At 69.4% G+C, this 57,671-nt stretch carries 47 protein-coding genes (1 of these 47 running past the window's edge); 13 read left to right on the forward strand and 34 right to left on the reverse strand.

Annotated elements, in window-relative coordinates; all coding sequences use genetic code 11:
* The first annotated feature begins 720 nt into the window (after positions 1 to 720).
* Positions 721 to 969, forward strand: a complete 249-nt coding sequence (locus K8556_RS19285; protein ID WP_223741538.1) for a hypothetical protein — start codon at positions 721 to 723, stop codon at positions 967 to 969.
* 79 nt (positions 970 to 1,048) lie between these two features.
* Here the strand turns inward: K8556_RS19285 and K8556_RS19290 are convergent, their stop codons facing one another.
* The gene (locus K8556_RS19290) at positions 1,049 to 2,560 is read right to left on the reverse strand and encodes a helicase (protein ID WP_223741539.1); all 1,512 of its coding nucleotides are present in this window, start codon (positions 2,558 to 2,560) and stop codon (positions 1,049 to 1,051) included.
* 501 nt (positions 2,561 to 3,061) lie between these two features.
* Here K8556_RS19290 and K8556_RS19295 point away from each other — a divergent pair.
* From K8556_RS19295 to K8556_RS19310, 4 genes are all read left to right on the forward strand, one after another.
* Positions 3,062 to 4,402: a hypothetical protein gene (locus tag K8556_RS19295; protein ID WP_223741540.1), complete on the forward strand. Its 1,341-nt coding sequence runs from the start codon at positions 3,062 to 3,064 to the stop codon at positions 4,400 to 4,402.
* Between the two features lie 229 nt (positions 4,403 to 4,631).
* Positions 4,632 to 5,999, forward strand: a complete 1,368-nt coding sequence (locus K8556_RS19300; RefSeq protein WP_223741541.1) for a Tox-REase-5 domain-containing protein — start codon at positions 4,632 to 4,634, stop codon at positions 5,997 to 5,999.
* 11 nt (positions 6,000 to 6,010) lie between these two features.
* On the forward strand, positions 6,011 to 6,769 hold the full coding sequence (locus K8556_RS39800; RefSeq protein ID WP_223741542.1) for an immunity 52 family protein: 759 nt from the start codon (positions 6,011 to 6,013) through the stop codon (positions 6,767 to 6,769).
* Positions 6,770 to 6,930: 161 nt separating this feature from the next.
* Positions 6,931 to 7,302 (forward strand): hypothetical protein, encoded by a 372-nt coding sequence (locus K8556_RS19310; RefSeq protein WP_223741543.1) that lies wholly within the window; start codon positions 6,931 to 6,933, stop codon positions 7,300 to 7,302.
* 140 nt (positions 7,303 to 7,442) lie between these two features.
* Here K8556_RS19310 and K8556_RS19315 read toward each other — a convergent pair whose 3' ends face one another.
* The 22 genes from K8556_RS19315 to K8556_RS39810 form a co-directional block, all read right to left on the reverse strand.
* Positions 7,443 to 10,094: a choice-of-anchor X domain-containing protein gene (locus K8556_RS19315; RefSeq protein WP_223741544.1), complete on the reverse strand. Its 2,652-nt coding sequence runs from the start codon at positions 10,092 to 10,094 to the stop codon at positions 7,443 to 7,445.
* 23 nt (positions 10,095 to 10,117) lie between these two features.
* Complete coding sequence (locus K8556_RS19320; protein WP_223741545.1) at positions 10,118 to 12,034, reverse strand: hypothetical protein; 1,917 nt, start codon at positions 12,032 to 12,034, stop codon at positions 10,118 to 10,120.
* Positions 12,035 to 12,050: 16 nt separating this feature from the next.
* On the reverse strand, positions 12,051 to 12,599 hold the full coding sequence (locus K8556_RS19325) for a hypothetical protein (RefSeq protein WP_223741546.1): 549 nt from the start codon (positions 12,597 to 12,599) through the stop codon (positions 12,051 to 12,053).
* Positions 12,600 to 12,621: 22 nt separating this feature from the next.
* Entirely contained in the window at positions 12,622 to 16,722 is a 4,101-nt protein-coding gene (locus K8556_RS19330; RefSeq protein WP_223741547.1) for a two-component regulator propeller domain-containing protein, read from the reverse strand.
* Positions 16,719 to 18,326 carry a putative baseplate assembly protein gene (locus tag K8556_RS19335; RefSeq protein ID WP_223741548.1) on the reverse strand — a complete coding sequence of 536 codons (1,608 nt, stop codon included), beginning with the start codon at positions 18,324 to 18,326 and terminating at the stop codon, positions 16,719 to 16,721. Before K8556_RS19335 ends, K8556_RS19330 begins: the two co-directional genes overlap by 4 nt.
* Positions 18,327 to 18,329: 3 nt before the next feature.
* A complete protein-coding gene (locus tag K8556_RS19340; RefSeq protein ID WP_223741549.1) occupies positions 18,330 to 18,701 on the reverse strand; it encodes a GPW/gp25 family protein in 372 nt (123 codons plus the stop codon).
* Between the two features lie 9 nt (positions 18,702 to 18,710).
* A complete protein-coding gene (locus K8556_RS19345) occupies positions 18,711 to 18,932 on the reverse strand; it encodes a hypothetical protein (RefSeq protein ID WP_223741550.1) in 222 nt (73 codons plus the stop codon).
* Between the two features lie 16 nt (positions 18,933 to 18,948).
* Positions 18,949 to 19,302 carry a hypothetical protein gene (locus K8556_RS19350; protein ID WP_223741551.1) on the reverse strand — a complete coding sequence of 118 codons (354 nt, stop codon included), beginning with the start codon at positions 19,300 to 19,302 and terminating at the stop codon, positions 18,949 to 18,951.
* On the reverse strand, positions 19,303 to 20,109 hold the full coding sequence (locus K8556_RS19355) for a phage baseplate assembly protein V (protein ID WP_223741552.1): 807 nt from the start codon (positions 20,107 to 20,109) through the stop codon (positions 19,303 to 19,305).
* A 3-nt stretch (positions 20,110 to 20,112) separates the two neighbouring features.
* A complete protein-coding gene (locus K8556_RS19360) occupies positions 20,113 to 21,267 on the reverse strand; it encodes a phage late control D family protein (protein WP_223741553.1) in 1,155 nt (384 codons plus the stop codon).
* A 1-nt stretch (position 21,268) separates the two neighbouring features.
* The gene (locus K8556_RS19365; RefSeq protein ID WP_223741554.1) at positions 21,269 to 21,583 is read right to left on the reverse strand and encodes a hypothetical protein; all 315 of its coding nucleotides are present in this window, start codon (positions 21,581 to 21,583) and stop codon (positions 21,269 to 21,271) included.
* A 16-nt stretch (positions 21,584 to 21,599) separates the two neighbouring features.
* Positions 21,600 to 22,325 (reverse strand): hypothetical protein, encoded by a 726-nt coding sequence (locus tag K8556_RS19370; RefSeq protein WP_223741555.1) that lies wholly within the window; start codon positions 22,323 to 22,325, stop codon positions 21,600 to 21,602.
* Between the two features lie 9 nt (positions 22,326 to 22,334).
* A complete protein-coding gene (locus K8556_RS19375; RefSeq protein WP_223741556.1) occupies positions 22,335 to 24,179 on the reverse strand; it encodes a hypothetical protein in 1,845 nt (614 codons plus the stop codon).
* A gap of 22 nt (positions 24,180 to 24,201) precedes the next feature.
* Positions 24,202 to 26,214: a hypothetical protein gene (locus tag K8556_RS19380; protein ID WP_223741557.1), complete on the reverse strand. Its 2,013-nt coding sequence runs from the start codon at positions 26,212 to 26,214 to the stop codon at positions 24,202 to 24,204.
* 12 nt (positions 26,215 to 26,226) lie between these two features.
* Positions 26,227 to 28,032, reverse strand: a complete 1,806-nt coding sequence (locus K8556_RS19385; protein WP_223741558.1) for a hypothetical protein — start codon at positions 28,030 to 28,032, stop codon at positions 26,227 to 26,229.
* Positions 28,033 to 28,269, reverse strand: a complete 237-nt coding sequence (locus K8556_RS39805) for a DUF6760 family protein (RefSeq protein ID WP_370639948.1) — start codon at positions 28,267 to 28,269, stop codon at positions 28,033 to 28,035.
* The gene (locus tag K8556_RS19390; protein WP_223741559.1) at positions 28,203 to 28,985 is read right to left on the reverse strand and encodes a hypothetical protein; all 783 of its coding nucleotides are present in this window, start codon (positions 28,983 to 28,985) and stop codon (positions 28,203 to 28,205) included. Before K8556_RS19390 ends, K8556_RS39805 begins: the two co-directional genes overlap by 67 nt.
* Before the next feature lie 14 nt (positions 28,986 to 28,999).
* Entirely contained in the window at positions 29,000 to 29,470 is a 471-nt protein-coding gene (locus K8556_RS19395; RefSeq protein ID WP_223741560.1) for a phage tail protein, read from the reverse strand.
* Between the two features lie 34 nt (positions 29,471 to 29,504).
* Complete coding sequence (locus K8556_RS19400; protein WP_223741561.1) at positions 29,505 to 31,607, reverse strand: phage tail sheath C-terminal domain-containing protein; 2,103 nt, start codon at positions 31,605 to 31,607, stop codon at positions 29,505 to 29,507.
* 12 nt (positions 31,608 to 31,619) lie between these two features.
* Positions 31,620 to 31,895, reverse strand: a complete 276-nt coding sequence (locus K8556_RS19405) for a hypothetical protein (RefSeq protein WP_223741562.1) — start codon at positions 31,893 to 31,895, stop codon at positions 31,620 to 31,622.
* A gap of 3 nt (positions 31,896 to 31,898) precedes the next feature.
* On the reverse strand, positions 31,899 to 32,927 hold the full coding sequence (locus tag K8556_RS19410) for a hypothetical protein (RefSeq protein ID WP_223741563.1): 1,029 nt from the start codon (positions 32,925 to 32,927) through the stop codon (positions 31,899 to 31,901).
* A gap of 156 nt (positions 32,928 to 33,083) precedes the next feature.
* A complete protein-coding gene (locus K8556_RS39810; protein ID WP_370639943.1) occupies positions 33,084 to 33,686 on the reverse strand; it encodes a LuxR C-terminal-related transcriptional regulator in 603 nt (200 codons plus the stop codon).
* A gap of 461 nt (positions 33,687 to 34,147) precedes the next feature.
* Here K8556_RS39810 and K8556_RS19420 point away from each other — a divergent pair, with 461 nt between their 5' ends.
* From K8556_RS19420 to K8556_RS19430, 3 genes are all read left to right on the forward strand, one after another.
* Positions 34,148 to 35,677: a hypothetical protein gene (locus K8556_RS19420; protein WP_223741565.1), complete on the forward strand. Its 1,530-nt coding sequence runs from the start codon at positions 34,148 to 34,150 to the stop codon at positions 35,675 to 35,677.
* Between the two features lie 159 nt (positions 35,678 to 35,836).
* A complete protein-coding gene (locus K8556_RS19425; protein WP_223741566.1) occupies positions 35,837 to 36,082 on the forward strand; it encodes a hypothetical protein in 246 nt (81 codons plus the stop codon).
* A gap of 30 nt (positions 36,083 to 36,112) precedes the next feature.
* Positions 36,113 to 36,382 carry a hypothetical protein gene (locus K8556_RS19430; protein WP_223741567.1) on the forward strand — a complete coding sequence of 90 codons (270 nt, stop codon included), beginning with the start codon at positions 36,113 to 36,115 and terminating at the stop codon, positions 36,380 to 36,382.
* A gap of 25 nt (positions 36,383 to 36,407) precedes the next feature.
* Here K8556_RS19430 and K8556_RS19435 read toward each other — a convergent pair whose 3' ends face one another.
* From K8556_RS19435 to K8556_RS19455, 5 genes are all read right to left on the reverse strand, one after another.
* On the reverse strand, positions 36,408 to 39,305 hold the full coding sequence (locus K8556_RS19435) for a hypothetical protein (RefSeq protein WP_223741568.1): 2,898 nt from the start codon (positions 39,303 to 39,305) through the stop codon (positions 36,408 to 36,410).
* 198 nt (positions 39,306 to 39,503) lie between these two features.
* The gene (locus K8556_RS19440; protein ID WP_223741711.1) at positions 39,504 to 40,619 is read right to left on the reverse strand and encodes a sterol desaturase family protein; all 1,116 of its coding nucleotides are present in this window, start codon (positions 40,617 to 40,619) and stop codon (positions 39,504 to 39,506) included.
* A 94-nt stretch (positions 40,620 to 40,713) separates the two neighbouring features.
* Positions 40,714 to 42,111: a chloride channel protein gene (locus tag K8556_RS19445; protein WP_223741569.1), complete on the reverse strand. Its 1,398-nt coding sequence runs from the start codon at positions 42,109 to 42,111 to the stop codon at positions 40,714 to 40,716.
* Between the two features lie 144 nt (positions 42,112 to 42,255).
* A complete protein-coding gene (locus tag K8556_RS19450; protein WP_223741570.1) occupies positions 42,256 to 42,765 on the reverse strand; it encodes a hypothetical protein in 510 nt (169 codons plus the stop codon).
* Between the two features lie 106 nt (positions 42,766 to 42,871).
* On the reverse strand, positions 42,872 to 43,999 hold the full coding sequence (locus K8556_RS19455; RefSeq protein WP_223741571.1) for a CotH kinase family protein: 1,128 nt from the start codon (positions 43,997 to 43,999) through the stop codon (positions 42,872 to 42,874).
* Between the two features lie 339 nt (positions 44,000 to 44,338).
* Here K8556_RS19455 and K8556_RS19460 point away from each other — a divergent pair, with 339 nt between their 5' ends.
* Both K8556_RS19460 and K8556_RS19465 read left to right on the forward strand, forming a co-directional pair.
* On the forward strand, positions 44,339 to 44,695 hold the full coding sequence (locus K8556_RS19460) for a GatB/YqeY domain-containing protein (protein ID WP_223741572.1): 357 nt from the start codon (positions 44,339 to 44,341) through the stop codon (positions 44,693 to 44,695).
* Positions 44,696 to 44,875: 180 nt separating this feature from the next.
* The gene (locus K8556_RS19465; protein ID WP_223741573.1) at positions 44,876 to 45,853 is read left to right on the forward strand and encodes a hypothetical protein; all 978 of its coding nucleotides are present in this window, start codon (positions 44,876 to 44,878) and stop codon (positions 45,851 to 45,853) included.
* Positions 45,854 to 46,076: 223 nt separating this feature from the next.
* On the opposite strand, the gene K8556_RS19470 is transcribed toward K8556_RS19465, so the two are convergent.
* The 5 genes from K8556_RS19470 to K8556_RS19490 all read right to left on the reverse strand — a co-directional run bounded on the left by K8556_RS19470 (position 46,077) and on the right by K8556_RS19490 (position 53,938).
* Positions 46,077 to 46,442, reverse strand: coding sequence for an HNH endonuclease (locus K8556_RS19470; RefSeq protein ID WP_223741574.1), 366 nt, complete (start codon positions 46,440 to 46,442; stop codon positions 46,077 to 46,079).
* Positions 46,443 to 46,646: 204 nt separating this feature from the next.
* Positions 46,647 to 49,424, reverse strand: coding sequence for a C48 family peptidase (locus K8556_RS19475; RefSeq protein ID WP_223741575.1), 2,778 nt, complete (start codon positions 49,422 to 49,424; stop codon positions 46,647 to 46,649).
* 204 nt (positions 49,425 to 49,628) lie between these two features.
* The gene (locus K8556_RS19480; RefSeq protein WP_223741576.1) at positions 49,629 to 52,847 is read right to left on the reverse strand and encodes a type 2 lanthipeptide synthetase LanM family protein; all 3,219 of its coding nucleotides are present in this window, start codon (positions 52,845 to 52,847) and stop codon (positions 49,629 to 49,631) included.
* Between the two features lie 117 nt (positions 52,848 to 52,964).
* Positions 52,965 to 53,192 carry a mersacidin/lichenicidin family type 2 lantibiotic gene (locus K8556_RS19485; RefSeq protein WP_206790744.1) on the reverse strand — a complete coding sequence of 76 codons (228 nt, stop codon included), beginning with the start codon at positions 53,190 to 53,192 and terminating at the stop codon, positions 52,965 to 52,967.
* Positions 53,193 to 53,377: 185 nt separating this feature from the next.
* Positions 53,378 to 53,938: a hypothetical protein gene (locus K8556_RS19490; RefSeq protein WP_223741577.1), complete on the reverse strand. Its 561-nt coding sequence runs from the start codon at positions 53,936 to 53,938 to the stop codon at positions 53,378 to 53,380.
* A 101-nt stretch (positions 53,939 to 54,039) separates the two neighbouring features.
* Here K8556_RS19490 and K8556_RS19495 point away from each other — a divergent pair, with 101 nt between their 5' ends.
* The 3 genes from K8556_RS19495 (at position 54,040) to K8556_RS19505 (ending at position 57,354) form a co-directional block, all read left to right on the forward strand.
* The gene (locus tag K8556_RS19495) at positions 54,040 to 54,969 is read left to right on the forward strand and encodes an RluA family pseudouridine synthase (RefSeq protein WP_223741578.1); all 930 of its coding nucleotides are present in this window, start codon (positions 54,040 to 54,042) and stop codon (positions 54,967 to 54,969) included.
* A 515-nt stretch (positions 54,970 to 55,484) separates the two neighbouring features.
* The gene (locus K8556_RS19500) at positions 55,485 to 56,765 is read left to right on the forward strand and encodes an AHH domain-containing protein (protein WP_370639944.1); all 1,281 of its coding nucleotides are present in this window, start codon (positions 55,485 to 55,487) and stop codon (positions 56,763 to 56,765) included.
* A gap of 10 nt (positions 56,766 to 56,775) precedes the next feature.
* Entirely contained in the window at positions 56,776 to 57,354 is a 579-nt protein-coding gene (locus tag K8556_RS19505; protein WP_370639945.1) for an imm11 family protein, read from the forward strand.
* 217 nt (positions 57,355 to 57,571) lie between these two features.
* Here the strand turns inward: K8556_RS19505 and K8556_RS19510 are convergent, their stop codons facing one another.
* Positions 57,572 to 57,671, reverse strand: the 3' end of a protein-coding gene (locus K8556_RS19510; RefSeq protein WP_223741580.1) for a hypothetical protein. It continues 179 nt past the right edge of the window; only the last 100 of its 279 coding nucleotides appear in the window; its start codon lies off the right edge, out of view — the gene reads right to left on this strand; its stop codon occupies positions 57,572 to 57,574.

A 57,671-nucleotide genomic window follows, 5' to 3' on the forward strand; every position in this document is an offset into this window, starting at 1 on the left:
GTGATTGCTGGTGTGCGTTTGAGTGCAGGAGCTTTTGCGGTTGTCCATCTGTTTGCTGGATGAACTGGGCGCGCCCCAGCGCGGTCGCGAATGCTCCCGCGTAATCCTGCGTGGGTAGGCACGCATCCACCTCGACGCGCGCCGCCTGCTGCCCAGGGCGGTGCGTGCGCGCGAGGAGCTGCGCCCAGAGGGCGCCATCCGAGGGCGGCGTCACCACAAGGTTGCGGCAGAACTGCTGGAGATTCTTCCCCGTCGCATGGGCTTTGATGCGCGCGACAGCGGACTGTCGGGTCGCTATTCTTGGAGGATGGCGTCGTGCATGCCCATTCTTCCGCGAATATCAAGAGAATCGTGATTTCAGCCCAGGCGATTCAACCGAGTGACAGCACTCCTGCGGTGGCGGTGGTTGCAATGTAGCGGTTGGACGCGACTCGTTCTTCCAGGCACTTAGGAGAGCGAATCAGAGCAGCCTTCATGGCCCCAGTAGTTGGGTTGCGCCGCTGGCGTGAGCTTTTTATAGGTTGAGAGCGGAGGAATCATGGTCACCATGAACATGGCGTCCCAGTTCTTCGCTGTGCTCGCGAAGGAGGTTTCGTCGCTGCAATTCAAGGGGTATTGGCTGATTCGGGTTGCTCAGGTCTCGGGAGGGCACGTGAGTCCCGGCGATCAGCCTGCGACAACGGGGTCGCAGCCGACTCACCGCGGTGAAAGGGCACATACATGGCCCCGCCCGGCCCCCAGCACCCGCCCCACAACGACGACAACAACGACAACAACAACAACAACAACCTGAGCGCTCGGATCTTCGCCGCGCTCCTGTACACGGATATCGCGCTCCAGAGCGTCACGAAGCTGTGGGCGTTGACCCACGTCCAGCGGTCCGACGCACCGGAGTCGTCGCTGTACGTGGTCGTGGTTCTCGTCAGCATCGTCGTCTACATCGTCGTCAAGGTGTGGCCGACGAAGTAGCTTGTTGCCCAAAATCGCGCAGGCTGCTCCGTTACCCACATGAGTGCGGTAACGGAGCTTGTTGCGTCAGGCGTCCGCCTCATGACCACAGGAGCTTCTGTGGCTGACCATCCGTTTGCTGGATGAAATGCGCGCGCTCCCGAGCAGTGGCGAAAGCCGTCGCGTAGTCCTCCGTATGGAGACACACCTCCATCTCGACGCACGCCGCCTCCTGGCCGGGGCGGTGTGTCCTCGCGAGGAGCTGCTCCCAAAGGGCACCGTCCGAGGGGGGCGTTACCACGAGGTTGCGGCGGAACTGCTGAAGGTTCTTCCCCGTCGCGTGCGCCTTGATACTCGCGACGATGGAGCGCCTCCCGCTCTCTTGGAGGATGGCCTCGGATGCCACACGCCCTCCGCCGTAGAAGGGCACGCCAGCGGCACGGGCAATGCGCTCACCCAACTCCGGAAACTCCACCCAGACGATTCCTACCTGGGTCCGCGCCCACTCCGCCGCGTCCTGAACCAGGAAGTCCGACACCCACACGGCCTGGGGCTCTGGCTGCACCGCGTCGTGAATCTCCGCCCATTCTGTCCACGTCGCGGCCTCCCACACCGGCTTGTCGCCCTCATAGGGCGGTACCATGTTCGCGCGGATGGCAGCCTTGGTGAGCAGCCCAGGCGAGTCTAGGTGCTCACGCCGCTCGCCCTTCAGCTCCTCCCACACCTCCTTGTTCCAGGCCTTCCGCTTAGCGAACCACTCCTCGATCAGCTCGGGTGATTCGCCCCGGGGATAGCGCCAGCGGTGGAAGAATCCGGCCGACAACTGTCGCGCGCAAGCCATGGCCTGGAGCTGCTCCTGGAACTGCTCGCCGTCCGGTCGCTCGCCACCATGCGCCAACTCGATGAGCGCCAGTAACTCGGCGGGCACCGGCCCCGGGTAGCGCGGGCGGATGATGAGCGGCTTGTCCAGGGCGCTCTCGTCCGTGGCGACGACGCCGCGCGTGTCGTTGCGGCGGCGTCGGAAGCCCTCGCGGACGTGCTCCTCGGGCTCGCACAGCCGCTCCAGCGCGCCAGGTGGGGCAATCACCTTGCCCGGGTCCAGGGCCGTGCCCCATTCCTCCACGACGTGGTGGGCCAGGGGTAGGGGCGAGCCGTCGCGCAGCGCCAGCCGCGACAGGTGCGCGTAGTCCTTGATGCTCTTGGATGCGAACGTGCCGGACAGGGCCACGAGGCGCGTCTCTGGACGCTTCTCGAAGTAGCGGAGGAAGCGGCCGGTGCGCGAGTCCTTCGGGTCCTTGAGGTTGTGCGCCTCGTTGAGGATGACGAGGTCCGGGCGGATGCGCTCCAGCAGGTCCGTGGCTTCCTGGCTGGACAGCTTGTTGTAGGTAATGACGTGCAACACCGGCAGGCCGGGCCGGAACCAGCGCCCGCCCGCGAGGTTCGGCAGGCGCCAGTGAGCGCCGTAGTAGTCCCACTCCGCCGTGAATTGGGGCAGCAGGTTGGCCGGGATGAAGAGGCAGGCCACGCGGCATGCCGGCATCACCATGGGCATGAGGAAGGTGGTCAGCTCCTTGCCGCGGCCGGTTCCGATGGGGCCCAGCAACCCGCCCACGCGAGACGCTTCAAGCCGCGTCAGGGCCTGGACGCGCCGCAGCCGCGTGGGACATGGACGGGCAGGGGAACTGGCCGCGCATCCACACGGGCCCGCAGGGGCGCGCAGATGGGCCTCCAGCGCCACGACGTCTGCCGCTGGTCACGTCGCCCGGGCAGGGGACGGCGGCGGGGGCACGCGGAGGCGCTTGAGAATCTTCACAGGCGGCCCTCGCTACCAAACGCCCCGGACGAACTGCCCCGTGCCACACAGCGGTTCCAAGGACTCCACTGCAACCCGCAGCAGCTCCCCGCCGGCCATGCCCAGGGAGGCGTAGGTCCCAGGCTCGGGTGGCTCAGCGGGGAGGGTGGCGGCCAGGACGCCCTTTCGCTTCCCGCAAGCCAGGGCGAGTCATTGAGGGCGACGCGGATGTCGTAGCGGCGAGCGGCCGGCAGGGGCCGGGCTGAATGTCAGACGTGTGTCCTTTGCTCTCATCGGAGGTGTCACTCCCAGGGGGCGTGGATGCGCATGATGCGAGGTGGAGCTGTCTGGCTATGGCTGCTCTGGCCGGTGGCCGCATGGGCCGAAGGCGTCCCGGAGGTGTCGCCCGTCAAGGAGGCACGGCGCCCAGTGGACGAAGCCTGGCGAAACCTGCTGCGCGTGGAGGCGACAGCTTTATCCCTCCTGCCGCGCGCGGGCGAAGGCACGGACCAGGGCTTCGTCCAGGTGGAGCCCACCCTTGTCTTCGAGCGAGGTGAGGACTTCGGCCTCAATCTGGGCACTCCCGTGCGGCTGCGCCTCTGGGGAGGTGACGGGACCGCGGGCTTCGTGCGACGCGAGGACTGGGACAGCGTCTCGGACTTCGGGCAGGTGGTGCGCGCCCTCAAGCTGGGCTCGGACAACGCCCCCGTGGGCGTCTGGTTCGGCGCGCTGGAGGGCTACAGCCTGCTGTCCGCGCACCTCGTGCGGCGTTACGGAGGACGTCTCAACCCGGACTACCACCCGGCGGGCGGCTTCCTCACCGGCACCCTGGGGCCCCTCTACACGGAGGCTTTCGTCTCGGACGTGCTGGGCGCGCGCCTCATGGGCGCCGAACTCTCCCTGGACATGGAGCACGTCTTCTTCGGCCCACCTCGCGAGAGGGCGCGTTACACGCTGGCACTGTCGGCGGTACACGACTGGGGCCGCGCCGGAGGCCGGACGCCCTCGGTGACGCTGGCGCACCTGGATGCCATGGCCGTGGTGGTCGTGCGGCCCACGTACGAAGTGCACGTCCAGGCGGGCTGGGGTGGCCAGCCGGGTGAAGGCGGTGCCTGGGGCGCGGTGGTGGGCGCGGGCGTGGACGCGAGGACGCCCACGCTGCGTCTGCTGCTGCGTCTGGAGGGGCGTCGGCAGCACGGCGGCTTCCGTCAGGGCTTCTTCGGCCCGGACTATGAGCTGGCGCGCTTCAAGGCGGCGGGGCCGGAAGGCGTGGCGCTGGCGGAGGCGTCCTTCCCCGACGGGTACTCGGCCTATGGGGAGGCAGAGGTGGGCTGGGACGCGGTCCACTCCTGGGGCGTCCACAAGCATCTGAAGCTGTCGCTGGGAGTGGAGGCCTTCACCTGGGGCCGCTTCGACGTGGACGGGCGCGCGGCGGTGCAGCTCTTTGAGCGCTCCGTGGAAGTCGCCTTGAAGGGGCTCGCGGTGGGGGCGGGACAACCTGGAGCGCGCTACCTGGGCGGGGCGGAGCTTCGCTGGCGTTTGTTGGGCGGGAAGCTCTACGCCATGGGCACGGCGGGCACGCTGCTGTTCCCCGAGGGTGTGGGCACGTTACTGCCGGGTGCATTCGCCTCGCTGGGCCTGGGGGTGGACAATGCGCGCTGACGTCCTGCTGCTGGCCCTCGTTACGTTGTCGACGGGGTGCGTTTCGGTGTCGCCCGCGCCTCGTCGTGGCCCGAGCTTGAGCTACACGCAGCGCGCAGCCCCCACACCCGCGTGGGAGCAGTCGCCGCAGGAGGAGGTGCCCCCCACTCGGGCCTCATCGCGAACCTCCCTTGTGACTTCCGGGGAGCGCATGGCGCGCCACCGGAATCTCCGAGAGGACACGTCGGGAATGGCTGGGGCCGTGGGCGGCGGCCTCGCTCCCCGTGACGCGAGGGATGACGCCTGGGAGAAGCTCCTGACGGACGCGGGGTTGGAGGACCAGGACGCGCGCCCCCTGGTGGGGGGCTCGCTGACTCCCACTCAGGCCGCGCGGCTGCTGGAGCAACTGATTCGGAAACCCGTGACGATGGGCGCCTTCCCGCGTCGCATGACGGCGGGCTTCCTGCTGCGCGAAGTGCTGGAAGGCGGGGAAGTCTCGCGCGAGGAGTTGCTGCATCGGGTGGAGCGCTTCGCCCGGGAGCAGATTGCGGTGCTGCGGCCGGATGGATACCTCGCGTGGGCCCTCGACGGGAACACGCAGCAGAAAGTGGCGTCCGTTGAGTGGAAGGAGGGTGTCTTCCGCGCGGGCAACTTCGAACTGGGCCGCTTCTACAGCGGCAAGGGCGGCGTCTTCCGTGCCGTGGACGAGCAGTTGCAGCCTTCGGATTGGCGGCCCCTGGCCGAGGTGTACAGCGACGCGGACGTCGTCAGCCGCACCTTGGATGGAGCCGAGGATGCGTTCGTGGAGCTGTACCACGCGCTGGGCCAACTGCTGACGCGCCCCGTGGACAGTCTCGCGGGGCTGAGCAATCTGCCAGGAGGCGTGGCGGCGCTCATCACGTCATCGCCCATGTACTGGGAGCGCTTCCAGTCCATGACCCGTGGTGAGCAGATCCGCGAGGTATCGCGGCTGACGACGGGCCTGCTCATCACCGGGGGCGCGGCTTCGGCTACGACGCGGACGCTGAAGGGGATGGCGCTGGGTGCGGAAGTCTCGGTGCCGGTGCTCTCGCTGACGGCGGAGGGGACGCTGGCGTTGGAGCGTGTCGCGGCGCCAGCAGGGCGCGCGGCTGCGGCACTCAGCGGCGGCCCTGGGGCGTCCATCATCCTCCAGCGGGCCAGCACGGCCTCGAAAGGAGGAGCACCTTCCCAGGGGCCGGGGCAGTGGGGGCCCGCGAAGGAGTCGATGTCCACGCGCGCCCGGCGCTACCAGGAGCAGATTTCGGGACACTCGGCGGATGACGCGTATTGGGTCGGGGGCGCGAGCCCGCAGGCCGGCGGCGTGAAGTTCGACGGCTTCAAGGACGGCGTGCTGCTGGAGGCCAAGGGGCCCGGTTACGCGAAGTTCTTCGAGGGGCTGGAGCCCAGGGAGTGGTTCCGGAGCTCCGGAGCACAGGGGCTCATTGACCAGGCCCAGCGACAGAGCGACACGATTCGGGGTATGGGCATTCCCATCGAATGGCACGTCGCGGAGAAGCATGCCGCGGATGCCATCCGGAGGCTTCTTGAGGACGCGGAAGTCAAAGGCATCAAGGTCATCCACACCCCGGCGCTGTAGGAGAGAACAACGTGACCGGTAAGTCCGAACCTGAGACCTACCCTGAAAGCTACACGGCTGGCGCCTACTGGGGCCCGCGTCAGGAGTCACCCGAGGCGTGTGCTCGACGAACAGCAACCTTCCTCAACCTCCTGGCTTCGTGCGACCCCCTTCTGGCCCAATGGTACAAGCCAGCCAGGTCACGCAAGGACGCGCGCAATGTGCCCCTCATGCCGCCTGATGTGCCCACCTTGACTGAGCTGTTCCAGCGAGGCGTCAACCGCGAGAAGGGAGGGCCGGCCATCGAGCGACTGGGTTTTCGCTTCTCCTTCGACAACGGTGGGAGCGGTGATGATTTCGCGAGTCTGCGCATCAATGGCGGGATGTCTTCAGAAGCCGCTTCCAACCACTGCGTGCTTTCCCTGCCATCGAAAGGCGCGAATGCGGGCCGGTTGCTCACGACGCCGGTGCTAACGGACGTGGTGCGCGGCATGGTGTCTTCCTGGGAGCCGGATTGGGCGTTGGCAGGCTCCAGCGCCTACAGAATGCAGTACCGGGAGCCCGACTCGGCCCCCTTTTCCTTGGGCTGGATCACGTACCTCTCACGCCGCTGCGGCACGGTGCCGCCGCTTCCAGCTCCGGTGCGCATTGAGCCGGTGGAGGACAAGGGCACGCTCATCCTCCTGACTCCGGAGCGCTTCACGGTGGCCAATCCAGCGCATGTGGCGCTGGCTCGACGGGTGCGCGAGTTGCTGGTCAGGGCGGGCCTCATGCAGGCCAGTTCGTCCTGACCCTCGGACGCGGAACGAGCACTCGCCTCATGGCGAAAAAGAGGTGAGGGGAAAACACCGTCCCGCACGTTGGTTCGAGCGGAAATGCAGAAACGCTTTCCGGAGCCCCACGCCCATCCCGGGCGCGGAGGCCTCAGCCAACGGCTTGAGGGGACAACACCATGAAGCGAGCGTCCATCGTTGTTTCGGCGGTGATGATGTCGGTCGGATTCGCCAGCACGGCCCTGGCGGCCCCCATCACGGTGAATGGCTACGTCTGCGCGGCGACGTACACCAAGCAACCCAACACCACCTACGGCCAGGGCTACGTGGTCGTGCAGGTGAACACCGCGGCGAACTGCACGGGGAGCTTCGTCGGCAGCTACTACTACCTGGGCTCGGGCGCCTCGGCCGGTGGCTACCAGTACAGCGAGGCCGAGCGCCTGGGCCTGTTCGAGCGCGCCACCCAGGCCGCCACCCAGGGCACGTCCGTCAGTCTGTATGTGGAAGCCGCGGGCATCGGCATCCTCAACACCACCTACCGCGGCAACTGACGGCGGACGGGCCTTCGCGCTCCTCTGCGCGGAGTCCTGCTCCCGCCTTGATGCGGCTTCGATGAGAAGCCTGGCAATCCACCACGGGTTGCCAGGCTTCTTCCCTGGCCTCAACCCCTCTCAGAGGTCGAGGCCGTTGCTCAGCAGTCCTTGCAGAACAGGTGGGCGAGCCATTTGAAGAAGCGGCAGAGGAGGCTCTCCGTCACCGGGAAGATGGGCAGCGGCGCGGAGGCCTTGCCGTGCGCGAAGTGGATCGTCACCTGGGGCTTCTGGCCGAGCGGGTAGTACAGCACCTGGTGGTAGGTGCCATCGAGGTCCTGGGTGATGTCGCCCTCGAAGGTGCCCACGTCGGACTCGAACTTCAATTCGTCCCCGCGGAAGGGCCCGAGGTGCTCCTTGAAACGGTCCCGGGGGGAGATCGACACCCGGACCGCCGCCATCCCCCGGGGCGCCGGGAGGTCGTGCGTATAGGTGATGATGGAGGACGCCGCGTCCGGACGGATGCCGGCCCAGGTGGAGACCGTCATCACCCGCGTGAAGGCGCTTCCATCCTCCAGCCTGCCGACCGCGCTGATGCGCCAGGTGTAGACGCCTTCCTTGTCGACCCGCGTGTAGACGTTGGCGTAGTCACCGTCGTCCGCCGCGCCGTCATGGTGCGCGCCGTCATCCCGCAGGTCCGAGCTGCCGTCGGGGAAGAGCGCGGGCGGGCCGGGGACCAGCAGGCTGTCGAGCTCCTTCGCCTTCATGAGGACCCGCAGCATGTCTTCCTTGGGCGGTGGCACGTCGCCTCCCTTTCCCGGCTCGGACTGGCGAGGCTTGTAGAGGCCCGAGTTGACGGCCAGGAACGTGCCCAGCGACTCGCCAGGGCGCGCCAGCTCCACCTTCACCCTCGCGCCACGGATGGGCTTGTTCCCCTGACGGAGGCTCGCGGTGACCCGCATCGTGTCTCCGGTGCGGTACTCGCGCTTGTCGAAGGTCACGTCCAGCTTCGTGGTCAGGTCCACGTAGGCGAGGAGGTCGTCCGGCGGAATCACGGTGGCCGCTCCGCCGTCCTTGTGGACGATGCGCCAGAAGGTCTGCGGCACCAGGGCCTCGCCACCGTAGAGCGAGGCGAGGTCGACGGTGACGAAGCCGTGGCTCGTGCAGGCCGCCACGGGCACCGAAATGGGGATGAAGGTGCCGCCAGCCTCCGCCCGGGCGAGCTCGAGGGTGTGCGTCCCCGCGCCCCACTGGACCGCGAAGATGAGCCGGTTCGCCTTGGGCTCGACGGCCACGTACCTCGCGGTGGGTGCGCCGGCATCATCCGGGACGTCCACGCCCATCAGCAGCGCCTCGAGGGCGGCCGGGCTCGCGGCCGAGATGAGCTCCTGCGCCTCCTGCGAGTAGCCCACCATCTGCGCGAACGCCTGCTTGAGCTGCGAGACCTGGGTGATGTTGCGGTACGGGGTGGGCGACGTCGTGTTCGCCCAGCCAAGCTGGTTGAGCACCTCGTCGTCGACGGTGGCCCCGAGCCCGATGGGGTAGAGCGCCATGTTCGCGTCCACAGGGCCCAGGACCGAGCCACCCACCGTGGAGGCGCGCCGGCTGGCGAAGGACTGGGCTCCGGCCGCGACCGCCGAGGGCGTGGACTTCAGATACACCGAGCCGCTGTTCTCGTAGCCGTCGGTGAGCAGCACCACGTGGTACTTCGGCGGGCTCGACGCCGAATGCAGGGGAGCCAGCTTCCGCATCGCTTCGATCAACGCGTCGCCAATCGGCGTGCAGTTGCCCGGAGCGCCGAGGTTGAGGGAACACAGCCCCGGGATGCCCGTTCCGCTCCCGGCGGGAGTCAGGGGCAGCTTCAGCTCGATGCCGACGTCCGGCCCGTAGAACGGGCGCCAGGTGGCCGTCCCATCCTCGAAGGTGAGGATGCCGACGCGGTCCTTCTCGGACACGCCGGCGCGAAGCGCCAGATACATCTGCGCCAGGATCCGGGCCGCGACCACCGCGTTGTTCCACCGCTCCCCCGCCATGCTCCCGGAGCGGTCCAGCACCAGCATCAGGTGCTGCGTCCTTGGGGTGAGGGTCATCGGCTGTGTCGCCGAGGCCGTGAGGAACCCCGGCGTCATGCTGTCACCCTCCAGCCAGGTTTCTAGCGAGAGGGTGACGGTCCTCGACCCATACACGCCAGGCGCGTTGAAGGCATGGGTCTGGCTGGCGCTCGCCGCCGAGGAGAACCCGGAGATGACGATGTCCCCGGTGTAGCTCCATCGATAGAAGGCGGACGTCGGGGGCCCGACCACCGTCCCGAGCCCGTTGGCCAACCCGGCGGTCAGCAGCACCGCGTCCTTCTCCTGCGGCGCCGAGGGCACCACCGAGGAGATCTGCGCCACCGGATCACACATCAGCCGGGTGATGGTGGGGTCGGCGGGCGAGTTGGCGTTCTGGCCGAAGGCCCAGTCCACCGCCGCGTCCGCGGTGATGCGCACCCTCCAGGCCTCGTCCAGGACCTCGGTCGAGTTGACGGACAACGTGCAGGTCAGCACGGTGTTGGCGCCCGCGGGCGAGGACGAGGTGATGACGGTCCTGTTCCCGAAGGTGGAGAAGTCGTTGATGGGGCCGGGGAGGAGGTTCAGGGACGTCCCACCCCGGCTCAGGGTGATCTGCACGCCCGTCGCGCCGCTCGGATACGTGACGGTGAACGGGTGCTCGGACCCGAGGAAGAAGTCGAACTTCAGGTCCGCCTGGATGCGGCGTGAGGCCGTGATGGCATAGCTCGTGGCCCCGAGGCCCGTCGGGCTGATGGCTGGCATGTGTATCCCCCCCGATGTTTCAGTCAGATGTTGGTGATGAGCTGCTTGTAGAAGATGTTGAGGTTGCTTCCCCGGTCGCTCTGCCAGAAGAGCCACGTGGAGCGGTCCACCGCCTGGAGCGCGAAGGGGAGACTGTCGGAATAGGTGTCCGTGGGAGGCGTGGTCACCTGCCGCGTGGGGCTCCAGGCGCCGCTGACGGGGTCGCGACGGGTGTGGACCAGGCGGCCGGGGGTTCCCCGCGCGAAGTAGACCCAGACGCCGCCCGAGGCGTCCTCCACCGCCGAGACATTGCGGTCGTTCGCCGCGCCGGAGGGGAGGGGCTGGGTGAACTCCAGGGCACCGCTGGTGAAGCGTGCCGACCACACCCCGGAGCTGCCCTGCCAGAACACCCAGACCTGTCCCGATTTCGTGGGCAGGATGAACGGGTCTGGAGCCGTGCCCGAGTCGATCGAGAGGCTGGCCTGCATGTTGACGACACCGGACGACGGATCCAGGGTGAAGATCAGCAGCGACGCGGACGACCGGAAGGCGCACCAGACGATGCCGTTCTCCGCCACGGCGGCGTGGAGGCCCACCGTGGACGGGGACGGCGAGAGGGTCACCGGGCTGGCATCCAGCCACGTGCTGTCCGTGTGCCGGTAGCGGCGGAAGCAGTACTGGCTGCTCGCCGAGGTGAGGTTCCAGAGGAACACGGCGATGTTGCCGCTGATGACCACGGTGGGAACGGTCTCGCTCGAGGTGGTGGCGGCCACCGGCACTTCGGTCGCTGTGTTCAGCGTGGCGTAGGGGCCGCGCTTGAAGTGCACGTTGTAGTCACCGCCGTTGCTCATCTCCTGGTACGTGATGAGGATGTCGCCGTTGGGGAGCACCGCGAGGTTGGGGAACGAGTGGGTGTTCCCCGAGGTGACCTGCACGGGCACCTGGCTGAAGCCCGCGGGGACGTTGCCGAGCGACATGCGGCTGATGAACACCTGATAGGTGCCGCCCACCCGGGAGGAATGCCACGCGCCCACGATGCCGTTGCCCTTGTCGAAGGCGAAGGCTCGCTTGGAGATGTCCTGGTTGGGGTCCAGGGTCAACGCCTGGTCCGCCGAGCTGGGGATCTCTCCCCGCAGCAGGGCGTTGATGGCATCCCGGAGGCTGATGGGCGGACGGTCGAGGCCGAGCCGGTAGCGGTCCGGGGTGATGCCCAGCGTGTCCTCGATGAGCGTCGCTGGCGGGGTGAGGAGCCGGCGCGCGCGCAGGTCGGTGACGTCGGTGGAGAGCACGCTCGTGTTCGTGGTGCGGCGGGTCACCCGCGCGATGGCGCAGTAGCTGTGTCCGGCCAGATAGTCGGGATCCGCGGGCGAGGTGAGCTGGGGCACCGTGGTGGACGCCCGCGCGCGGATGACCCACTCGCGCTTGAAGCGGGCGCAGCTCTCCGTGCCCAGGCCGGGGAACACCAGCGAAGGGTCCTCGGCGGGCGTGAGCAGCCGGTCCCAGACATCCACGTAGATGAGCAGGTCGCCGTTGATGCTCGCCAGCTCCGGAACGGTGGGCACCCCCAGGGTGGCGGCCAGCGTGGAGGCCCCCGGCTGGCTGACGTGCAGGGCCTGCTGGCGGAAGCGGAGGTCCGCGTCGAGCAGGATGTCGCGGCCGTCGATGAGCAGGCGCCCGATGTCTCGCAGCGCGTGCTCCACCGGGTCCGTGGCCAGCACCGTGGGGGGCGTCCCGGCGCTGATGAGGAAGTCGTTGGCCAGGCCCTGGCCCACCACGCGGAAGGCGTCGGTGCCCTCGGGGATGCCGTCGCCCACGAACCACTTCAGGTACGCCCGGAGCTCGAACCTCCGGATGTCCTCGTGCTCGTTCCAGTCTGCGTCCACGATGGGAACGCCCTGCTGGAGCCGGACGCCGATGTGGCGCTTCAGGGGGCGGAAGGTGTCGGCGGAGATGATTGCCATGTCGGAGTGCCTCGGTTCAGAAGACGAGCCAGATGGTCCGCTCCAGCGTGCTGGCGGGATCCTTGTTGATGACCAGGTGCGTGACGTAGTTGAGCAGCACGTCCACGCCGTTGAGCCGCGCCACCAGACCGAACTCCCGGAGCGCCGACGTGGTGTGGTTCGCGTCCGGCCAGGGCGGGACGTTGGGGCCCAGCGTCACCTTGATCTGCAGCCGGTTGGTGGGGGTCGTGGTGATGGTGCCGCCATCCAGGAAGTTGATCTGGAACGCGCTCCCCGGATTCGGGACCACGTAGGCGTTCGGATCCACCAGCGCCGTCTGCGCGGGAGTGGCTGGCGGAGGCCCCGCGGCGTCCCACGCGGCGAGCCCCGCTCCCACGGCCAGCCCCTTGATGCCGAGCGTGGTGGTGGGAGTGCCCGCGAGGAAGCCCGCCAGCACGCGCCGGCAGTCGCCCACGATGGCGTTGTTCTTCCAGCCGCGATCCCAGAGCACCTCGCCCCGGGCATCGCGCAGTACGTCCCTGAACATCCCCTTCAGCCCCTCGGCGGGGTTCTCCACGAGACTCATTCGGGTGGTCTCCTCGGTGCTGTCATTCCGGCGGCCGGTACCAGGTGCGCCGCCGGAGCGTGGTGGGGTCGGTGGAGTCCACCGACACTTCATCGACATGGTTGGAGTGCAGGACGCCCCAGCCGGGCAGCACGGCGGACGTCGAGTCGGTGATGGGGACCGGATAGGCCTCGACCATCGGGTGGTTGTCCGCGTAGCTCTCCACGATGTCCGCGCCCGCGGGGTAGAGCAGCTCCACGACCGGCTCCGGCCGGACGATGACCACCGCCCGCGCGTTGATGGGCAGGAAGCGCGCCAGCAGCGAGCGCAGCCGCTCCACCTCGTCGCCGGTGATCTCATTGCCGACCCGGCCGCGGCTCAGGAACAGGCCCAGCGTGCCGCGCGTGTAGAGGTCGTCGTCCGTCAGCGGCTCGTCCGGGACGCCGCGGGGCTTCTGGGGGGTGTAGGAGAGCAGGTCTCCGAAGGCGCGGCGCTCGCGGTTGCGAACGACGTCGTCCACCGTCACGGTCGTGGAGGCCGCGTACCTGCGCAGCGAGCCCGGGTCCGGGAGGCGCGCGGAGCGGGCCGGTGAGAAGGCCGGTGGAGGCGCTTCGGCTTGTGCGAGCGCGACGCCGCGGTCGCTCCGGAAGCCGAGCCACGTCGTGCCGTCCGGGAAGAGGAGCGGCATGGGGGCCTGGTCCCTCGCCATGTCCGCGGGCAGCGCGTTGAGCGCGCCCGGCGTGCCGGTCGAGGACACCGTGAGCCAGTGCAGCCCGTCGCCTCCCGAGCGGTCGGAGCGGAAGAACACGCGCAGCGCGCCCGCGGCGCCAGGAAGCGCGCCGGGTTCGCGGTCGGCGGCGCGCCCTCCCACCGGGGTCGTGGTGAGCGCCGCCTCCGCCTCCCAGGCCAGCGTCGAGGCATTGAAGCGCCGCTGCCGCAGGGTCCAGTTGTCGTTCGCGTCCAGGCCCTGCCGCTGGCTCCAGAGCAGCCATGCGCGTGCCTGCGAGTCGACCACCAGCGAGGGCTCGACGTTGGCCGCTCCGCCGGCGGCGGCCACGCGCGGCGTGGACCACACGCCGGAGAAGTGGCGCACGTCCAGGGAGGGGAGGCCCTCGGTGGTGCCGACCCTGCGCCAGCTTCCGGTCGCCCCTCGCACCGCCGCGCCCGCCGCCGTGGCCACCCATGTCTCTCCGGTCGGCGAGCACCAGACGGAGCGGATGTCGTTGGAGGGAAGGCCCTCCGCGGTGCCGGAGACCACCCAGGGCCCGTCGCCGCTCCGGATGGCGAGCCCGGAGGCCGTGGCCAACAGCACCGCGTCCCGGGAGTCGAACGCGATGGCCCGGACCGCCGGTGGCGGAGGTCCGCTGACCGGCTCGACGACGCCGTCGCGGAGGATGCTCAGGCCGGAGACGGTGGCCACCCAGGGGACACCGTTCGCGGCGAGCGCCACCGCCATGATGTTGGAGGACGGCAGGCCGCTGTTGGCCGAGGTCCAGACGGTGAGCGCGCCCTCCGGGTGGCGCCGCACGAGGCCCCCCCAGGTGGCCAACCACACCCCTCCGTCCGGGTCGATGGTCACGCGGCGCACGTCGTTGGAGGGCAGTCCCTGGACCGTGGTGAGGACCAGGAGGCCTCCATCGGCCCGCCGGAGCACGGCGCCCGCCGCGGTGGCCATCCAGAGCCCGCCACCCGGCTCGAAGCCCACGTCGCGGATGTCATTGGAGGGAAGTCCGGCGCCGGTGTTGAGCACCACCGCCGTGAGGTTGACCTTGCGAAGCACGGCGCCGCTCGCCGTGGCGATGGCCCAGGTCCCGTCCGCGTCGAGCGCGGTCGCGCGGATGTCATTGGACGGAAGTCCCTGCGCGGTGGACAGGAGAGTGATTGCCCCCGTCTCGGAGCGCAGGGCGACGCCGCCCGCCGTGGCGATGGCCGAGCGGCCCGTCCAGAGCGCGAGCCACACCTTCCAGGGCAGGCCCCGGTGGCCGGCCCACGCGAGGCGCAACCCGCTCACGGTGTCATCCCAGGCCGCCGTTAGATGCGCGTGGCGTCCCGGGCTGACCGTGGGCAGCCAGCCCTCCGCGCTCCAGTCGAGCTCGTCGTCGAAGTCGCCGCGCGCCGGGCCCGCCGCTCCCGGGCCGAAGCCCAGCGCTCGCGCCGCGGTGGACTGGGCCAGGTCGACCTGGAGCGTCGCCGCGCCGCCCGTCGCGAGCGTCTCCAGGCGGAGCGTGCCATCCGCCTCGACCACCGCCCTGGCGCGGGAGAGTTGCGAGGCCACCGCCGTGGCGACCTCGTTCGCCGTGGCCGCCGCCGGGTTGGCGTAATCCGACGCGACGACGGTGAAGGCCTCGGGCCCGCCCGCGCTGGTGGCCACGTGGACGCGGGTCCCCGGCGTCAGCACGAAGGGGCCTCGGCGCGTGCCATGGAGCCGGGCCGGGCTCGCGGCGCGCGGTCGCCCCAGGGCGAAGCGGTGCCGGGCCTCGTTGGCCTCCGGCGACTCGAGCCAGGAGAGCAGGACGCGGCCGTCCGGCAGCGGCGCCGCGGCGGGGGCTCCCCGGGAGACCGTGCTGGTTCCAGGCGCCACGCGCGCGCTCCGCCACGCGTCGTCCACGCGCGTCTTGTAGAGCAACCTCCCCGGCGTCTCGCGCGCCGTCTCCCGTGGCGTCGTGGACTGGGGGCCCACCGACATCAACTGGGGGCGCTCGGGTGGCGCCGCGGCGTCCCGGGCTTCGAAGAAGAGGTAGCCGCGCCCGGCCTGCTGGAAGGTGCTCAGGCGGCCCGCGGGCGCGCCCTCCAGGGACAGCAGGGAGCGGGTCTCGTGCAGCACCCGCAGCGCGGATGACGGGCCCACGCTCTTGGTCGCCAGCAGCACCCGGCCGCCGGACGCCGTGGCGATGAGCTGATCATGCGTGGCGGTGAGCGCGGCGGCGACCTCGGCGGCCGTGGCCGCCGCGAGATTGGCGAAGTCCCCGGACGCGAAGCGCACCGTGGAGGGCAGTCCGCCATCCACCGCGAGCGTCAGGCAGGCGCCGGGATGGAGCGCGAAGGGCTCGGCGGCCGTGCCAAGGAGCTGGGCGGCGGTGGTGCCCGTCCCCGAGACGTCGTCGTTGCCGGGATTGAAGCCGAGCAGGGGCGAGGCGTCATCCGCTCCGCACCACTGTCCGCCGCGCTCCACCGAGGCGAACAGGTTGTACCGGGGCGCCTGATTGGAGCGGACGACCTGCTGGGCGAACTCCACCACCTGGCTCGACCAGCCGGTGTACTGCGTCACCAGGGCCCGGAGGCCGGGAAGGGTGCCGATGGTGGGGTACAGCTTCGCGGCCGTCTTGATCTCATTGCGGTGCCGCGCGGCGCTCGCCGCCTGGTCCAGCTCCCAGCCCAGCCATTTGGCGAGCAGCGGAAGGAAGCGCGCGTCCACCGCGTCCACGTCGTGCAGTTGCCGCAGGCCCTCCGCGCTGGAGCGCAGGGCGCTGAGCGCCGTGCCGAACAGGTCCACCATGCGGCGGAGCTGACCGGAGCGGCCGGCCATCTCCGGGACGGTGTCGTCGCCGGACGTGCTCGGACGCGTCACCACGTCGTGCCGCCGGTAGATCTGCGGCAGCATCTCGTAGAGCGTGCGGCCCATGCCGTGGTTCTCGGCGGGCGTGGCGGTGGCGCGGTAGGGCTCCGGCGGCGCGTCCGCGGGGAGCGCCGGACTGAAGAGCTGGTAGTAGCAGGGCTCCCCCGGCAGCAGGGCTTCGGGCTGCCCTCCCAGGTCGAGGATCTCCACCTGCTGTCGCAGCGCGCGGCCGTCCTCGGCGAGCACCTGCCGCAGCGTGCGGCGCGTCACCTCCACGTTCCGGCCGCTGATGGAGCGGGCCACGGACAGGGCCGTCACCACCTGGCGCGTGCCGTCGTCCCGCCGCTCCTCCCAGCCTGGCAGCTCCGTGACGAGCGCGAGCGGATCCGCGGGCGGAAAGTCGCCGCTGTCATAGACGAGGTAGGCGGCCGGCGTCGTGAGGACGTACTCGAAGTCGCGGTGCTTCCGCCGGAGGATGACGCGAGGCACGCTGGCCAGCGTCTCGCCCTCCTCGGGCCAGAACTCCCAGGACACGCGGACGCGCCGGCCGACCAGGTCCCCCCGCGCCTGGAATCCGACGATTTTCACCGGACGGCCTCCTGCATGCGGACCTTCAGCTCACCCAGACCGGCGATCTCGAACTCACCGACGTCGATGCGGCCGTCCGGCACCACGTCCACCAGGAGCCCCTTGCGGACGAACTCCGGGAGCTGATCCAGGGGCGGCAACGACGCCTCTCGCAGCTTCACGTCCAGGTCCTCCGTCCGGGCTTCGTGCCGGAGGAAGCGGGTGAGGGTCACCGCCTGGACGCCGGGCACTGCCTCGATGCGCGCGTAGAGGTCGCTCAGGTAGATGGACTGACCGAAGTCCACGTTGTCGAACGCCAGCACGTCCCTCACCGCGGCCTCGACGGCCTGGCGGACGGCGTCTCCATGGAAGTGGCGGTCGAAGACGACGTCCGCGCTCAGGTCGATGGGCACGAAGGTGGCGTCGAGCACGTCCACGAACGTGCCCGCCATCCGCTTGGCCTCGAAGTACGCGATGAGCCGCCGCCGCAGGTCCTCGGGGACCGGGCGCACGGTGGTGCCCTCGGGCGCCACGTACAGCTCCACCACGTTCCAGCCCCGGCTGCGGGCGCGAACCTTGGCCACGCCTCCGGCGCGGTGGGCCTGCACCACGTAGTCGTCCAGGGTGACGGCGCGCTGGCCGGAGCGGAACGCCAGCGGGCCGAAGCGGATCGCGTCCGCGAGCGACTCGTGGTCGGTGCCTCCCGCGGCCGGCAGGAGGTTGGTGACGGAGTCCACCCACTGCGCCAGACCTGAGCTGCGGACCCGGGAGATGGCCCCCGCGGGCACGTTGCCCGCCGCGCCGCCTCCCACGCGGTACGTGGCGCGGAGGTTGTTCACCCCCGCGGGCGGGCGCCGCCCGTAGACGCCGTCGCCGAAGCGCACGCTCGCGCGGTCCTCCTCGTCGAACTGGACGTAGTAGTGGCGCGACTCCGGCGTGGAGAGGCTGGGGCGGCCGTCGCCGGAGTCGTTGTAGAGCAGGCTCTCGCGCCGGTCCCACCGCACCCAGCCGGCGCCGCCCTCGTTCACCTCCACCACCAGCGAGTCGAGGATGAGGGGCGAGCGGGCCAGCGGGAACGACTGGTTCGGCTCGCCCGTGGACGAGCCGAGGATCTCCGACGCGCCGGACGCGCTCTGGGTGACCGGGAGCCCGTCATAGACGCGCTTGCCGCCAGCGATGACCTGCACCTGGTCCGAGTTCAGGTCGATGGTGAACGTCGGCCCCAGGTACTCGAAGAGGAGCTCCCCGGAGGCGCCGCGCGCCGAGAACTGGGTGCCGTTCGCGAGGGTCACCACGGGCGACCCGGTGGGCGGACGGAAGGTGATCCGCAGGTCCGCCGAGGCGGGCGCGGGCGGGGCCAGCTCGTAGGCGAGGAGGCGGAGCAGGTGCATCACGCTCCGGCGCTCCGACGCGGTGTGGAGGAAGCTCTCCGCTGCGATGCGGTCCTGGTAGTACAGGACCACGTCGCCCATGTACGAGAACAGGTCCACCAGCAGGACGCCCAGGTCCGCCGGTGAGCGGTCGGTCCACTCCGGCAGGCGGTAGCGCGCCAGCTCCAGCAGCGCCTGCCGGAGCGAGGCGTAGTCCTTGTTGGTGTAGTCGACGGGAACGGACGCGGCGGCCATGGCTCACCCGATCGGGAAGGTGATCTGCGCGCCGGAGGCCGGCTCGTTGGTGTGGAAGTAGTTCAGGCGCAGGTGGAGCGTGTCCTCCGTCTGCGCGACCGTCGCGTCAGCGATGACGACGCGCGGCTCCCATTGCAGCAGCGCGTGCCGGGCCTGGGTGCGGATGAGCTCCGCCAGCGCCTGGTCGTTCGGGCTCTGCGTCAGCGCGTGGAGCTGGCTGCCGAACTCCCGCAGCATGGGCCGCTCGCCGCGCCGCGTGCCGATGATGAGCATCACGTTCTGGCGGATCTTCTGGTCGCCCTGCGCCCAGGAGACGCCGCCTGTCTGGGAGTCGATGCGGAAGGGAAAGCCGAAACCACGGATGTCATCAAGCATGGTGAGACCTCACTGAAGCTTGCCGGTGTTGCTCTGCGTTCCCGTGCCAATCACGACGTTGGACGTGTTGCGCACCGTGACCTGCACCGAGACGACGTCCGCGGCGCGGACGTACTCGTCGAAGGCGGAGGCCAGTCCGTCCGCGACCTGGTCGCTGGACCAGGACTCATCCCTGGCCCGTTTGAAGGTGTCCTTGAGCTTCGCGGCGAGCGTCGTCTTGTTGAGGGCCATGGTGGAGGGGCACTCCTCAGTCGATGGGACAGGGCGGCAGGTCTGGCAACGAGGGCAGGGCGGGGAGTGCGGGGAGGGAGGGCAGCCCGGGCAGCGCGGGCAGTGGCGCGGAGAGGGTGGGCAGCGGCGGCGGCGCGGGCAGTGGCGGAAGCTGCGGGAGCGAAGGCAGCGACGGGATGGCGGGAATGGCCGGCAGTCCCGGCAGCGCGGGCAGCGGCACGGAGAGGGCGGGCAGCGGCGGCGGCGCGGGCAGTGGCGGGGGCCGCGGGAGCGAAGGCAGCGACGGGATGGCGGGAATGGCCGGCAGTCCCGGCAGCGCGGGCAGCGGAACCGACAGCGGCGGCGGCGCTGGGAAGTCGCAGAGGCTCATTCACTTCACCACCACCGAGCTGGTCAGCCCCATTCCGGGCGCGAGCGGTCCGGGCAGCGGCACGGGAGGGCCGCTGGGGCCCACCGCGGTCGCGTGGGTGTGGGCGATGAAGAGGTTCCACATCTGGGCGAACGTCTGGCCCAGGATGGTGGGCTCCGCGGCGTTGGCGCCCAACGCCACCGTCGTCCCCTGGAGGATGATGTTGGTGGCCATGAGGTGCGCGGTGTCACCCTTCAGCTCCACCATGGCGCCGTCCTTGCCCACCATCACCGCGCCGTCGTTGCTGAAGGTGAGCAGGTTGCCGTGCTCCTCCATGAAGGTGGCCTTGCCCTCCTTGGCGTCCAGGAACAGGTGCGAGCCGTTCTTGTTGGACACGAGCACGCCGCCGTCCTTGTCCAGCGCGACGAAGGACGCGTCCTTGTGCTTGATGACGATCTTCTCCTCCCCGTCCGCGTCCCAGAACTCGACGGTGTGTCCCGAGGGCGTGTGGATGACGCGCGTGTCGGGCGGGGACTGCTGGGCGGGCGCGACCACCGTGTCGGGCGGGTACCAGGTGCCCACCCACAGCGGATAGCGGGTGTCGCCGGCCTCGAACTCCACCCACACCTTCGCGCCCACGGGAGGCACGAAGAAGTGCCCTGACGTGAAGCAGGGCCGCGCCCAGACGGACGCGCTGTCCTGGAAGATGGAGGGCACGCGCACGCGCACACGTCCCTGCTTCAGGGGGTCGTCGTTGTCGGTCACCTCGCCGGCGTACTTGCCGTAGAACTTGCCCGCGTGGCGTCGGAGGTCGTCGTTGAGGATCATGGCTCAGCGGGTGGCGACGAAACGGGTGCGGTAGGTGCCGGAGAACGGCTCTCTGGCGCTCGAGGTGCGGGTGAAGACGTGGTTGACGCGGGCGACGTACCAGTCGCCCTCGGCCCAGGCGGAGATGCCCTCCAGGGTGAGGCGCCCCTTGGCGCGGAAGCGGACGGTGCCGCGCGCGGTGCCCTCGCCCACGAGGCCGAGCACGCGCGTCGGGTCCCTGCGCACCAGCCGCTCGGCCAGCGCCGGGTCCGAGGGGAGCCCGGGGAGGAAGAGCTGGGGCACCTGCTCCGTGGGCGAACGGGTCGCGCGCCCCGCCGCCTCGATGCCGGCGTCGTAGGCCATCGCGTCCGAGTCGCTGACCTCCGACAGGCGGGAGCGCACGTCGGCGCTGGCGGAGGGCGGCGCCACCGGGTCGGGAGGCGTCGCGTGGGTGCTCACCGCCTGGCCGGTGGAGGGGTCCACGGTGCTGGTCGTGTAGGCGGGGGCCGCGCCGGACGCGATGCGCTGGTAGCGGAAGTCCAGCAGCTCGGTGAAGCCGGGGCACTGGTGCAGCTTCCCCATCGGCTCGCCGTTCAGCAGGGTGCGCGTGGGCACGAAGTAGAACTTCGAGGCGCCCTCGTTGTACTCGACGAAGGCGCGGCAGTCGTGCTCCACGGCGAGCTGCTGGAGGAAGTCCCAGTCGTTGATGCCGGAGCGGCGCGGCAGCTCGTTGTCCTCGGTGTATTCGGGGTCGGGGTCGGGCTTGATGTTGTCCGCGCTGACGACGAAGCCGTAGTCCTGGGCGCTGACGATGGTGCGGATGATCTCGCTCAGCTTGCCGCGATACGGAGGATCCTCGCTGGGCCGCTCGTGGCGCCGCAGCCGCACGCTGAAGTCCAGCGCGGTGAGGGTCACCCGGCGGCGGCCACCGGTCACCTCGGGGACGGCGCGGGTGACGACGCCCTCGAAGATGACGGCGTGGTCGTCAGACCACCCGAGGTCCACCTTGAGGGTCTGGCCCACGTCGACGATGTGCCCGGCGATCTCGCGGGGGTCGTCCACGACGATGCGGACGCGGTCGATGAGGCGGTCGTGGTCCTCGACGTTGACGGATTGGACCATTCCGCCAATCTCCCCGCCTTGCCACAGCACGCTGATGAAGGGCGTTGGATCCGCCACGTCACACCTTCCTCGTCCGCTGCATCCGGCCGACGTCGGCCGAGGAGGGGATGGTCACCTTCGAGCCGGGGAAGAGGTCGAGCGGGAACTTGAGCGGGTTGGCGTCCGCGATGCGCCACCAGCTATCGCTGGTGCCGAAGTAGCGCCAGGCCAGGTACTCGATGCTCTCCAGCCCCGACATCAGGTGCTGGGACTCACCCGAAGGCGCGGGAGGAGGTGCCGGGCGGATCGCGATGGCCTCGTGCTCCTCGCCGGAGGAATCGAGCACCCGGTTCACGGGCTGGTTGAAGTAGCGGGAGCGGCTGGTGACGGGCATGGTCGGTGCTCCGCGGTCACACGAAGAGGTTGACGATGGGGGTCACCGCGGCGAAGTCGGTGCCGATGCCCGGCCGCACGTAGCTGCGCCCGACGTCGAAGGCCCGCTTGAAGTAGTCAACGACGGGGCCGGCGGAGAACGTCTGCTCCTTGAGCGAGACGGTGACGTCGGCGCGGCTCGGCTTCCCGTCGTCGAAGAACTCCACCATCTTGATGTTGAGGTCGGTCATCACGCAGGTGACCGACAGCCCCCCGTAGATGAGCGAGCACTCCGGCGGGCGCTTCCAGCACGAGGGACTGCCGGCCAGCGCCTTGCCCACGTCGATGATGTCCCACGAGGGGTTCATGAACGAGCGGAGCAGCGCCAGATCCGGCTCGAGGCTTCCCCGCTCCGGATGGGAGAGGTCGGCGTAGTGCTGGCTCCCATCCAGGGGCCCCGGCATGGTCGCGTTGAGCTTGAAGTCCAGCGCGAACGTCCGTTGCTCTCCCTCCACCGGCTCCAATGGCTTGGTGTTGGCCAGGAGCGCGCCAATCTCCTTCACGTCCTTGTTGAGCCCCCCGAGACTGGAGAAGAACCCGGTCGCGGCGGCGAATTGATCAGCGCCCCACTGCCCGAAGCCGTTGGCCTCCTGGTACTTGTAGGTCTTCTTCTCCTGCAACATCTCCGGGTTGAACTGGAAGCGGAAGATGAGGGGCGGGAAGTTGATCAGGCTGGCGAGGTATCCGGTCGAGCGCTCTGGCATGGAGTCCTCCTAGGTGACCTGGGTGACGAGCGGGCCGAGCGCGGGGTTCCAGCCTCGCTCCTCCAGCTCGTGGAACAGCTCGGTGAGCGAGGCGACGGAGAGCTCCGGCGTCTCGATGGAGACGGAGGAGACGCTGCTGGTCGCGCCCGTCGAGGGGGCGGCGCCCGTGGCGGGCGGGGCGATCTGGATGGTGATGGCGTCGATCTCGATGGTCGCTCGGGGGCGGTCGCCGACGGCGCCTGCGGTCACCGCGCCCGGCAGGGAGCTGGTGGCCGCGGTGCCGGACGTGGGCCCGTGGCGGAAGTGCTCGGTGATGGTGCCCAGCAGCGTGTCGAGGCCGCCGGTGCCCAGCCAGCTCTCATAGGCCCGGGCAATGGCCTCGAAGCCGGTGGCGGGCTCGCGCCGGGAGGCCTCCACCGCGGGCGTCAGCGCGGCGGCGAAGTCCCGGGAGCGGTCGCGGACGGTGCGGTAGTGGTCGCCGAGCCGGTCGGCGGCCCGGGCCTCCCGGGCGGCGGCTGCGTCCAGCGAGCCGCTGAGCCCGGACAGCGCGCCGCTCGCGGAGCCGAGGATGTCAGTCATCTCGGAGGTGATGGTGCCCGCGGCCGTCCTCACGCTGTCGCTGAAGACCGTCGCGGCAGGCGCGATGATGGTCGCGAGGTCGGGGAACGCCGGGAGGGGCGCTCCCGGGCCTCCGGGTAACGAGGGGGGCGCGATGGGAGGCGCGGTGATGGCGGGGCCCGTGAAGGGCTTGCCGAACTTCAGCTCCCACAAAGGAGGGATGATCGAGGGGAGCAGTTGCACCACATGCACGATGAACCGGAACACCAGCGAGTCACCCAGCTTGGTGAGCACCACGAAGGCGCTCTCCACCAGCCAGCGCAGCAGTGCATCGATGGTGCGTTGCAGGCCGTTGGCGATGAAGCGGATGGCCGTCACCGCGACGTCCAGGAGCGCGCCCACCATGGTGAAGATGGAGCCGAGGATGCGCCCCACGGCGGTGGCGAGGATGCCGAGGACGTTGGCCGCCAGTCGGGCCGCCGCGGACACGGTGTCGAAGAGCGTGGTGAGCACCACCCCGCGCAGCAGCAGCACGTTGCGCAGGATGAACTGGAGCATGTCCATGAAGGCCAGCTTCACGTCGTCCAGGCGGGTGATGACGAACGCCAGCGCCCCGATGACGAGCGGCACGAGCAGCACGAGCCCGTCCACCACGTGCGAGATGCCGGTGAGGATGGCGGAGGCGGCGGTGAGCATCGCCAGCCAGCGCTCGCCACCCGGGGTGGAGGGCATGGGCGAGGTGCGCGCCGCCGCGTCGGGGCCGGTGGACGCGGCCTGGAAGAGCGCGGTGAAGGTGGTCACCACCCGCTCGACCTGCGCCAGCGTGGCCAGGAGGTTCATCCCTTCGCCGGGGGTGGGGGTGGGCGTGGCGGGGGACGTGGCCGCCGGGGTCGCCGCGGTACCCGCGCCGATCCCCAGCACCGCGAGGATGTGCTCGATGCGATCCGCGAGCCGGTTGAGCTGGCCGATGATGAAGGGAATCGTGACGCCGCTGATCGTCCCGCCCACGATGCCGCCGAGGAACCCTCCGAAGAAGCGGCCGATGCCTCCCAGCAGCCCTTCGAGGAACCCGCCAATCCCGCTGCCCGGAGCGAGGTCATTGATGTTCACCACGTAGACCTTGAGGGCGCCGGAGACCATGGGCGGCTCGCCGAAGCGAGGCCCGGCGGCGAGCGCGGTGGCGAAGGTGAAGCCGCCATAGCGGGCCGTGCTGCGCTCGATGTCCTCCACCGCGCGCCGGGTGAACCGGAGCTGGGTGAGGAGCAGGCCGAGCTGCGTGACGATCTCTTCTTCCATGCGTCGCTCCCTCCTTCCTCGCTCAGTGCGCGGCCGCCGCCAGTCCGGCGAGCCGCTCCCTTCCCGTGACGTAGGACTGCTCGATGGCTGTCTTCAGTTGGGTGGCCACCTCGTTCGCCAGGTCCGCTCCGGGCGGGCGCGCGGGCGCGGTCACCGTGATGCCCGGCACCCGGACGCGCCCCAGCGCGGCCCGGCGCACCAGCTTGTGGGGGGAGGTCGCGGTGAGGGGCTCCGTCAGCTCGTGGCCCTCGGCGGACTGCTCGCGCCAGAAGCGGTCCATCTCCTCGACGTAGAGAGGAATCGCGGCCCCGACGACATGGAAGCCGCCGCGCGTGAGCCAGCCCTCGAAGGCCGCGGCGACGGGGTCTTCACGGCGCTCGCGGACGCGAGACTCCAGCTCGCCAATCTGGTCGCCGAGCGCGATGTCCGCCAGCGAGGTCGCCCCCGTGGCGATCCGGCGCCAGCGGGCCGGGGACCCCATCGTCGCCGCGCTCGCGGTGGAGCGCTCGAACGTGGTGGAGAGGTCGGTGAGCAGCGCCACGCCGCCTCCGAGGATGCCCCTCACCCCTTCCTCCAGGGAGGTCCTCGCGCCGGTGAGCGCGGCCCGGAGGTCCGGGGCTCCTGGGCCGAAGAACGCGTCGAACACGTTGGGGAAGCTGGCGGGCAGCGTGAAGGGGACAGCGGTCTCCGCGGGCAGGTCCTGGGCCCCGGCGAAGAGCCGCCACACCAGCCGGCGGGCCGCGCCGACCCGGAACCGCGCCGCGTCCACCCCTCGCGTCGCCTTGGGGCCGAGCCACCAGCCCAGGGGGCCGCCGAGATACCGGAAGGCCCGGGTCGCCAATCCCGCGCCGCGCAGCGCCAGCTCCGCCGTGCCGATCTGCAGGGTCAGCCAGAGGCGGAAGGCGTTGCGGGCGGCGCTCGCCCCGAGCCCGATGGCGTCGCGGACCGTGAAGGTCGGAAGCGCCCCCAGTCCCCCGAGCGCCAGGCCGAGCGGGCCCAGCACCACCACGGCGATGTAGGGCGCCAGGTCGGTATCCAGGACGCCTTCGATCGCGGCGGAGATCCCGTTGACGACTCCGATCCAGTAGTTGAGGAAGGCCTGGAGCCCGCTCAGGAACGTGGTGACGTGGGAGATGAGGTCCGCGCCGTAGGCCGCCGCGACCTGGACGTAGAAGCGCCAGTGCAGCTCCACGACCGACCACACCCCGACGACCATGCGCAGGGACGACACGATGAGCTCGGGCAGCTCGCGCGAGAAGACGTCGAAGATCTGCCGGCGGAGCCCGAAGACGCGGGTCTCGACGCCCTGGAACGTCTGGAGGAGCAGGTTCCGGAGGAAGACATTCCCGGCGCGCGCGAGCTGCCCCACCCACGTGGGGAGGATGGGCAGGATGAGGATGCCCCCGAGGATCCACCGGGAGCCCTGGTCCAGCAGCTCCGGCAGGCTGGCGGCGGGACCCTCGGGAGTGGCCGCGGCGGCGCTGGACGCTGGCCCCAGGAGGTTCCTCGCTTCGCCCAGGTCGCCCGCGAGGGCGAGCAGTCCCCCGGTGCTGCGGGTGACGGTGTGGAACAGGAGCCCCACCTGTCCGAACAGGTCGGACCCGGTCCGGGCGCTCACGTCGAACATGCCGGGGCGGGCGGGGATGGACCGGTCCATGGACGTGGCGATGAGGTCCACCACGTTGACGAGGCGCTCGATGAGCCCGGGCAGGAGCCCTTCCTCGGTGACCGCCTGCCCCACACGACCGAGCCCCGACGCGAACGCCTGGCCGGAGGCGGCCAGCGTTGCTCCCACGCCGCGCTCGGGCGGGCGGTGCAAGGCGCCGCGCTGGACCTCGTCGACGTGGACGGTGAGCGCCCCGTTGTAGAAGCCGATGATGGGGTAGCCACGGCTGCTCAGCTCCAGCGCCTCCGCCCCCTTCACCCGCGCCTCCAGCCAGCGCTCGAGCCGCTCCAGGCCGCGGGTGATGTCCAGCGTCTGCATCCGGAGCGGTGTCCGGAAGAGGGCGGCGATGAGGTCCCAGGAGATCGGCATCGGCGCGTTCCTCTACGGCGTGACAGGCGCCAGGTACTGCTGGCGCTGGAGGGCTTCGACCAAACGGTCGCGGAAGACGCCGACGTGCGGCTCATCGCTCCCGGCGGAGCGGATCTCGATTCGACGGACCACGACGTGCAGCCGTCGTGACTCGGGCACATCCAGGGTGGGAAACGCGGTGGGGGTGGGGGCCGACGGTTGGCGGTAGAGCTCCGCGTCGAGCGTGTGGAAGAGGTCCAGGAGGTCCGGCAGGTAGGCCCGGATGGCGGGGGGCAGCACCCGCCCGATGACGGAGGACAGCGCCTGGCGGAGCGGAAGCTCCTCGGTGCGGATCCGGGCGAGGACCTCGGTCACGGGGGCGCCCAGGTCGCGCGCCAGCGCCCTGCGCGCGCGGGCGAACTCGCTGGACGGCGTGGCCGCGCGGTCGAAGTCCGCCCGCGCCCGGTCCGAGAGGCGGAACATGTCGAGCAGCGAGGGGGACACCCGCTCCGAGGCGGAGGTGAAGCCGGCCATGTCCAGCGACAGGCTCGGCCGGCCGATCAGCGCCTGGAGGGCGGTGAGGTCCGGCAGCGCCGGCGCCGTGGGCGTGGGAGGCGGGGGCCCGAAGAGGGAGGTGATGCCCGAGGTGATCCAGCCCGGCACGGAAGTTCCGGAGGAAGCCGGAGGCGTGCCCGTGGAAGGGGACGCGAACAGCGTTCCGAGCTCCGCGAACTGGGTCTTCAGCGTCTCCATCATGGAGATCACCGGATGGGCTCGCAGTCGGCGGGTGACCACGCTCCGCGCCGTCTCCCAGAAGGTCCGCACCGCGCCCATCACCTGCATCCCGATTCCAGGCAGGGTGGCGGCCACTTCCTCGAGCAGGGTCTTGATACGATCCGTGACCTCGTGGAGCAGGGGACCGATGCCTTGGAGGATCGCCATCAGGTGTCCCAGGGGCGCGGCCCTGCTCCTGGAGAAGGCGTTCTCCAGGACCTGGGGAATCTCCTCGAAGATGGAGCGCACCGCCGTCATCACCGCGCCCGTCAGGGGGATGAGTGCCGCGGCCTGCCTCGCCAGCGGGAGGATGAGCGGCCCGACGCGCGCGATCACCAGCGAGACCAGCGCCAGGGCGAACGGGATGAGCCGTGCGAACGAGTCGAAGACCTCCAGGAACAGTCTCAGCAGGGGATTGCGGATCCGCTCTCTCGGGCCGAGCAGCAGATCGATGAACCGGTTCGCCTGCTCGATGAGCCGGGCCATGGCGCCCATCAGGTCGTGGATGGCGCGGACGGGCTGTTCGTTGCGCGCCCCCAGCAGCACCCCCAGGCCGAGTCCTCCCGGCGCCAGGAGCACTCCGACGGCGGCGGCGATGCCAGGAATGATCGACCAGCCGAAGATGAAGAGCAGGACTCGCACCCAGGTGGGGATGAGTCGCCTCGCCAGCACGGTGAGGGAGACGACTCCGGCGGGTGAGAGCAGCGAGCCCGCCAGGTTTCCCACCAGCCCCAGGAGGGGCTCCGTGAGGTTCAGCCCCCGGTCATCCGGCCGGGTGGCGGAGAGCACCGCCTGGTAGCGGCGCCGCAGGGAGTCGATGTTCGCGATGGAGACGCGCAGCGCGAGCCCCGATGTGGGCAGGCCCGTGCCGAACCAGTGCACCAGGAACGCGCTGCGAGCGCGGGCGATGAGCGTCTCCTCCAGCGCCACGAGCCGGTTGAACGGATCGAGTCGCGTCAGCCCCCGGCGCGCGCGGTCGAGGGCCAGCGTGGAGAACGACAGCGTCCGCCCCGAGTCCTCGACGAGCGGACCCAGGACTTCGTGGAGGAGGAGCGACATCGGCATCTAACGCGCCCTCCTTGAAGCCTCGAGTTGTGCGTTCTCGCGCTCGATCTGATCGATGAGCAATTGAACGAATGCCCGGCGCTCGTCGGACTCGAGGTTCATGATCTCCGCCCAGGACCAATGGAGGTGGTACGCAAGAAAGAAGACCTCCTGTCGGAGCGCTTCCTGGGCTAGGCCAGTGCTAAAAAATTCGTCATGTCCAGGGTCGCCCGGAAGCTGCCGCCGCAGCTCCCGCAGACGACTTCACGCACCAGGTCCACGCCCGGAGCGCCTTGGTTCAGCGCGCGGTCGATCAACCTCCGGTCCGTCATGGTCAGGTCGGCGAGGATCTTCGGCCCGAGCGCCTCCAGCCGGTGGCGGGGCAGGTCGCCCAGCGACTTCATGCACCGCGCCAGGAGCGCGTTCTTCCCCAGCGACGCGTTCTGCCGCATCTGGGGCGCCACCGCCGTCTCGTCGTCTCCGCGCGGCAGCCGCAGCGTGAGCGCGGTGTGGACCTGGCCGTCCTTGTCCACGTAGCCGTCCACCAGGTCGACGACGATCTCGTCGGGGGACTCGCCCTCCTCGAGCTGCTTCACCGGAAGGGTGTCCAGGTCCTCCGTCACCTGCACCGACTCGCCGCAGGAGCCGCAGGTATACGTCGCCTGGAGCTCCGGCCCGAAGGTGAGGGTGCGCAGCTTCAGCAGGAGGAAGTTCCGGTCCGCCGAGTACATCCGTTCGACGGTGGCGCTGCCGTTCTTGGGCAGCTCGCCCACGCGGACGATGCAACTGGAGATGAGCTCGCTGACGAGCTTGCCTCCGTTCCGGTGGTTGCGCCGGTCGGCGAGGATGGCCTCCTCCTTGCCGGTCATCTTGCGGATCACGACGGTCTTGTGGACCCGGCCCTCGTCGTCCGTCAGGCCGATGGGCATGGTGAACTCGGCCTCGCGGCCGGAATGCGGAAGGTTGGCGCTCATGTCGGGCTCCCTGGCTAGTCAGCGCGCTCGAGCCCCTCGTGCTCGAGGACGATGGTCTGCTTCATGAGGTTGGTGGTGCCGGCCTCGAGGTCGGTGAACTTCGACGACTTCACCCAGGCGTTGAAGAAGGCGAACGTCATCACGGTCTCGCCGTTGTGCCGCTTCTCGATCATCCCGTTCTTGCGGACGGTGGAGCCCCCCTGGGTGCGGGAGTTGAGCTTGAACGTCTGCCTGAACCAGTCCATGAAGCGCTTGTCCTCGGGACTTCCGTCGACGTAGCGCTCGATGGTGAGGGACTCGAACTTCACCTTCGCGGCGGCGATCTTGTAGACGTGGTTGGAGCCACCATCCGGCTGCTCGATGGTCTCCAGCTCGCCCTCGGACAGGCCGGAGATCTTGCTGACGCCGGGACTCTCCGTCCCGTCGATCTTCAGCACGAACTCGTTGGCCCGGTAGCTCTCCCAGATGTCTCCGACTTTCGGCATGGCTTGCTCCTCTGGCGGAAGGGAACGGGCGGGCTCACGCCTCGGCCGCGGTGGCTCCGCTCGGCTGCTGGCCGACCTTGACGACGATCGTCTCGGCGGGCTTGGACGGATAGAAGTAGACCTCGACGTTCAGGTTGCCCTGGTCCACCTCGCTCGGAGGGTTGTTGGTGGCGTCGCAGATGACCGTGAAGACCTGCTGCGGCGTCCCGGTACCGAAGGCGCCCTGGCGCCACAGGCTCATCAGGAAGGGCGTCACGGTGCCGATGCGGATGGCGTTCCAGAGTCCGTCGCGGTTGGGCTCCTGGCGCACCCAGCGCAGGCCCTGCTTGAGGCTGCTCTTCACGTAGTTGAACAACAGCCGCACGTTCACGTAGAGCCAGCGCGTATCGGTGGAGAGCGTGCGCGAGGCGTCCACCACGATGCCGGCGCGGGGCACGGCGCGGATGCCGTTGATGCTGCCGTTCTTCACCAGGTCGGTGTTCTCGGCGTCGCTCAGCCGGTACTCGACGTCCAGCGCGCCGGAGAGGTTGGCCTCGTCGCCAGCGGGCGCCTTCCAGATGCCGCGAGCGGTCTCGGTGCGCGCGAAGACGCCCATGACGTGGCCGACGGGCGGAATCTTCTTCAGCGGGCTGGCGCCCGTGCCAATGGGGTCCTGCACGATGATCCACGGCCCGTAGAGCGCGCCGTAGACCTTCTTGCCCTGGAAGGCCTGGCCGTAGCTGAGGGCGCTGGAGAGGTCCGCCTGGATGGTGGCCTCCGGGACGGCGCCCACGTACATGCAGTCGCCGCGGTTGGCGCAGTAGGCGAGGCCTGCGGCCAGGATGGCGGCGTCCGTGCGCTCGGTCGTCACCAGTTGCACGTCGAAGGAGTCGAAGGCGTAGAGGCCGGTCTTCTTCGTCGCGCCGCCGATGAAGTCCTGGGTCGTGGGCGTCCCGTCGCGCCCCGGGTTGAGGCGCACGAAGCCACTGGTGACCGGAAGGTCCGCGCCCACCGTGGCCGGGCTGCCCGCGTCGGTGGCGACGAGGTAGCGCGAGCCGCGCAGCGGATCATTGAGCACCTTCTCCACGTGGTTGGGGACGTCCGTCTCCATGGAGAGGCCGGTCCAGGTCTCCACCAGGTGGTCGGCGTCTCCGCCACCCCGCGCGATGCCCAGGTCGAACTCCACCTTGGAGACGCGCAGCAGGACGGCGTCGTAGGTCGCGATGCCGGCGATGGCCGGGGCCCAGGTGACGGCGCCGGTGAGCTCGTTGACGGACATCAGCTTCACCAGCGCGGTGTTCGTCCCGTCCGAGACGCGCAGGGCGTCGCCCACCACGAGGGAGGAGACCTCCGCCAGGGTGGTGCCGGTGGTCGTCCGGGCCGCCGCCGTGCCCGTCACGGGGCTGGCCATTGCCGCGAAGCCCAGCGTCGGGTTGGCGGTGGTGACCTGGAGACGGGTGAACGACTTCTGGATGCGCGCCACCTGGCCCGTGGAGGTGAGGACGAGCTGGTTGCCGCTGAGGGAGGCCACCAGCTTGGACGTGCGGCGGTTGATGGCGTCGCGGAGCTCCGTCAGCGTGGCCGCGGCGGGATTGGCGAAGTCGGAGGCCTGGAAGGTGATCTGCGTGGGGCTGGCCTCGCCGTCGACGTTCACCGACAGGGCAGGGAACGTCCCCATGTTCACCGGTGGGGTGAGCGCGCTGCCCGAGGTGGTGGCGGGCGCCGTCTCGCGGACGGACGTCTGGGCCGAGGAGCGCGGGGTGACGCGCACGTACAGGTCGTCTCCCCAGCTTCCCGGATCCTCCTCACCGCGGAAGCCACCCTCCAGGGTGAGGGTGTCATTGGAGGCGGCGTCGTCCAGGGTGAGGGCGGCGGGCGCCGTCCCCGTGGAGGCGTCCGAGGCAATGACCCGGTTCACGTAGGCGGTCTGCCCGCCGTTGTCGAAGAAGCCCTTGATCAGGTACGCGCCGTACCCTCCGGGGAAGTAGCCGCCGAAGCGCTGCTCGAAGTCGGGGTAGCTGGTGATGCGGATGGCGCGGTTCGGAACGCCCCGGCGGGTGATGATGTTGAACGCCGCCACCGAGGTGGCGGCGCCCACGATGGCGGGCGTCGCGGAGCCATCCACCTCAACGATGTTGAGACCGATGTTGTAGGCCATGGTTCGTCGTCCTCACTCCGTCCTGGTTCGTTTCGACCTGCTACGGGGCCTGGGAAGTGCGTCGTCGTCGGATGCGTCCGGGAGCGGCCTGGCCGCGTTCGCGGCAGGCTTCACGCGCACGGCGCGCTGACGCTCCAGCTCGAGCAACTGGGGCGAGTCCCGCACCGCCGCCGCCAGGGACCGCGTCCCGCGGGGCTCGAGGAAGGCCACCGAGCCATCCGACAGGTGGAGCTCGGTCGGCTGGTCGCGCAGGCTGACGACGACAAACTCCGCTGGGGCTCGGGTCATGGTTCAGGCCACCTTCGGTTCCACGCCGACGAGGACGTTGCTCACGCCGCGCGTGCCGGTGGCCGGCAGCGAGTCGTTCCGGGCGAGGACGCGGTAGACGAGGCCGACGCGCTCGCCGCGGCTCCCACCGATGAGCTCGGTGGCCGGCAGCGTCCGCATCTCCAACGGGATGGGCGCGCCGTTGACGAGGAGGTCGCCGCGAGGCGGCAGGCGTTGCAGGGCGAAGTCGAGCAGCCGCGCCTCGTCCGCCCGCGAGCTGGCGAAGGCCTCCACCTGATACCAGAGGTCATACGCGAAGCCCGCGGGCCGGGTGCGGAAGCCGGTCGAGGAGAAGTCGGAGCGCACCGTCGTCGACGGTGTCCGCGCGTCGGAGGGCTCGATGCCGAGTGGGGTGACGCGCAGGTAGGGCTTCGCTGGGGGCGCCACGTCTGGGGAGTGCACCTCCGCGGGGACGGGCGAGCCCTCCACCACCAGCACGTTGTGGAGGCGCTCCAGGAGCGCGGCCTCCACGTCGAACACCATCTCGTCGCGGACCGCGAGGACGTCATCGAGGCAGCAGGTGAACGGCCCCTCCGCGACGCACCGGAGCTGGAGCGTCACCACGGCGGAGCGCGTCGCGGGCGCCAGGTCGTCCAGGGACAGCCGGTGCAACTCCCACGTCGAGGCCTGGGCGACGGGCAGGAAGCGATTCCAGGTGTTGGAGGCGGCGTCCGCCGGGAGCGCCACGCTGCCGAGCCGGAGTTCCAGGAAGAAGGGCTGCGCCGGCGCGCCTGTCGCCACGCGGCTGGCGTTCAACCACAGCCGCAGCTCGCGGTACGGCGTGAGGTCCACCGGGGCACCGAGGGTCCTTCGCAGCAGATGCCCCGCGGCGGTGGCGCTGGCGGTGATTCGCCCGCTGTGGCCGTCCGTGCCCGGGCGCACCTGCGTCGTTTCGTCGGCGATCGACAGCTCCGTCGAGGGCGTCACGCCGTCGGGCGCGAGCGCGCTCCAGGCGGCGGCGGTGTCCATGGGCTCGACGAGAAGGTGCGCCATCGACGTCGGATTAGAGACGTCGTGAGCGCGAGCTGCCAGCGCGGCGGGGATCCATCCGGGGATCCAAACCCCGGGGCTGGAGTCTCGCGCTGAGCCCGAGGTGGAGACCCTGGATTCATCACGGATTGAATCCGGGTTGAATCCCCCGCGGGCGGATCAGCGGAAGTAGGCGGCGGCCTCGGCGCGGCTGGTGACTCGCAGCTTGGTGAGGAGCCGGTGGACGTGGTTCTTCACCGTCGCCACCTCGATGCGCAGCCGCAGGGCGATCTCCTTGTTGGCCAATCCCTCGGCGAGAAGGGTTCCAATCTCCCGCTCGCGCTCACTGAAGGGAATGGACTCGGAGCTCTCCGGCTGGCGCCGTGACAGCCGGCCCAGGCGCTCGAAGAGGACCGCCGCCATCTTCGGCGAGCAGAGCAGCTCGCCCCTGGCGGTGGATTGGACCGCGGAGACCAACTGCGCTGGCGAGGCATCTCGAGTCACGAAGCCGTTGACGCCCGCTTCCGCGCAGGCCGTCAGCTCCTCCGCGTGCTCGGTGATGGCGAAGGCCATCAGCTTCACCTCTGGCGCGGCGGCACGCAGCCCCCGCAACAGCCCCACGGCGTCGTGCGTCGACATGTCGACCACCACCACGGAGGGCTGGTGGCGTCGCGTCAGCTCGACCGCCGACTCCAGCGAGGAGGCCTCGCCCACGAGCTGCATCGATTGTTCGAGCTGTAGCCAGCGCGTCAGCGCGTCACGGTAGAGCGCGACATCCGTCACGACAGCCACCCGGAGCGGATGATCTGGGACGTCGCCTTCCTCCGGTACGAACCAACGCACATCCGGTGGACTTCGCGTCACTGTTGCCCCCCAAGGACTGACTCCCCGGAGCGACCAGCACTCCTCTGGCCGTGAAGTCTACGCACCCGTCTGACTCCGTAAATAAAGCGGCGGGTGTGTTTTCTGGCGTGGTTCAGTCTGTGTTCACAGAAGAGACCTACGGTGGAAACGGACGATAGGCGGAAGCGGGGCCCTGGTTGAGGGGGCGGCAGGTCCATGAGTCCTTGCGCTGGGTCCAACCCATCAGGTCGGGACGCCTTGCGCGGGGCGCTCTCCAGCCTCCCTGTCCCGGCCCGAAGTCCCGGGCAGTGGCGCGCTGCCACCATCCCGCGTACCCCGCCAGCCCATGGGCCCGTGCGAGTGCCCGGCGCACCTTCCGTTGCGACACAGGGGAGGTCCGCATGGCGAGGCAAGGAGTCACTCGGAAGGTCCGGCGGGGAGGGGGCAGCCTGCCGCGCACCGCCGCGAAGCGTGTTCGGGGGCGTCAGACGGAGACGGCCCTCCTGGAGGAGTCACCTGTCGCGGAGGCCTCGGCGCGAGGCCCCGGTGCGACGGCGCCGGCCGTGGACATCCGGAACCTGCCTGCCTGCATCCGCGAGGTGGCGCTGGCGGCGCAGGACACGGACCCGGGCCCTCCAGAGCCCACCGACTATCACCAACTGCGCGGCCGGCTCGAGGCGGCGCGGGCCACACTGCCTCCGCTCTACCGCGACGCGGTCCTCGTGCCCTACCTGAAGACGTTGGACGAGCTTGGGCCCCAGGGGTTCGCCGACACGCTGGTGCGTGACCCTCGGCGTGTGTCCGGGGCCGGGCTCCTGATGGACGCGGCACACGCCATCCTCCAGAACGGGGAGGGGTACCAGCGCATCGCCACGGATGCGTTCGAGGAGGTGGTCAGCGACCTGTACGACGGCTTCCTCGGCGCGGAGGATCGCCGGGGCGTTCATCCCCCGGACCAGGGCACCCTCGCGCCGCTGGTGAAGTGGGGGAACCCGGACTCCGGGCCGTACACGTGGCCGGTGGACGTGGCCTTCTCCGTCCTGGGGCTGGAGTGCGGCATCGTCAACCTCCCGCCCTCGCAGGGCCGCGCGGGCCTGCTCGCGTGGGCCGCGCTCGGACACGAGGTCGGTGGGCACGACATCCTCCACGCCGACACCGGGCTCGCGCAGGAGCTGTCCACCGCGGTCTACGACCGCCTCCAGAAGCAGGGCCTCTCCGCCCTGGCGGGCTACTGGGCCCGGCGCATCGACGAGGCGGCCTCGGACGTGCTCGGCATCCTCAACATGGGGCCTGCCGCGGGCATCGGGATCATCGGGTACTTCCGGGGGCTGGACACCGCGTTCGGCGGGACCGGGCGCCTGAGCAACGTGGGGGGCTCGTCGGATCCACACCCCGCCGACATTGTCCGGGGCTACCTCGCCGGGAGTGCCGTGAAGCGTCTGCGCTTCAGCCAGGCGGAGGCCTGGGCCCAGGTCATCTTCGACGAGGTGGACAAGGACCTGGACCCCGCGGAGCTCCGGCTGGGCAGCCAGCGCGTGACGCCCGAGCAGGCGCGCCTGTCGGCGGACCTGGTCGCGGACGCCATCATGACCCATCGCGCGAAGGCGCTCGAAGGGCAGTCGCTCGCGTGGATCCAGAACTGGCGGAACCACGACGAGCAGCGGGTGCAGCAACTGAGGCGCCGGCTCGCGACGGGCGTGGGCAACCTCACGGAGGAACTCTCGACCGGAATCTACGCCGCGCACGTCGTCGCGGCCGGCGTCGTCGCCGGCCTGAGCGAGCAGGCCGACGTGCGCAAGATCTTCGACCGGATGGTCCGCATGCTCAAACAGATGCACGACCGGAACCCCGCCTGGGGGCCGCTGTACGTCCGGCACCGGGGCGACGTCGTGCCGCACTTCATCTATCCCTTCCCAGCCCGGAGGACGTGAGTCGGTCCCCTCCGCCCCCAGGGTGAAAGAGCCTGGCAATCCATTAGGGGTTGCCAGGCTTCTTCTTCGGGCTCCAGTGCTCATGTCCTATCGCCCGGACGGCCCATCGCCGATGCGTTCCTCCAGGAGCGGGGCCTTTCACCCGAGGACCGTCTGGCGGTGACCGAGGAACTGCTCGCCCAGGCGACCCACCACGAGGAGGTGCTCCTGGGGTTCGCCGTGGTCCGCAAGGCGGTCGGGCGCTCGTTCGACGAGTCACTGCTGGACCGCTTCCGGGAGGCGGTGGTGGCGTTCATCCAGGAGAACATCTCCGGGATGCAGCGGGACACCCTGCGCTATGCCATTGAACGGCTGGAGCCGGAGCAACGGAAGGCGCTGCTGGCGCTGGAGTACAAGACACCCTGACCTTCGCTCCGGGACGGGCAGACCGGCCAGGTGCTGGCAGACGGCGTCACCGCCGGCTCGACGGGCAACACCCAGACGCTGATGAAGCAGCCCCAGGTACGGGGCGCGCCGCTCGCGGATGAGGCCTCCGCGAAGTTCACGGCCACCCTGGACATCGCCGAGCCGCGGCGGAAGACCAGCACCTTCGAGGCGGAGCTCTCCGTGCAGCAGCAGGGCGCATACGAAGTCACGGTGACCGCGTACGACCCCGTCACCGGCAACACCGGCGTGGACTCCACCACGTTCATCGTCGAGGGGTGACGCGCCCGGACCGGGGCGACTTCACCTACAGGCGACGCCCGAAGACGTAGTGGTTGTCGTTCACGTGGAAGATGTCGATGGTGACGCCCGAGGGCATCACGTCCGTGCCGAAGTATTGCCTCCAGAGCTCCTGGAAGTTGTAGGTGTCCACCCGGTGGCCGTTGCGGTTCTGGATGCCGGTGTCCGAGGCGTCGACGTAATGCATCCGCAGGTTCACCCGGTTGGAGAGCACGAGGCCGCGGAAGTCGAGGTCCCCGGCCCACTGCCTCCTGCGGCGCTGGCCGGCCTCATAGGCCTCGGCGAGCGCGTTCAGCCTCGCGCGCAGGACCCCATCCCTGTTGATGGCGGCGATGACAAAGGACTCCGCCAGCGCCACGAACTGCGGATACCTCGGGTCGGTGTCTCTGAACACGAAATCGGGCCCCAGCGCCCGCCGCAGCCGGACCTCCGCCCAGGCGTCCAGCCGGAGCTGATCCATGCTCTCGCTGGCGAGCGCGAGCGTCTGCAGCGTCTCTCCGCTGGGCGCCATGTCCCGGAACATCCCCGGTGAGATACCCACGCCGCGCTGGATGAGCCGCGCGGTCATCTCGGCGGCGTTCTCACGCAGGGTCATCGCCTCGGCGGTCCGCTCACCGCCGAAGGGCGTGGGGCCGGGGACGCGAGCGTTCCGCCGCAACCCGTCCGCGAAGGCGTAATACATGCAGTCGCCGCCTCCCGGGTTCTCGGTCAGCGCGTAGTTCCGATGCACGTCCGCGTTGTAGAGCTTCGCCGCGGCCAGGTACCGGACCTGGGCCTCCGCCTTCTTGGACCACGCGCCGACCTTCGATGAGGTGCCCTTGTCCTTGTCCTTGTCCTTGCTGGGCGGCTGGGACGGGCGCGGCCTTCGGCCCCTGCCCGACGAAATGGACGAACCCGGCCCCTTGCTCTTGGACCGCCCGAACAGCGGGCGGTCCAGCGCGATCACCAGCGGGTCGAGCAGGCCGAGCATGTGATACATCGAACGCACGCGGCCAATCTTGGTCTCGACGACATCGCTGTAGGCGCGGTCATCCAGGTTGTTGTTCTTCACCAGGCTCAGGCCGAAGCCGGCGAGCGTCCCGGAGAGCGTCCTGCGCGTGGAGACGGCGACGGGGTTGGTGTCATCGAAGGCGTCGAACTCCGCCTCCGAGGGCAGCGCGCGCGACGGTTCGGCGAGGGTGTGGATGGTGAGCTGCGTCAGCCATTGGCCAGACTGCTTGCTGGCGTCCACCTGACCGGGGTTGCGGCTCAGGCTGCGGAAGCCGAGCTCGACGGAGGCGCACCAGGCGCAGGTCTCCTTCGGGCGGTTGCGGAACGGGCCGGTGTCCTGAAGCCCCTCGTAGGGGAAGCACACCACCACGTCCGTCCCTTCGCAGAAGAAGGAAGAGGCGGTCATGAGCGCCGCCGGCTCCGCGCAGTTGAGCGAGTGCCAGCCGCAGATCCACAAATCGACGCCGACCGCGCGGTCCTTCAGCGTGGGCACCGGGTGCCCTTCGATGATCAGCGACTCGTGGGCCTTGTTCTCCCGGAACGAGACGTAGCTGAGCAGGGCCTGCCGGGCGGGCTTGCGCAGCCGGAGCAGCTCCCGGGCCCGGTAGCCCACCGCCGCGAGGTTCGTACGGCGGATCATCTCATCGTAGTTGACCCAGAGGCCCAACTGGACGGCCTCCTTGGCGAGCTCCTCATTGAGCTTCTTCAAGGCGGTGTCCTTGCGCGCCACCACGTCATTCCGGTCGGCGTCGAGCCGGGCGTACTCCGACAGCAGTGACCGCTCGTCCTCGTCCTTGGGCTTTCGCGGCTTCTTCCCCATGAGCCCCAGCTTCGAGAGCTCCGCGGCCTTCTTCTTGACCTTTTCTCGCGCGGTCTCGACTTCCTTCTCCAGCTCGGGCAGCTCGGCCTTGCCGACGTCCACCGCCGGATCCGGCTCCCAGGTGGGCAGGGCGAGGTGCCGGCAGTACTTGCTGAAGTAGCGCTCATTGGGCGCCTCCTGGACGACACCGGAGAGCCCCAGGACGGGGACGTAGACCGTCCTCCCTCCTTCTTCGTGCCGCGTCCACGACACGCACAGGCAGCCCACGGCGGACACGAAGGCCTGCAGGATGGCCTTCCAGAGGTTGTCCGCGCTCTGCTTGCCCGGCGGGACGGGCGGTGGCTTGAGCATGCGCGTGAGCGCGCTGCGGTCGTCGCCGAGCAACTGGTAGCGCTGGACGAGCTCGTCGGTGAGGGCCTTCGCGCGCCGCTCGAACAGGCCCGGCAACTGGATGTCGCGCACCCAGTCGCTGGCGGGGAAGATGGCCCCCAGCGGCGTGCCGGGCGGAGAGACGACGAAGCCGCGGCCCATCAACAGGGCCCGCATGGGCTCGTAATAGCGAAGCTTGGCCTCGTCCTTCGCGGTGTTCTTGTTCAACGCGGTGAGCGCCTTCTCAAGGACCCTGGACGTGGGGGCGCCCTTGTCCACGGTCCCGGAGCTGTGCCAGTCGAGCTGCGCGTGCAGGGAGGCGCGGCACTCCTCGACGTAGTCCAGCTCCTCGTCCAGCAGCTCGTTCACCACGCGCTCGACGTGCTCCTGGAGCTCCCCATCGAGCTTCTTGGCGCTCTTCACGCCGAGCAGCTCGCGGACCAGTCCGGACGTCACCTGCTGCGCCTCCAGGTGCTCCTCGTAGGCAGTCAGGTTGCGCAGGGCGAGCCGGATGCTCATGCGGACCTGGAGGAAGGCCTCCAGGTCTCCAATGAAAGCCTGTCCTTCGGTCTCCCTGTAGACCTTGGTTCGCGTCTCCACGAAGAGGTCGAGGCCGTCCTCGTCGACGTGGTCCGGGAGCTGGAGCCCCGCGCCCTGAAGCCATGTCAGCGCGGAGGAGGAGGTCAGGGGCCGGACGCCGGTGTCCGCCGCGAGCAGGATGGGCATGTCCGCCAGTAGACGCGACCCGCGCGGCTCCGGCCAAGGGCCCCGGGCCTGGAACGGCCACTCTCCGGCCAGGCGTTCGCGGGCGCTTCGCACCCAGGTGGCGACCCACCCGCCGCGACAGGTAGGCGCGCGGCTGGAACCCATGGGGCCGCGCTCCGCGTGTCCGGAGCGACAGGCGTGTCCCCGGGCCCTCGCGGGCTACCCGTAGGGCGTCTCCTTGTGCCGCTGGAACGGGTACGCCAGTTGTCCCAGGTACGTCTCCGGCGGCTGGAACTGCGTGGTCCCGTACTTGGATGGCCAGTGGTCCGGCATGTGCGCGGTGCCGAAGATGACGTCGATGAACGACAGGAAGACGGCGAAGTTCTTGTCGATGCCTTCTTCATCCGACGTGTGGTGCCAGTGGTGGAACTCCGGCGTCGCGAAGATCCAGCGCAGGTACGGCCAGCGGTGGTTGACGTTGGCGTGGATGTACACCGCGTGGAAGGACACGAAGACGAGGTAGCCGTAGATGGCGGACGGGTGGAAGCCCAGGAGGAACACCGGCACGAAGCCCGCCAGGCGGTTGACCAGGGTGTCCACCAGGTGGCTGCGCGAGCTGGCCAGCCAGTCCATCTGCAGCGGCGAGTGGTGGATGGCGTGGAAGTTCCACATCCACCCGACGGTGTGGAAGGCCCGGTGCACCCAGTAGCTCACCAGGTCGATGACCAGCAGGATTTCGAAGAACTGCAGCCAGATGGGCTGCGCGGCCACGTGCGCCTGGAAGTCGAGCTTCACGGCCCAGGAGAGGAACACCTGCACGGGGATGAGCACCGCGAAGGAGATGAGCTGCACGCCCACGTGGCTGACGAAGAAGTGCTTGAGGTCGGTCTGCCAGCCGGCGCGGAAGATCTTCTGCTCGTGCAGCCCCCACAGCCGCTCCATGGGGATGAACACCAGCCCGAGCACCAGCAGGTCCAGCGCGAAGAAGTCCAGCCCCGCGCTCATCGCGCGAGGCGTGTGCGTCAGGGGCTCCGCCTCACTGCCTCCCAGGAGCAGCGCCACCATCGCCAGCAGCATGGCGATGCCGCCGTGCGCCTTGGAGCGCAGGGTCAACACGCTGAAGGTGCCCAGCAGGAAGGTGACGACGATGGACACCTGGAGGATGCCCCGGAAGACGTCCAGGTGCTCCACGTAGAAGGCCCGTCCGTCGTTGGACACGAGGACGTGGGGGAACAGGAAGCAGAACTCCGCGACCACGCAGAGCACACCCAACAACCCGCCCGTGACACCGGCGCGCTTGCCCAGGTCGATGCGCCGGGCGGGAGCAAGAAGCATTTCCAAGGAGGACCATCCAGAAGGAGTGCGGCGAGGCCTGAGCCTACACGACCCGGGGCTGGAGCCGGCTCCGCCAGGGGGCCGCGCTCGCCGCTCAGGCCGCCGCGGCGGGCTCCGCCGCCACCGCCTGTACGCGGCGTTGTTCGTTGTAGACGGACAGCCGCAGGGTCAGCACGTAGGTGACGCAGCACGCGAGGACGGCGGGCGGTCCATAGGCGGAGCCGAACACCTCCAGCACCAGCGCGATGGCCGCCAGGGGCACGCCCACCACCGCCACCAGGGCGGAGGCGATGCCGACCACCACGAACACCGTGACGTCCGCCGGCCCCGTGCCCGTCACCGTCGCGAGGAGCTGCGCCGTGGCCGCGCCCGAGACGCCCCCCAGCACCATGGAGGGAATGAGCATGCCCGCCGAGCCGCCCGACTGAACCGTGAAGCTGGTCGTGAGCAGCTTTCCGCCCACGATGAGCAGCAGGTACCACCACAGCGACAGGGTCCCCGACGTGCCCGTGAGCAGTTGCGCGATGGTGTACTCGCCCATGCCCAGCACGTGCCGGAAGTCCATGCCCACGCCGTAGAAGAGGCCCCCGGCCACCAGCACCGTGCACAGCGCGCCCGTGGCGCCGCGCAGCAGGGGGCTGGCTCGCTCCACCACCTTGCGCGTGTGCTTCATCGACAGGCCGAACAGCAGCGCGATGGGCGCGGACACCGCCACGGCCACCAGCGCGGTGAGCCCGTACTCCCCCAGCGTGTACGTGTGCGCGTGCGGCGGCGCCACGAAGATGGGCTTGAAGCCGAGGAAGCGGTTGTTGAGCGCGTACGTGACGATCCCCGCCAGCAGGCAATACGCCAGCTTCCGGTACACGATGCGGTTGCCGTAGACGACCTCCAGCGCGAAGAGCGCGGCGGCGAACGGCGCGTTGAGCAGCGTCCCCACCGCCGCGGCGATGCCCGCGAGCTGGCAGGTGCGCAGCGTGTGCTCGGAGCGGGCGCGCGTCAGTCGGGCCACGCCCGCGCCCAGGGACTCGCCCACCAGCACCACCGGTCCCTCCAGCCCGCCTGACGCGCCGGTGCCCAGCGTCAGCAGCGTGGCCGCCGCCTTGCGCAAGGCCAGCCGGAGCGCGGGCCGCGAGTAGCGCGGGCGCGGGTCGTCCGCCGAGTCCTCGTAGGTGACGTGGTAGTTGTGGAGCGCGACATCCACCCCGTCCGAGGCCACGTCGCTCCAGCCGGGCTGGCGGTTGAGGACCCCTCGCAGCAGCCCGCCCAGCAGCAGCACGCCCGCGAGCACCAGCGGCGCCCACCAGACGCTCCGCCCGGAGGCGAACGCCAGCAGCGCGTCGCTGGTGGCATGGACGCCATACCGCAGCGCCGAGCACACCCCCCAGATGAGCACCGCGCTCAGCACCACCCGGCCCACCGTGCGGAGCACCGTGTCCCAGGAGTCGTGAAGGGCGCGCTGTTCTTCATCCAGGGGTTCGCGACGACCAGCCATGGAGCGGGAGGGTGCGTCGTTTGAGGACAAAGTAAATGGCCGCGGCCTCGACTCGTGGCGCGCTCACGTACGGCGCGCGTCAGGGCGCACCTGGACGGTGCCGCGAGCCCGCTTCGGGGGGAGGGAAGCGGGCCCGCGGGGCTCTCACAGGATGGTGCAGAGCTCCGGCGTCCGCTTGACGGGCACCTGGTACATCTCCAGGGAGTTGCCCGTCTCGTCGTCGGTGTACGGGACCGCCTTGTGGGTCAGCTCCTCGGGGTCGATCTCGTAGCAGAGCCTGTCCTGGTCCCGGGGCAGGGTGTCATCCCGGTCCATGATGATGATGACCTCCTTCTGGGTGGACTCGGACTTCGTGACCCCCAGCAGCGCCACGGTGTGCATGCCGGTGTACCGGGAGCTGGGCAGGGTGATGCCCTCCGCGCTCAGCAGCAGCGGCCCCTTCTCCTTGAGGTGCTTGACGAGCCTGGCCGTCTCCAGCCGGCCAAACGAGTACACATCCAGCTTGGGCTTCTCGATGTCGCTGAGCAGCTTCACCACCTGCATGTGGTCGAAGTAGCACTGCCCGCCCTGCTGGGGGGAGAACAGCTTCGGGTGGGACCCGAGCTTGGGGAAGAGCTTGATGACGTTGGTGCGAGAGATGAACTTCAGCGGCATGGCGTGAATCCTCCTGTGACACGAAGGTGTCGCGGAGGGAGACGCTCGGGCCCGGCGCGGTGTGAATCCGCGCATGCCGCCGCGATGCCGGCCCCCGTGCCCGTCGTCAGCGGAACTCCGCCTCCAGGCACGTCCAGTGGGCATCCACCCAGTCGTGGAGGTAGTTCACCTCGTCCTCGAAGCCGAGGATGTCCGTGCGCTGGTTCCATCGCGGGAAGTGGCGATGGGCCTCCCCCCAGTGGGCTTCATCCTTTCGTGCCGCGCGGTCGAGCTCGGCCGCATAGGTGTCGATGAGCCCCTGGACGACGTCGCGGTGGAGGGAGGTGTGGATGAGCGTATGGAGGCGCTCGCGGAGGCGTTGGCGGAGGGTGGGGTCTTCCAGCATCCGGGCGAACAGGCGGTTCTCCTCCGTGAAGGAGTCCAGCTCGTCCGGGGCCTGGCGCGTGGTGTCCCAGCTCTGCCCGAAGCTCGCGTCCAGGTCCCAGGGGATGTAGCGCCAGCGCCGCGACGGACCTTGCGCACGGAAGTGGTAGGCGTTCTTCGTCACCGAGTCGGACAGGGCCGCCAGGTGGGCGAAGATCCACCAGTCCTCGTAGTCCTCCGCCTGCATCCAGGCGCCGTGCTCCGCGCCAAAGCGCTCCGCGGGGCTGTCCGCCACGAAGGCGGTGAGCTGCTCGATGCTGGCGTAGGCTCCATGGCCCTCCTTGGGCTCACCCTCCTTCTTCTCGTAGCCCAGACGCAGTGAGGACTTGGGCCTGCCGGACGCGTCCCTCGAGGAGAAGTTGGCGTCGGGGTCCACGGCCTTGAAGAGCTCTCCCCGGGCATCCATCCCCTGCGCGGAAAGGGAATGACGGTCGACGTGGTCCGCCACCGTGTAGAGCCCGTGATAGCGACCGTTCAGATAGACGACCGCGCTGAAGGTCTTTACCTGGAGGTGGCCGGGGGACATGAGGCTCCACAAGGTGAAGCCCAGCCTCGCGCGGAGGTATGAGCTGTCATTGAAGGGGCTGATCAACACCACCTTTCGCCTGCCGGAGAAGCCCTCCGCGAGCAGGGGCTCGTCGAAGGTCTGCCCGCCGGAGAAGTCGAGCGTGAAGCTGCGCTTGGGGAAGTCGCTGGACGTCGCGCCGCGATATCGGGCCCGGGCGACGTGGCAGCGCCCGCGATAGAAGACGCGCGCCGCCTGGTAGTTGTCGTCATCCGGCAGCGAGTCCGCCATGTAGAGGTGGAGCACCGGCAGCCCATCCTCCTCGACGTAGCCGCGTGGATCGAATCGCGCTTCGCGAGCGCCGCCCCCCTGACCGGTGCATTCGGGAATGGGTGGGCCCCAGGGACCCTGGGGCCAGCAGCCTGACGCGGCCACTGCCAGCATCAGCAGGGCCGTGGCGACGTGCGGTGACCCTCGCCTTGCTCGTCTCATGCCCGTCCTCCACGCAGGGACGCGAGTCACGCGTTCGCCTCCATATCGCTCTTGAGGCAGCGGCGGACCCTGTCTCCGGGTCCGAGACACGTGTCCCCTGCGAGTGGAATGAAGGCCGTGTTCGTTCGGGTGAAGGTCCTCTAACGTGGACACATGAAGACCGTGACTGAATGGAAGGCGACGTTGCGTGCCTCGCTGAAGGAGGCCCTGCGCACCCGAAACGTGCCCGCCTCGGCGGTGCTGCGGGAGACACTCGCGGCCATCGACAATGCCGAGGCACCCGACGTGAGCGTCGCTCCACGGCCGGTTGGTGGCGACATCGCCGGCAGCGCGGGGGGGCTCGGAAGTGGAGAGGTGGCCCGGTTGCTGTTGTCGCCGGAGGCGGTGGAGGCCCTTGTCCAGCGCGAGCTCCAGGAGCGTCGCGACGCGGTGGCGCTCTACACCCGACTCGGCAAGCACGAAGAGGCCCGAACGCTCCAGGCGCAAGTGGAGGTGCTTCTGGCGCTTTGAGCGCGGTCAGTCGTCGTCGACGACGATGCTGGATGGGGTTGGTAGCGATTTCTGTCGCGAAATGCCTCTTTCCCAGAACAATTTGAATTCAGGCGGGTTCGTCCGAACCCATCTGTCAAGAAAATGAAATCTGGCACATGCTGCTTGTCGTAGTCTGAGTTCTTGCCATGGGGGAGCGAGATGAAGCAGGCAGTTATTGGTGTTGCGGTCTGTGTGGCAATGTTCGCATGTGCTGCCAATGCCGCCAAACAGGCCGCCACTGACGCGCCGTCGATATCAACTCAACAGTCTGAAGCAGTTGAAGCCCAGCTTGAATCCGCGGCAGCGAAGACCGAGGCTGCAGAGGCGAAAGTTGAAGCAGCAGCGGCGAGAGTCGAGGCGGCAGACGCGAAGGTTGAGACAGCGGAGGTCCAGAAGACAACCGCAATCGCCGCAGCCAAATCCGCTGAAGACCAACTGAACGACGCTCGCGCCAACAAGCTCATCAGGTACGGAGTCACCGCAGGCTTCGCAGTCGTAGCGCAGTCACGCTCACCTGGCCCTGCGGGCAAGGACGCAAAGCAGAAGAGCCTCAATATCACGACGATGCCATACCTCGTGCTCGTGCCGGCGTTCTGGTTTATCGGTGACAGCCTGGCGACCTACTGTGCCTCGAACTACATCGGACGAGACGAGGCGGCTGCAACGGCTGCGGCGATTGAGCGGGCCCAAGCACGCGCGAGGGTCGCGGCTTCGCCAGACCTCCAGAGGAGGCTCAACAGCTCGGAACAAGAAGTGAAACAGGCTGCGAACGACGAAATCTACGAAATAGCCAGGAGTAAAATCTGGGATCCTGACCCGTCTCTCAAGGGGAAATGTGGCTGGACACGGGTGGGGCTGTATCTGGGGAAGCCATCGGATTATGACGCAAGCATCCAGCCGACGGCTGTGGGGCCAGAACTCAAGCGCAAGGTGAATCCCACCGGGTCGGTGGGAGTGGCGTTTGTGCCAAACGCATATGTGACCGTGTTGCTCGGCTTGACGGCGTCAAGCTACACCGAGCCTGCGGTGCTGGCTGCCGACGGGCAGTCTGAGCAGCCCGAATCAACGCGAAGATTCATGAACTTCACGTTCGGGGTTGGCGGCAATCTGGACTTGCTCGGCGCCATATTCAGATAGATAGAGCTTGGACTCGACTCGTGCCCCCTGTGTCAGGGAAGTTGTCGCCTCGGCTGACGTGCCGAGAGGTAGTCACAGAGGGGGTGGAAAAACGAAAGGCGACGTAACGCTCCCCGGTGAGCACCACCGAAAACGAGGCCGGGTTGTCGCCCGGCCTCACGGGAGCGAGACATCGCCATGGAGAAGAGTCCGCAGGGGGGGCCACGTCTGACAGGGTCTCCGGTCAGTCGTCGTCGTCGTCGTCGTCGTCATCGACCCAGTCCTCATCCTCGTCGATGGTGTCTCCCTCGAAGTCCGTCTTCGCATAGCAGTCCTCAGCCCAGTGGCCTGACCGTCCGCAGCGAAAGCAGGCATCGGGATCGTCGTGGTGAACCCGGTCGTGGACGCTGTCCTTGAGCACGACAAGATTCCGAGAGCGGTTGTCCTCCTTGTCACCGTTGATGTGGTGGACATGTTCTCCGGGAAGGGGCTCACGTCCGATCTTCTTCTCAGCGACACGGCGGTGTGTGAAGACCCAACGCCCTTGGTCCGCGTCCCAAAACTGTTTGTAGCCGCTGGAGTTGATCCGGGTTTTCAGCTTCCCTGCCATGGTTCCCCCATCAATCGAAGCCGGGGCCAAGTTCACTTCATGCCGTTCGCTGCCGCAAGAACGCCATCGCACTGACGCCACGTCGCGAAGCCCATCGCACCGGTAGGGCTCACCCATCTATCAGGGACAGGAGCGTCAGCCGACGCGACAACTTCCCTGACACCTGAAGCTGAGACACCCAGCGCAAGCGCCGGGTGAAGCTCCTCAGGACTCGAAGCTGGAGGGCTTCTTCTTGCCGCCCTGGAGCTCCGACGCCAACGACGGCAGGCTCCCCAAGCTGGCGCTCCGCCTCAGGGCGGGCCCTCCGCGCGGTTCGAGCACGTGCAGCCGGACGTCCCCGGGGGCGACCGGCAGGGCCAGGGCCCGGGCCGCCGCGATGTCCGCATTGTGGTTCTGTCGCAACTGCAGCGCGGCGGCCCTGCGATTCTCGCTGACGGGCGGCAGCACATGGCCGTTGAGCACCAGGTGCACCGCCAGATGGACGACCCAGGCGCCGCAACTGTCCTGGCCCCTCAAGAGCGCTCCGTCGTTGTCATCCTGATACTGGAGGGTGCAGTGCTCGACTTCGATTCCCGGGAAGGGCAACTGCAGCAGGCGGAGGTCCTCGACAGGGATGTCGTCGGGGTGCAGCGGGTCCAGATAGAGCAGCCTTACGCGGCGGCCCCCGAACGGCTCGGGCTCGCCCAGCGTGATGTAGAGCAGGGCCCAGTGATTGCCGCCCCGGTTGAGCGGCTGGATGATGATCTCCGTGTCCGTGGTGATCGCCGGGTTCACGCCGGTGGTGTACGCGGCGCGGCCCATCTGCCGCCATTGCGGACCGCTGACCCCTGGCAGGACGGCGACGTTCGCCTGGTTCCTGAGCAGATACCGCTGGAGGTTGTAGATGTCGTCCTCCTCGTAATAGTACCCGGGGGCCTGGAGGTTCGGGGCCTCTTGCGACGGGGCCTCGAACGACCCCAGCGCCTCGAATTCCTTCTTCAACGAAGACACATCCTGCTGCTTGCGTGGCTCCGCCCACGCCTCGGCGCTGGCTGACGGGACCTTCTTCTTCGAGCCGTCGGCGGGAGCCTGCGCTTGGAGCGCGCGGAGCGCGACCCGCCTCACCTTGCCCAGGTTCCGGCGGGCCAGCAGCGGGAGGTCCATGATGGGCCGGGGGAGCACCGCCTCCTCGGCGCCGCCGAGGTTGGAGCCGCCAAGCTCGGAGCCCCCGGGGCTGGCATTGCCGCCTGTCCGGAAGAGGTCTCCGTTTCGCATCACCAGCCGGTTCTCGAGCATCGCTCGCCGCGCGAGCGTCTCGTTTTCATCCAGCACCGTCAGACCGTAGGCGCTGTTGCTCATGAGGGTCAGGTGGGGCTTGAGAAAGCTGTTGAAGAACGCCCGGACCGACACGCGGGTGCCACACACCCGCATGACGCCGTGAACCAGGTCTCCGCCCGTGGGGTGCTTGCTGGCGCTGTCGACCATGAACAGCAAGCCCCCGGGCTTCTTGGGCTCCGGGGCTTGCTCCAGGAGCGCCTGGAAGAAGGCCAGATACTCCGCCTTCTCGCTGGAGGTGTTGTTGGTCGTGTCGATGACGACGGCGCCCAGTCGCTTCTGGTTCGGAATGGCCTCACTCGGGATGTTGATGGGATTCGGCGCGCCGTCCATGACCAGCATCCGCACGCCATTCTTGGAGACGATTCCTTGATAAATCGGCTCGTGGTCCAGCTCGAAGTACGGAGCCCAGGCGTTGAGCAACTGCGTGCCTGACAATCCGCTGTCCTTCAGGCTCCCGCTGGCGCTGAACAAGGCCTTGGAATAGTGCATCCCGTAGAACGTGGCCATCCGGAGCGCGGCCATGCCGGAGAGCACGGAGATCTTCTTGACGGTGAAGCCCTCCGGGGTCGCGACCTCCTCGTCACCGTCGCTCGTGTCGTGCTTCTTCGGTGTCGGTGGGGCCTCGTCCTCGTATTCGGACCCAGAGCCGTAGCCGGACTCCTCGGACTCGAGGAGGCGCTTCATCTTGGGGCCCTTGGCTAGGGGCAGCACGCCGGGGAACTCGTAGGCGATGGTGGCCTTGACCGGGGGCAGCGCGCACTCGGCCGGGCGGCCGGTGTACCTGGCGACGGCCGCCGCGTAGGTGCTGGCGTTGGCCCGGGGCGTATTCAGGGCGTGGTCATGCAAGACGGCCATCAGGCGGTCGACGGCTTCGAGGGCCAAGGCGGTGTAGCCGTTCAAGGTGCCAATGGCCTCGGGCACCTTCAGCTTCCGCATCTCGGTGATGAACTGGTCGGTGACCGTGAGCGCCGCGGCGATGGCCGCCGCTCCCTTGTCGGGCGGCAGCAGCCCCGGGTCGAGCCGGATTCCGTCCGGGAGGTCCGCGAGCGTCGGGAACACCGAACCGAACCCTTCCCGTGAGACGACCTCGATGCCCAGCGCCCGGGCGCGAAGCTCCTGGGTCAGCACCGCGCCGAAGACACACTGGAGCGCCCGCCATTCTCCCTGGTCCTTCGGGAAGACCTTGCTCGGCCCGCCGATGATGCAGAGCATCGGGTAGCCGTGGATCTGCCAGTCCGGGGTCCGGCTGTCCCTGTGCGGAGTGCCTCCGCTGAGCCGGAAGTTCTTGCCTTTGTAGGTCCGGAGCACCTCCACGCAGACGGCGCGCTTGGACTGGATCGCGATGTCGCTGAGCGGAATCTCCAGGTCCTTGGTCCCTGGCGCGAAGAGCTCGCAGAGCTCGAAGACGCTAGCCCCGTTGACATGGTGGCGGCCACCCGCGCGCGAGGCGGAATCCAGCCCGCCCTTGCCCAGGATGAAGCCCGGGGTGTCGGAGCGCGGATAGGACCGGGATGGGAAGCTCCGGCCCTTCGCCTTGCCCACGGAGAAGAACGTGAACGGCACCATCGAAGTGGCGGACACGGACATGACCGCGAGCAGCCACTCCAGATCGTAGCGGATCCGGGCCGTGCCGCTCTGGGGATCCACTTCCACATGCCATTCCATGCGAAGCCATCCTTGTCGTGAGCGGAAATCCACCAGGTCTGTGTTTCACGCCCAGGCACCGGAGGATGGCACCTCGGGAGCGACGAGAACACGACCTGCCGCGACCACAGCGGATGCCTCACCTGGATGGCCCGGTCCTCCTTTCCGGGGGAGCAGGGAGGCTTCCCGGACGAGCGGCGGAGGCGCCCCGAGTCATGGAGGACGCTACCGTGCGGGGTGGCCGCGCGGAGCCTGGAGCGCCAGCACGGACGGCACGAAGTCGGGCGCGGCCAGACGCAAGAGCCCCATCCCGATTCCAGCCAGTCCCAGCATCAGCCCCGGCGCTTCGGTGAAGCGGGGCAGGCCGCAGCGCCACGCGCCGTCCTGGCCCTGTGCCAGCACCCGCGCGGCGCGTGAGCGCGCGGCCTGCTTCCAGGTCTCCTCGCCCAGCACCTCGCCCGCCAGGTGCAGCACCTCCAGGTTGCCCACGTCCCCGTGGCACAGGCAGTGGCTGCCGCCGAAGCCCTCGCGCTGCACGGTGGCGAGCCCCGCGCGGAGCTCGTCATGAAGCCGCGCATCGTCCAGGTGGCGCAGCGACAGCAGCCGGGCCAGGACACCGCCCGCGGCTCCGTTGCACCAGGCTGTCATGAAGCCGCAGGGAACCAGTGGCTCGCCTTCCTTCGAGGTGCGCAGGTCCTTCCAGTTGCCGCGCTCCGGCGCGAAGTGGGCCCGCTCGAAGGCCAGTCCCTGACGCGCGGCCTCCCGGTAGCGCTCGTCGCCGGTGAGCGCGGCCAGCTCCGAGAGCGCCCAGACGAAGCCCGCCGCGCCGTGGGCCAGGCCCGTGAGCGCGCGCCCGGCCGCGGGCACCACCCAGGCGCGTCCCCCGTGCTCGGAGTCGCTCGCGGTCTGGAGCATCCGCTCGCCGCACTTGCGCGCCAGCCGGAGCGCCTCCGCGCTGCCGGTCTGCTGGTGGAGCCGCGTCAGCACCAGCGCGGTCCCCGCGACGCCCGCGATCACGTCCAGCGCGGTGTCCGCTTCAATCCTCGCCTCCAGCGAGCCCAGCCCCGCGTGGACCTCGTCCAGCAGCTCGGCGTCGTCCAGCGCCACGGCCAGGTGGCCGAGGACGTAGACGCTCGCCGCGCGGCCCGAGAACGCCCCCACGCCGGAGGGGTCCTGGGACTCGGGCGCGCGCCACTGCTCGCGCACCGGCACCGCCGCCCTGTGCGCCAGCAGGGCGAAGTCCTGCCGGCCCGTCACCGCCGCCAGGTAGCCGAGGAAGAGCGCCACGCCTCCCACGCCGTCGAAGAGGTCCGTGCGCAGGGGAGAGAGCCCCCAGCGGCGGCGCTCCAGGTCCTGGAGGCCCACGCCAATCCAACCGGCGTCGTGGGCGCCCTGGATGGCGCGGGCGGCCAGCAGCTCGCCCAACTGGACCGCGCCGGCCAGACATGCGTCGGGCGTGGCGGGAGGGGGCACCTCCTCCCCGGCGGCGCCTACCGGCACGCGGGGCGCGACGGTCTCCTGCTCGCGCTCGAGCGTCACCATCGACTGGCGGATCAGCGCCACCTGGTCGGCGCAATCCTCGGGGCCCAGGTCCGCCAGCAACTGGCGCGAGCCGTCGAGGCCCGCGCGCGGCAGGTGATCCGGGATGCAGCGTCCCCGGCTGTCCCAGACGTGGCGGGAGCCGGGCCGGGCGGTGAAGACGGGCACGTCGCCCAGCCGCAGGTCTTCGTGCTCGGAGGGCGTCAGGCTTGCCAGCGAGGGGCGCACGCGAACCTCCGCCCACAGCTTGTCGAGCAGTTGGTCCCGGTCGAGCGCGTCGCGCAGGAAGTCCGGGTGCAGGCCCTCCTGGAGGAGGAAGCCGTAGCGCATCGTCGCCCGGGCGATGTGGCGTACCTCCACGTCCCGGAACCCCTCCAACGTCCGCGCCACCTCCTCGCGGTGCTGGAGCAGGAGCCCGTACGTCTCCTGGAAGCCGTCTTCGATGCTCGCCCCGAACGCCGTGACGTCCACGGGCCGGCCCTCCAGCAGCGGGCGGTTGTGGGCCCCCGCGGTGGCGGGCTGCCGGCGGACGACGTGCAGGGTGTCCCGGGCGCGGTCCTCCAGCATGGGCGCGGCGTGGGGGAAGAGCTGGCCGGCCTCTCCGCCCAGGCCGCTCAGCTCCACTCCGGCCCGGCCGTCCCTGCCGAACATGAGCGTGGGCAGCAGGCCGCTGCTGATCACCGACCGCTCCAGGAAGCGCGCGGCGCGGGACACCGCCGTGTCGTCCGCGCGCGGGGGCGGCAGTTGGTGGAAGAGCCCCTCCAGGTCCACCAGCACGGGGAACTCCCCGGCCGCGAGGAGGTTGCCGGAGTGCAGGTCCACGCCGCGCAGCAGGTACAGCAGCGCCAGGTGGCTGCCCTGGCGCCAGTAGAAGCGGGACACGGCGTCGCGGTCCTCGCACCCGCCGGTCTCCACGTGCTCCACCCAGCCATGCGACGCGCGCGTCAGCACCTTCAGCCGGCGATGCGGGTGGCGCAGGCCCCAGCGCTCCAACTGCTCCAGCAGGTCCTGGTAGCGCGCCTCGACCTCCAGCGACCGCGGCTTGTAGACGACCCGCAGGCCGGAGCGGAAGGTCAGCAGCGCCACGCTGCGGCCCTCGCGGTGCGGATCTCCCGCGCCGGTGCGCGCCTCCACGAGCGGCCCCGGATCCACCCCCGCGCCGAGCACGGCCACCAGGGCCTCCCGGTCCTCCGCCAGGTGCGTCAGCAGCTCCAGGCTCGTCTGGAGCCAGCGCGCCAGCGACGTCGTCAGCAGCCGCGCCAGCACCGGGTACTCCTCCAGGAACGCGGCGAGCCGGCCCGGGGCCTCCAGGTGGTGCAGGGCGAAGTGCTCGAAGCGCGCCTGGGGGGTGTCACCCACCAGCTCGCCTCGCAGCCGGGCCACGTTGAGCTCCAGCACCAGGCAGCGGGTCGCGGTCTGCATCAACCGCTGCTCCAGCGCGTCCACGAGCCAGGCTTCGGCGCGCGCGTCCAGCAGTGCGTCGGGGGCTCGAGCCGTGCGGGCGGCCAGGTCCTCCACGCCCGCCCTCAGCCGGCGCAGCCCCAGTTGGAGGAACCGGCGCGTCAGTGACGGCACGCGCATGCGGGGGCTCGGGTCCACGGGGGAGGGGAGGGCGACGCCGGCCGCGCGGTCCGCCAGCACCTCTTCCAGGAGCGGCAGCCACGTCAGCGCCTCCGGCCGCGTCGTGCTTCCGGCGAGCCTGCGCACGAAGGACGCCGCGTCCAGCCCCACGCCGCGAAGCCGCTCGTCGAAGGACGCCTCATCGCCCAGCGTGCTGCGCCGCCACGCCTGGAGCCGCGACCCGGCCTGCTGGAGTGCCGTGGCGGAAGGGTCCTCTCCCGTGGCCTCCCGCTCATGGAGGAAGGCAGCCCGCTCCCACGCACCCATCTTCGAGCCCTCGCGCATGCGCGCCCTGCACGTCCGTCTGGACGCGGAAAAAGACAGGCGCGAGGACCGGAGCCCCCGCGCCTCGGGTGGAACGGGACGGCTCCCCGTGGGGGGCCGCCCGTCACACACCGTCCATCAGCACATCGAGAACGTCAGGTTGGTGCAGATGTACTCACAGGAGTTGGTGGCGGTGAAGCCGATGTCGATCCGGCCGCCGACCACGTCCATCAGCTCGGTCTCGCTCAGCTCGTTCAGCGTCGCGCCGGAGGGGTTCGCGGGAAGCTGAGCGCGCTGCTCGGCGGTCAGGCTCTCGCGGAACGACGGGTCCTTCCAGGCGCGGATGATCAGGTCGGGGGTCATCATGTTGGGCCGCCTCCTTTTTGACGGCCCTCTCAGGCTAGCCCGCGAACTCCGGCTGTTACAAACGTCGCAGCCTTTCCATGTATCGCTGGATGTTTCGGGTATGAGTCGCGGGCGCCCCAGCTTCCGCTGGCGCGTGGAAGGGCAGCACGCGTGGTGAAGCGCCCGGCGCCGAAAACCCCGCAGGCCTACTGCGCCGGTGGGGCTTCAGGGGCCTTCCGCATCGACTCATGGGCGCGGGCGCGCTCCTCGCGCTGCTTCTCGACCAGCTCGCGCGCCTTGACCTTCTGCGGCTCCTCCAGGAGCGCTTCGACCTCGCGGAACGCCGCCGTCTCGTTGTCCTCCATCGCCTGGAGCAGGAGCTGTTGCCGCTTCAACGCTTCGTCGTTCAAGGGCTCGGGAGGTTGGGCCGGAGGCCTGTACGCAGGCCGGCCCCTCGGGCCCGCGGGACCGGTCCTGACCGGCATGGTTCCCGGCGGCGGGTTGCCTCCCATGGGGGGGCTCCAGATCGCCCGGAGCTCTTCACGCAGGGGCCGGTTGGCCACGGCCAGCGCTTCGTCCCGCTGGCCAATCTGGATCAACTGGTCGGTGCTCAGCCCCAGCTCCTGATGGTGCTCGAGCAGCAACGCGAGGGGCGACTCGAAGAGGATCCTGGGGGGCGGCCTCCGCTGTTCCACCGGGGGAGACGATGCGCAGGCAGTAACAAGGGCCACCAGCAACAACCCCGGCATGAAATGGCGCGGCGACATTCGTCCTCCTTGGAGCGTGTGCCTGCTCTCTAGTCCGATACCGCGTCCCACAGAAGGACCCGGCGGTCCTGGCGCCGGGCACACTGACGTAGAGTGCACGGGTGACGTCCCAGCCTGATGACTCCGCCGGCCTCAATGACGGCTACGTGTACCGCGAGCGCATTGGCAGCGCCTTCGTGGGGCGCACCTCGCTCGCCCACCTGGCGAGCACGTACCGGCACTCCACCGAGGAGGAGTGGCGTGCGCGCTTCGTGCGCGGCGAGGTGCGACTGGACGGACTCATCGCGACCGGCGCCGAGGTGCTGCGGGTCCACCAGGAGCTCTGCTGGCACCGGCCGCCCTGGAGGGAGCGGGAGACGCCCGACAGCTTCGAGCTGGTGTACGAGGACGCTTCGCTGCTCGCGGTCATCAAGCCGAGCGGGCTGCCGACGCTGCCCTCCGGCGGCTTCCTCAAGAACACGCTGCTCTCGTTCGTGCGGCGGCGCTGGCCGGAGGCCTCCGCGCTGCACCGGCTGGGGCGGGCGACCTCGGGGCTGGTGCTCTTCTCCCGCACGCATGACGCCGCCGCGAAGCTCCTGCGCGACTGGCGCGAGGGCGACGTGGAGAAGCGCTACCGGGCGCTCTCGGATGGGGTCGCGGCGCAGGCGTCCTATGACATCCACGCGCCCATCGGGCTGGTGCCCCACCCCGTGCTGGGGTCGGTGCACGGGGCGACCGACACCGGCAAGCCGTCACACAGCCGCGCGGAGGTCCTGGAGCGGCGTGACGGGCAGACCCTCTTCGAGGTGCGAATCCACACCGGCCGCCCCGAGCAGATCCGCATCCACCTGGCGTCCATCGGCCATCCGCTCACGGGAGATCCGATGTTCGCCTCGGGAGGCTTGCCCCGCGAGCACGCGCCCGGTCTGCCCGGAGATGGCGGCTACCTGCTCCACGCGGAGACGCTCGCGTTCACGCATCCGCTCACGGCGGAGCGCCTGCGGCTGCACGCCCCACCTCCAGCCGGGTTGAGGACCGCGTCGGAGGACTGAGCCTCCGCACGCTCAGAGGCTGTCGATCGCGCCCTCGGGCCCGGCGGCGGCCGTTCCTTCGCCCGAAGGCCGCGCCAGTCGCGCGAGTTGCTGACGCAGTCCGGCGTCGCGCACGCGAAGGCGCGGGCGTTCACCCAGGGCGGTCCTCAAGCTCCAGCTTCCTTTGTGGGCAGAAGCGGCTCAATCTAGCTCCATTGTTCATCCGTCAGGTCCACCGGCCAGATGAGCTTGGCCCGGCGGTCTCAAGCGGTCGTCGGAACAACTGCCGCGAATACTTCGGCAGGCGTTCGCCATGCAAGCGTTTGACGCGGGTGCTCGTTGAGGTCGTGCACGATGGCAGCGAGTTGCTTGCCGCAGTGGGCGCTCGGGGATGCCCGATCCGCTGGGTTCTGGCCGTGGCCCTGCCTCGCCCTGGAGGATGAATCTCTTTCCCACTGGGGGACTTGATGAGGGTGCATCGCCCTGTCGCGCTACTCCTACTGGTTTGGTTGACAGGCTGTGCCTCAGGGCGCGTGGTGCGCTTGGAAACGGGCCAGGGGCCGCCAGTCGTCTTCACGCCTCACAACGACGAAGTCGGGCCGGTGGAGGTGGAGCGGCGCGAGTTCAAAGCGGCCGTGGCGAGGCTGGCGCGGGACGTGAGGTTCCCGGCCAATCCAGAGCAGGCTGCGCGGCGCCAGATGGGAGTGGACGCCCGAGACGGCACGTACCTCTTCGATCCGCGCACCCGGCGGATGACGCCACTGGAGGGGGCTGCGCTGGCCTCTGACATGCCGCCAGCGGAGGTGGAACTGACACGGGCATATCTGCGTTGGTGTGAGCGCACCGGGCGCAAGGGTGACTGTCTGCGTTTGCTGGCGGAGAGCCCCACCCTCACCGGAGACGGGCGCTATGCGCTGGCCATGGCCATGGCTCAAGGTGTTGTCCTGGAAGAGATGCTGGATGCCTTCAAAGACATGGCCGACCCGCACGCGGCACTCTCGGCGGCGCTGTGGACCATGACCCTCTATCTGGTCCTCTGGTCGGTACCCGAGCCAGTGAGCAAGGGCCTGGCTGCCGTGATGACGGCGACAGCTATTGTCTACCTCGGGGTGGACACCTTCTGGACGCTGATCGCGGGCTTCAAACTGCTGGTGGAGGAAGCGGATCGGGCCACCACGTTTGACGAACTCCGTGATGTGGGTGAGCGCTACGGTAAGGTGATGGGCCGGAACGCTGCGCGAGCCTTCGCGCTGCTGGCGACAGTGGCCGTCGGTAACACGGCCTCGGGCTTCGCCTCGAAGGTATCGACGCTGCCCGGTTCCGCAGAGGCGGCGGCGCTGGCCGGGGGCCGCGCGGGTATCCGCCTTGCCGCCGTAAGCGAAGTGGGAGCGGTGGCGGTGACGGGGGAGGCCGTCACGGTGGCACTCGCCCCCAATGCGGTGGCCATGACGGCACGGGCCATGGGGGGCACGGTTGCCGCCCCGGTGAACGCGGAGGGGCACGACCATCACATCGCCACGGACAAGTGGTGGAAGGCTACGAACAATGAAGGCCCGTGGTCTCCCAAGTTCCAGAGGATCTTCGACAGGGCGGGCATGTCGCTGGACGATCCGGCCAACATCGTCCACGTCAAGGGCCACAAGGGACCTCACCCGCAGGCGTACCATCAACGCATTCTCCGGCGCCTGTCTGACGCAACGGAGGGGTGTCGCACCATGCGGCAATGCCGCGAAGCGCTTACAGCCGAACTCGGCCGGCTGGGGGAGCAGATTGCCACTCCGGGCACCAAGCTGAATAAACTGGTCACCGGCACCTAGGATCATGACAATGGCTCACATGGTAAGGCGCTACTTCGATCTGAGCGACGACATGACAATTCCAGGTCGGTGGGTGCTCGGCACTCCCACCGACGCTCAAGGCCGGGAGGTGGACGACCCCTGGATGTTCTATCGGGGCCAGCAACTTCCAGACCTGGGACGCTTGAAGCTTCCCATGGATGTACCCGGCAGGGCGCTCGACTTCTCACTTGCGGCGTTCGCGGCCCCGGTGGTCCACGCCCGAGTGGCTTCCGCGCTCACGGAGCTGGCCCCCGAAGAAGTACAGACCCTGCCCGTGGAGATAGAGGGCCACCCTGAGCCGTTCTTCATTCTGGTGGCGACCCAACTCATTCAGTGCATTGACGAGAAGGCCACCGAGGAATTTCAGAAGTGGACGCCGGAGGACGGGCGCCCTGAGAAGGTTGGAAAGTACCGAGACATTTGGGGAATGCGGATTAACGCTACCCAGGTGGGCGACGCGAAGGTGTTCCGCGCTTGGGGATGGCCCATCGTCCTGATCGTCCGCGAGGAAATCCGCGACGCACTTGAGCGCATGGGTGCCACGGGAACAAAGTTTGAAGAAGTTTAAGGGCAGGTGCCACGGCTCTGAGGTGGTTCTCGGTGCCGGTGCTGGCTGTCACTGCTCGCCGGGAGGGCTCTACGGCCCGAGGTGGTGCTCGGCACGGGGGCACTCTGGCTCGACGTCGCGCGGGGACTCTTGCTGGGGTCACGAGCCCCAGCACTCGCCGCGAGGCCTGCATCGGCCGTGGCCCGCTTGGACGCGCACCAAGGGGTGGGGTGAACAATTACGGGCCAAACAAGAATTTGAAATCCCGCAGCAGAGTTCCACCTTCGACGTTCGACTCAGAGTAACTGAAACATCCTGAGGGGTACTCCCAGACTTCC

The sequence above is a fragment of the Corallococcus sp. AS-1-12 genome (genome assembly GCF_020036995.1).
Classification (GTDB): Bacteria; Myxococcota; Myxococcia; order Myxococcales; family Myxococcaceae; genus Corallococcus.

Excerpts from the sequence above, each read along its gene's own strand:
- K8556_RS19375 (WP_223741556.1), bottom strand. The coding sequence starts at position 24,179 with ATGGAAGAAGAGATCGTCACGCAGCTCGGCCTGCTCCTCACCCAGCTC.
- K8556_RS19485 (WP_206790744.1), bottom strand. The coding sequence starts at position 53,192 with ATGATGACCCCCGACCTGATCATCCGCGCCTGGAAGGACCCGTCGTTC.
- K8556_RS19475 (WP_223741575.1), bottom strand. The coding sequence starts at position 49,424 with ATGGAATGGCATGTGGAAGTGGATCCCCAGAGCGGCACGGCCCGGATC.
- K8556_RS19370 (WP_223741555.1), bottom strand. The coding sequence starts at position 22,325 with ATGCCAGAGCGCTCGACCGGATACCTCGCCAGCCTGATCAACTTCCCG.
- K8556_RS19410 (WP_223741563.1), bottom strand. The coding sequence starts at position 32,927 with ATGGCGCACCTTCTCGTCGAGCCCATGGACACCGCCGCCGCCTGGAGC.
- K8556_RS19320 (WP_223741545.1), bottom strand. The coding sequence starts at position 12,034 with ATGGCAATCATCTCCGCCGACACCTTCCGCCCCCTGAAGCGCCACATC.
- K8556_RS19300 (WP_223741541.1), top strand. The coding sequence starts at position 4,632 with ATGGCTGGGGCCGTGGGCGGCGGCCTCGCTCCCCGTGACGCGAGGGAT.
- K8556_RS19355 (WP_223741552.1), bottom strand. The coding sequence starts at position 20,109 with ATGATCCTCAACGACGACCTCCGACGCCACGCGGGCAAGTTCTACGGC.
- K8556_RS19335 (WP_223741548.1), bottom strand. The coding sequence starts at position 18,326 with ATGGCCGCCGCGTCCGTTCCCGTCGACTACACCAACAAGGACTACGCC.
- K8556_RS19315 (WP_223741544.1), bottom strand. The coding sequence starts at position 10,094 with ATGCCAGCCATCAGCCCGACGGGCCTCGGGGCCACGAGCTATGCCATC.
- K8556_RS19505 (WP_370639945.1), top strand. The coding sequence starts at position 56,776 with ATGGCTCACATGGTAAGGCGCTACTTCGATCTGAGCGACGACATGACA.
- K8556_RS19405 (WP_223741562.1), bottom strand. The coding sequence starts at position 31,895 with ATGACCCGAGCCCCAGCGGAGTTTGTCGTCGTCAGCCTGCGCGACCAG.
- K8556_RS19365 (WP_223741554.1), bottom strand. The coding sequence starts at position 21,583 with ATGCCCGTCACCAGCCGCTCCCGCTACTTCAACCAGCCCGTGAACCGG.
- K8556_RS19400 (WP_223741561.1), bottom strand. The coding sequence starts at position 31,607 with ATGGCCTACAACATCGGTCTCAACATCGTTGAGGTGGATGGCTCCGCG.
- K8556_RS19440 (WP_223741711.1), bottom strand. The coding sequence starts at position 40,619 with ATGCTTCTTGCTCCCGCCCGGCGCATCGACCTGGGCAAGCGCGCCGGT.
- K8556_RS19445 (WP_223741569.1), bottom strand. The coding sequence starts at position 42,111 with ATGGCTGGTCGTCGCGAACCCCTGGATGAAGAACAGCGCGCCCTTCAC.
- K8556_RS19340 (WP_223741549.1), bottom strand. The coding sequence starts at position 18,701 with ATGCTTGATGACATCCGTGGTTTCGGCTTTCCCTTCCGCATCGACTCC.
- K8556_RS19395 (WP_223741560.1), bottom strand. The coding sequence starts at position 29,470 with ATGCCGAAAGTCGGAGACATCTGGGAGAGCTACCGGGCCAACGAGTTC.
- K8556_RS19325 (WP_223741546.1), bottom strand. The coding sequence starts at position 12,599 with ATGAGTCTCGTGGAGAACCCCGCCGAGGGGCTGAAGGGGATGTTCAGG.
- K8556_RS19450 (WP_223741570.1), bottom strand. The coding sequence starts at position 42,765 with ATGCCGCTGAAGTTCATCTCTCGCACCAACGTCATCAAGCTCTTCCCC.
- K8556_RS19460 (WP_223741572.1), top strand. The coding sequence starts at position 44,339 with ATGAAGACCGTGACTGAATGGAAGGCGACGTTGCGTGCCTCGCTGAAG.
- K8556_RS19465 (WP_223741573.1), top strand. The coding sequence starts at position 44,876 with ATGAAGCAGGCAGTTATTGGTGTTGCGGTCTGTGTGGCAATGTTCGCA.
- K8556_RS19470 (WP_223741574.1), bottom strand. The coding sequence starts at position 46,442 with ATGGCAGGGAAGCTGAAAACCCGGATCAACTCCAGCGGCTACAAACAG.
- K8556_RS19380 (WP_223741557.1), bottom strand. The coding sequence starts at position 26,214 with ATGCCGATCTCCTGGGACCTCATCGCCGCCCTCTTCCGGACACCGCTC.
- K8556_RS19285 (WP_223741538.1), top strand. The coding sequence starts at position 721 with ATGGCCCCGCCCGGCCCCCAGCACCCGCCCCACAACGACGACAACAAC.
- K8556_RS19390 (WP_223741559.1), bottom strand. The coding sequence starts at position 28,985 with ATGAGCGCCAACCTTCCGCATTCCGGCCGCGAGGCCGAGTTCACCATG.
- K8556_RS19350 (WP_223741551.1), bottom strand. The coding sequence starts at position 19,302 with ATGAGCCTCTGCGACTTCCCAGCGCCGCCGCCGCTGTCGGTTCCGCTG.
- K8556_RS19295 (WP_223741540.1), top strand. The coding sequence starts at position 3,062 with ATGCGCATGATGCGAGGTGGAGCTGTCTGGCTATGGCTGCTCTGGCCG.
- K8556_RS19435 (WP_223741568.1), bottom strand. The coding sequence starts at position 39,305 with ATGCCCATCCTGCTCGCGGCGGACACCGGCGTCCGGCCCCTGACCTCC.
- K8556_RS19385 (WP_223741558.1), bottom strand. The coding sequence starts at position 28,032 with ATGCCGATGTCGCTCCTCCTCCACGAAGTCCTGGGTCCGCTCGTCGAG.
- K8556_RS19490 (WP_223741577.1), bottom strand. The coding sequence starts at position 53,938 with ATGTCGCCGCGCCATTTCATGCCGGGGTTGTTGCTGGTGGCCCTTGTT.
- K8556_RS19310 (WP_223741543.1), top strand. The coding sequence starts at position 6,931 with ATGAAGCGAGCGTCCATCGTTGTTTCGGCGGTGATGATGTCGGTCGGA.
- K8556_RS19345 (WP_223741550.1), bottom strand. The coding sequence starts at position 18,932 with ATGGCCCTCAACAAGACGACGCTCGCCGCGAAGCTCAAGGACACCTTC.
- K8556_RS19420 (WP_223741565.1), top strand. The coding sequence starts at position 34,148 with ATGGCGAGGCAAGGAGTCACTCGGAAGGTCCGGCGGGGAGGGGGCAGC.
- K8556_RS19480 (WP_223741576.1), bottom strand. The coding sequence starts at position 52,847 with ATGCGCGAGGGCTCGAAGATGGGTGCGTGGGAGCGGGCTGCCTTCCTC.